Origin of the sequence: Cohnella mopanensis (assembly GCF_022352055.1) — a bacterium.
Taxonomy (GTDB): domain Bacteria; phylum Bacillota; class Bacilli; order Paenibacillales; family Paenibacillaceae; genus Cohnella; species Cohnella mopanensis.
In genome coordinates, this window is sequence record NZ_JAKRWM010000029.1 from 1 (window position 1) to 57,671 (window position 57,671).

The window sequence follows — 57,671 nt, forward strand, 5'->3', positions numbered from 1 at the left end:
CAGTGTCGATGCGTTGTTTCAGCTCGTCTGGGGAACGGAGAGTCTGGAGGACACGAGAACGGTCGCTGTACACATCAGCAATTTACGCAAAAAAATCGAGGCTGACCCTGCCAATCCTGAGAGAATTGTTACGATTCGGGGGGCCGGATATATGCTGGTTGCCAGAGGTGCGTTGCAAGCGCGAACTTAAGGTTTCTTTATGTGTGAAGAAGAAGCTCGCCCGAAATTCGGGAGAGCTCCTTAATGATACTGCTACGAACTGATTAGACCAGTTCATTAGAATCTATTTTTACGGTTCGATGCCCCATTGCAGAGTGCTGTTCACGTAGCCGGTCATCTTCGTCCAATCCACGTAACTGGAGCCCGTTGCGCTGAACGAATAGTCGCCCGTTTGCGTGTAGTTGCTCCAGTCCGTACGCGCGATACGAATCTGAATCTCGGCAGATGCGCCTGGCGCCAGCGAGCCTGCACCGCTTGTGAAGCCGACTTCGAAGTAGGTGTCAGCTCCCGTCTTAGGCGTGGTCATCGTCACGAATGTACCCGTAACGTTGCTGCTGCCCACAGTCGACCAGTCGCACCAGAACGCTTGCACTTTGTTCGCGTCAATCGTGTAGTAGTACCGCAACTTGACGTTCGTAAGATTGAGCGCCGTCGTACCCGTATTCACGATATTGATGCGTGGAGCGATCGTGTTGCTGGATGCGTCCGTGTTACCGCTGTACATTTGAATCTTGAAGCTTCCAGTAGCCGGCGCCGTCGGCTTCAGCGAGACGACGTTGGAGGTTGTTGTGCCAGCTGTATTGACCGCTACGATACGATAGTTGTACGTCGTGCCGTTAGCAGCCGTCGTATCGGTGTAAGTCAAGCCCGTCAGACCTGTTGCCAACGCCGTGTACGAGCCGCTGCCTGTTGCACGTTCGACTCTATACGAAGTTGCGCCCGCTGACGCCGTCCACGACAGCGATGCTTGCGCGTTGCCAGCCGTGCCCGTCAACGTCAGTGCGCCCGGCAGGGCGACCGTCGTGTCGACGATCGATATGGCGAGCACCGGAGCGGTGCCTGCGCTGAAGTTGAACGTCAGGCTCGTCGTACCTACCGTTTGCGCGGCAAGATAGCTTTTCTTAATCGTGACGGTCGTGCCCGATACGGTGTAGTCCGTGCCGGATAGGAGGGAGGCAGAACCGTTCTTAATGCCGCTCAGCGAGTTTCCGTTCAGCGTCATCGTGACAGCGATGTCGGCTTGGTTAGCCGTCTTCTTGTCAAACGTTGCGCTTGTTGGTGTAATGGTTGAGTTGTTCGCCGTTTGCGTCGTGTCGACGATCGATATGGCGAGCACCGGATCGGTGCCTGCGCTGAAGTCGAACGTCAGGTTCGTCGTGCCGACTGCTCGCGCGGCGAGGTAGCTTTTCTTAATCGTGACAGTTGTGCCTGATACGGTGTAGTCCGTACCGGATACGAGGGAAGCAGAGCCGTTCTTAATGCCGCTTAGCGTGTTACCGTTCAGCGTCATCGTGACAGCGATATCGGCTTGGTTAGCCGTCTTCTTGTCAAACGTAGCGCTTGTTGGCGTGATGGATGAGTTTTGGGCTGGATTGGTAACCTTTAAGTTGGGCAGCTCATCCAACGTGATTACATAACTACTTTGATAAAGCGTCTTCAGTGTGGCAGGAAAATTATTAGCGGCACTCATGATAAACTCGCCGTACCAAGGACAGAAGTAGAGCCATCCCGCTTTCTCTTCTGTTAGATTTTGTAAGCTTGGGATGGTGTCGTTCTCCGTCATGGCTACCATTTTCTTACCGGCGGTTAAATTAACAAGCTGATAGAAAGTCGAAGTGATGGCATCCTCATTGGGCACGCCGGACAGACCGTCATAACGGTTGTAGACCGTATTGTATTTATCATAGCCGACTAGATCTACCTTATCGTCGCCGGGATACCATGCGGGGGAAGTGCTATATGTGTAGCTGTTATAGGTCCAGATTATGTTGTGCAACCCGTACGTCTGCGTAAGTTTGGTGTAGAGCAAATTCCATAACTGTTTGTACACCGTTGCGCCTGCTTTAGCCCACCAGAACCACGCGCCTTCCCCATTCACCCCGCCGTTGCCCTCTGCCTCATGAAAGGGACGGAAAATAACCGGTACCCCGTTATTTTGCAGAATCTTCAGCTGTTGCGCCAAATCATCTATGGCCAACATCAAGTATTGATATTCTTTCGTACCGGGAACGACCGCATTGGCTGTATTAAAATTGGTTTCCGTTGGCTTGTAGGTGGCGTTCAGCCAATCCACAGACTGCCCGAGCTGATAGGCGGTGAAATTCTTGGGCACATTGATATGCCAGCTGGCTGTTGCGATCCCGCCTCGGTTATTCACCCAATCGATTACCCGAGCGGTCGTCCCGTCCTCCCAACCGTACAACGGATTATAGTTCATAAAATCGAAGCCGCGTATCGCCGGATATTTACCAGATAAATTATGGATCCAATCAAACTCTAACTCAGAATTTCCGTTATTCCCGCCTCCGTAAATTTCCTGCTGGCCGGAGAGAATATGGTTGCCGTAAACCCCCGTCAGATAGTTCATCAATAGTTGGGTTTCCGGTGTGGCTTGAGAATCGGTGAGGATCGGCTGCACATGCAAAGGATCAAGATTGGCATAGTCTACGGTGAAGGTGTCAAAATAAGCGAATCCCCAACCGGCCTTCACTTGGATGGTGTTGACTCCTTGATTCAGCTTTTGAATGCCAAAATCGAAATTAGACCACGTTGTCGTGTAGGGCAGCATATACGATCCCTTGGTAACGCCGTTAATCGTTAGATATTGAAGTCTGCCGTCAGGACTTAATTCCTGCATGTAACGGGTGGAGATCGAATACATGCCGGTTGCCGGAACGGTCACCGTGAAGGTTATGGTGCCGGAGTTTTGCATCCAGACAAATCCGCTTCCGGAATATCCGGGTTTGGGAGTCCCGTATATTGAAGTTGCCACCTGAAGATCGGAACTGAGCTGAGCGTTTTCTCCTTCAATCGTGAAAAGCGGGGTGCTCGCATGAGCGGCGGGCACGGTCGTCAACCCAAGCAGCAGAGTGAATGCTAGAATCATAGCGCTTGCTTGTTTGACCCAGGTTTTCATTATTACTCTCCCCTTCCAATAATAAATTAGCAATACGTTAGCTAATGATTTCGCTTTCATGCTAACATGTAGATAAATTTTTGTATATGAACCCATTTATTCATTGTTTTCACTAACATGTACCACTTTTGTTCTATTTAATTAAAATTAATTAAAATTGATGTAGAATTTTCTTGCTTTTTAGTAGACAAATAGTTGGCGCGGTTTATGGGCAAATTGCCGGAGCCTATTATGGCGCAGTAGGAATTCCGGTAAAATGCTGCGACAAGTTGGCTATGGGTACATTAATCGAAACAGCTGCTTCAAAGGAGGCTTCTTCCAATTATTTATTGCCCAGTTAGAGATTATCTATCTTTTACCCAAGACTCAAACAAGCTCTTACAACTGAAAACAAATGTACGATTATTGATATTGCGTTAAAATTCGAATATATACACAACCCTTCTATGACAACATAATGAAAAATGTACCAACATTAAGTAGAAAAGGGGTAAAACATGAGCCGTTATTTGAGAGTAGCAAGATTGTTAACGCTTTCAATCGCAATTGGTTTATTACCGACTTTAGCCGCTTGTTCGAAGAATAACAATTCAGAATCTGCACCCAAAAGTTCATCCGCATCGGCAAGTCCGTCCGCGTCGGAATCCGGCAAAACGGAAGAGCCGACCGATCCGAGGAATCAGAAGTTCGACCCTCCGGTTACCATTACGACTGCCATTTTAGACGATGGCGCTTCGAGGGGAAATGCGTTCAAGCCTGGAGAGTCCATGGAAGACAACGCGAACATTCGCTGGATGAAAGAAAATATGGGGATCAACGTAAAATTCGATTTTATCGTAACGAAACCGGAAGATTACGATACGAAACTTCGCTTGCTGCTTTCCAGCGGTGCCAAGTTGCCTGACGCGTTCGCCGCCGGGAACGATCCGCTGCAAAGCTTGCTCGCGGCCGATAAATTGATGCCTTTGGACGAAGCCATCGAGAAATACGCGCATCCCGAGTACAAGAAGCTGTTGGAGAAGTATAGTTACGCGCTAGGAGAAGTCAAGAAAGACGGAAAGATTTACGGATTGCCAGCTTTCTTCATGGGTGACGAAGGCACCGTGATGTGGATTCGTAAAGACTGGCTTGATACTCTTGGTCTTCAACCGCCCAAAACTTTGGATGATTTCGAAAACGTTATCAAACAATTCACGGAGAACGACCCCGATCGGAACGGTAAGAACGACACGACCGGTTTGGCCGTGCCGCTTAAAGAAGGGCCTTGGACTTGGATGGGTCAGACGGATGCGATCGTCGCCGCCCTCACCGATCAAATGATCAATACTTACGATGTGCGCTTATTCTGGAACAAAGGCGCAGACAACAAGCTGAGCTACGGTGCGATTCATCCGGACGCCAAACTGTATTTGCAGAAGATGAGAGACTGGATGAGCAAAGGCTATCTGGATAAAGAAGCCGGAATCAAGGATCCGTCCAAATCCTCCGAATTGGTAGCCAGCGGCAAGGCCGGCATCATGTTCGGCCCGTTCTGGATGGGCGATTGGCCGCTCGGAGACGCGACCAAGAACGATCCGAAAGCCGATTTCGAGCCGTATCCGCTTCCGGTTGGTCCGAACGGCTTGGTGGGACGCGCGGAGAAACCGCTGACCCAGGGCTTCACGGTATTCAGAAAAGACTTCGAAAATATCGAAGCCTGGTTCGCATACTTCAACAAAATATACGCGAAGAAATTGGAGATGGAAGGCGATCCGTACTTCGATCCGCGTTGGAAAGACGGTTATCACGAAGGGTACGATTACGTGAAATGGGACGGAAAAATCGTCAAAGGCAACTACGAGGCGGCTGGCGTTCCAGCAGACCAATGGCCGCTGAAAGACGGCGGCACGATGGACATTAGATACATGATGACGAATATTCTCGGCAACTTTACGAGCATTCCGCACTCCAACTCTGCAGCGGTCAAGAAGTTTCTAGCCGATCCGAACGCCGAGCCGGCAACGGCTTTGGAATTCGACATCAAGCAATTGAAGAAGAGACAACTTGACGCCGCTGGCGTTCGGATTAACCAAAACATCACCGAAGGCAAAAACTATTTTACGGGCCCGATGACGCCTACGATGAAATCCAAAGGCGAGCTGCTGAAGAAACTCGCAACGGAAAGCTATCTCAAAATCATTTACGGAGAAAAACCGATCGAATATTTCGACGAATTCGTAAAACAATGGTTGGATAACGGCGGTCAGAAGATTACGGACGAAGTCAACGAATGGTACGCGAAAAACCAATAATGATGGCTGGACGCATTTGAAGAAAGAAATAATTGAAGACGGAGGAGAGGGCAGCCTTGGCTCGCCTCGCTCCTCCTCTATTTTTCTGATGATAGGAGGGGTGCGTAATGGCAGCGTATTGGCGGAAAACTTGGCCGTTTCATGTGCTATTGTTGCCGGCTATAGCATTGGTCATCGTCTTTCAATATGTTCCTTTGTTCGGGGCCGTAATTGCTTTCCAAGACTTCGAGCCGTGGCTGGGGATCAAAGGTTCGCCTTGGGTAGGCTTTGAGCACTTCCGGTATCTGTTCTCGTATCCGGACGGCAAGCAAATCATATGGAATACGTTAATCATTGCCGCGCTCAAGTTGATCGTAAATTTAATCATCCCGATTATTTTCGCGCTGTTGCTCAACGAAGTCCGCAAAATGGCTTTTAAGAGAGTCGTACAGACGCTAGTCTATTTGCCGCACTTTTTGTCGTGGGTTATCCTGGGCGGCATTCTGATCGATATTCTCTCGACGGAGGGCGGAATCGTCAATCGTGCGTTGAATTCATTCGGCATCCCGAGCATCTTTTTCTTAGGTGACGGAGAGTGGTTCCGATTTACGGTCGTTCTGAGCGATGTGTGGAAAGAATTCGGGTTTTCCGCGATTATTTTCCTGGCCACGCTGGTGGGCATCAATCCGGCTTTGTACGAAGCGGCCGAAATCGACGGGGCTTCCCGTTGGCAACAAGTCAAATCGATCTCCGTTCCTCTCATTCTACCGATCGTCATCGTCGTCGCCACGTTGTCGCTCGGCCGGATTTTGGATGCCGGATTCGATCAAATCCTGAATTTATACAATCCTCTCGTATATTCGCACGGAGATATCATCGATACGTTCGTCTATCGGGAAGGATTGAACAACGGACAGTTCAGCTTCGGAACGGCGATCGGACTCTTCAAATCGGCGATCGGCTTCATCTTGATCGTCATTAGCTACAGAATGGCTTTCAAGTTAGCCAATTACCGGATTTTCTAAGGAGGACGACCATGCGCTATCGCTCTAGAGGGTATTCCGTATTTTCAATCTCGAACACGATCTTTCTTAGCCTGCTGTCGCTGATATGTATTCTTCCTCTTCTTCACGTACTTTCGTTATCTTTCAGCTCACGGGCTGCGGCAACGGCGAATATCGTCAATTTCTGGCCGATCGGCTTTACGACGGATGCCTATGTGAAGACATTGGGCAACGAGATGTTCATCCACTCTTTGTGGATCGGAGTAGAGCGTACCGTGTTAGGTACGGTGCTGTCGATGGCCGTCGTTACGATGGCAGCTTATAGTTTATCGAAATCCGTCCACAAATTCCCGGGCCGTCAAATTTACATTTGGATTTTCGTCTTTACGATGCTGTTCTCGGGAGGGTTGATCCCTTCTTATATATTGGTAAGCAAGTTGCACCTGATCGATACAATCTGGTCCTTGGTATTGCCTTCGGCCGTCAGCGTATGGAACATGATTCTGATGCTCAATTTCTTCCGGACGATTCCGCAGGAATTGGAAGAGGCCGCCTATATCGATGGAGCAGGCCACCTGAGAGTGCTATGGAGCATATATTTGCCCGTATCGATGCCGTCCATTGCGACATTGTCTTTGTTTACGATGGTATTTCATTGGAATTCTTGGTTTGACGGCGTAATCTACATGTCCAATCCGAACGGGTACCCTCTTGCTACTTATTTGCATTCCATGATTGTGAGTGACAATTTGTCCAGGGTCGGTGTAACATTGGCTAGTGTGGACAATTTTTCCAACCGGACGGTTAAAGCAGCGCAAATTTTTATCGGGGCATTGCCTATTTTGATCGTCTACCCATTCATGCAAAAGTATTTCGTTAAAGGAATCGTACTTGGCTCGGTGAAGTCCTAGAGGGATTTAGTAGTGGGTTTTATACTTTCAGAATCGTCAAAATAGGATCGAATCGGGTGAGCTCCATGTTCAGAATCATACGCAGAACGATCGGCAAAATGAATATTTTCACGAAAGTAATGATCGTAATCGTCTTGATGCTTATCCCGATTATCGTCATATTCGATTCTTCTAATAAGACCAGTACCGATGTTGTCGAACAGGAGCTGCTTCAGGTCAACCTGAATCGGATCCGGTTTTTCGTGGAGCAGATGGACGTCGAGGCGAACCGGTTATGGAGAGCCGCCTTCGTCGTCGCGACCGACCCGGATGCGGTGCAGTTGCAGCTCAGGCCTTCTCCCGAAACGGCCTATACCTTGTTGGCATCGAAGAGGCTTCTGATGCAGAAGTTGGATATGCAGTCCACCTCCTTCGAGTGGGATAACGATTTTACCGTATATTCACCGCTCTCAGGTGTTGTCGTGTCGACGAATTTGAAGCAGAATTACGATGCGGAATACTTCAGGAATTCGAGTGAGCAGCGTTGGGATTATCGCATGATCGAGATGGACAGAGGATCGGAGAAAGCGTTCGTGCGGCATTTAATTACGCCATTCGAATTGCTGTCCAAACAGGGAGATCCGAATTTGTACGTCGAAGTCACGTTCTCGTCCGAAAATCTTGTGAAAATGCTTGAAAGTTTTATGCAAGGCAGCGTCGGCCAAGCTTTTCTCTACCATCCGGGTTATGAATCGATCATGCCGCGGGAGTCGAATCCCAAGCTGATCCATGCCATGGCAGAGCAATTCGATAAAATCAAAGCGAAAAACCCGACCGAAGGGTCTGTCAAATTGACTTTTAACAATGAACCGTATCTTGTCAATTACGTAACTTCAACCTCATTGGGATGGTATATGGTCGATTTCCAGCCGATGAAAAATGTTCTTGAGCCCATCGTTGATAGTAAACGGATGTTCTATGCCGCAAGCTTGCTTTTGCTAGTTATGGGCGTCGCCTCCGCGGCATTGCTGTACCGCAATGTACAGAAACCGGTCAACGATCTAATCCGGGCAGTAAAATCGTTGCGGCGGGGCGTGTACGGTCATCGAATCAAGCGCGTGTCGAACAATGAGTTTCATTATTTGATCGAACAGTTCAACCTGATGTCCGAAGATATTCAGACGCTAATCGACAAGGTGTACGCAGAGCAGCTTCATGCCAAGGAGTCGTCGCTTAAGCATTTGCAAGCGCAGATCAATCCGCACTTTCTATATAATAATTTCGCCTATATTCAAAGCATGGCGCAGCTTGAACGGACGAATGCGATCGTCGCCTTCACGCAACACTTGAGCCAGTATTACCGATATACGACCAGGACGGAGCAACAATTGACTTCTTTGGCCGAGGAAATGGAATTGATTCGCAATTACTTGGAAATCCATCGGATGCAGTCCGAGCGTCTGCAATTTCATGAACATATCGATGATGGCATGATGTCTATTCTAATGCCTCGGTTGTTGTTACAGCCGCTTGTCGAGAATGCGATCGTGCACGGTATGGAGGGCAAGAAAGGGAAATTCGAAATCGTCATAACCGGCAACCGGATCGAGGACGGCTGGGAACTCGTCGTAGAAGACAACGGCATCGGCATGCAACAAGGTGATTTGGAATCTTTAAGGCACTCCTTGCAGTTGCAATCGAACGCGGATCGCAGCCTTGGGCTGCGGAACGTTCATCAGCGTCTAAGGCATTACTTCGGACAATCCTCGGGGCTTCTGATCGAACATTCTTCTCTAGGCGGACTTCGCGTGGGGTTGATAATTAAGGATGGAGGAGATTCCAATGTTTGAAGTTCTGATCGTAGACGATATCCCCTCTCAGGTTGACAGTATAGCCGCTACGATTCCGAAGGACGAACTTGGTATCGGGCGTATTCATAAAGCTTTTTCCGGTGAAGAGGCTTTAAAGCTCTATCGGGAACAAAACATCCATATCGTCATTACGGATATACGGATGCCGGAGATGAACGGGATCGAGTTGATTCGAGAGATCCGCGAATTGGGGCGTAAAGTTAAAATTATCGTCATTTCAGGGTATGCCGATTTCGAATATGCGCAAAGCGTAGTCCCGTATAATACATCCGGGTACTTGATGAAGCCGGTTAACCCGGATCAAATGAGGAAGACGCTAGGCAAACTAGCCGAAGAAATCGCTTGTGAAACGAAGCTGCACCAACAGCAGCAACGCGATGTATACGCATTTCGGGAAAATTTGCCCGCGCTGCGGGGCGAGCTGCTGAATCGGCTGCTGTACAACGTTATCCCTAACGCGGAGTTGGAACGGAAGCTTTTCCTCTTAAACTTGCCTTTCTCCCTGGATCGTAAAGTAGGTTTGTTCCTCGTAAGGCTGGAGGGTAAGCTTCAAGAATATGAAAGATTGGATAAAGGGCTTATCGAATACGCGGTTACGAATATGGCGGAGGAATTGTTTAGAGACGACTTTCATTTGTGTTTCTGCCGAGATCATAACGAATACCTCGTCTTTATCGTATCGGCCAAAGAGGGAAACAACGCGAACGTGCACACCCTTCAGAATACGATGGACGTCCTGGCGGCGCAACTAAAGAAAAAGGCGGAATCCCTCTTGAGCGGTAGCATTTCCGTCGTGCTGGCAGAAAACTGGACGTCGTTTCCCGAAGGCGTTCCCGGACTGTATCGATCGGTAATCGATGGAATGAGGTTAATAGAAGACAAGCGGCAAAGCGTATTTCTGCGGATCGCGGGCAATCTCGATCAGGCTCGGATCGGAACGCTGACTTCGCTGTATCGACCTCCCCTCTTAATTCATTTGCTCGATACGGGGAACTGGGGACATGCAGAGGAGAAGCTAACCGAGATATTCGCCGAATTGAAAAGCGTGAACTATCCTCCCGAGCATGCCAATGAAGCGTATTTTGCCATTGCCAACGCGTATCAGTATATGGCACACAAGAAAGGAAAGCTGCTTAGCGAGTTCGGCCCGTCCTCCTTCGGTCTCATGCCGGCCGCCCCCTCGCTGAATCAGCTAGAGAAGTGGGCATTCTTGATGCTTCGATGTCTTAGAGAACAATCGGAAGATTCATCCGAGAAGCAATCGGGATTAGTCGACAAGGTCCATAAATTCATCGAGCGGAACATGAACGATAATTTGAATAATTTATCGTTGCAGACGCTTGCGGCGCACATCGGTCTTCATCCCGCTTACTTGTCGAGAGCATACCGGGCAGAAACGGGAAACAATTTGAGCGAATATATTTTACGATACCGGATGGAATTGGCCTCGCACTTGCTGCGCAGCAGCGACAAAAAAATTTATGAGATCGCCCATATCTTAGGTTATCAGGCAGTGCCGCATTTCATTAAGCTGTTTAAGACGTTTACGAATATGACTCCTCAAGAATATCGCGATCGAACGGGTTTGTCTTGAAGAGGGGCAAGCTTGTCAAATAACCCGGTAGCTATGCGTATGGTAGAATTTTCATTTGACTTCAAGATGAACTTTTCCCATTATGATTATAGACTTGAAAGCCATCTCTTTCAGGGTGACGATAGGTTTAACTACAGCAGGAGACAGATATGGCAGAACAGAATTTACTTGAGGAACAAGGTAATGGTCGCAAAATGTCCAGAGCGCCGGATCGCTCCGGCGTCTTTCGATTTCTGGGCCGATTTCGGATTTTGATAGTCGGAATACTTCTCGGACTATTGTCACTTGTGGCTATCGGAGCCTACTGGATAAGCTCTCTTGATATTGAGAAGCTGGCCGTTCCCTTACTAACTCCGACACAATTGATAGATAGGAATGGGGAACCAAGCTCCCAAATGGTTTCCGTCAAAATCGAGCAAGTATCGCTCGACCAAATTCCGCTGCATATGCAGCAAGCGATCGTCGCGGTCGAAGATAAACGATATTACGATCATACTGGAGTGGACGCCTTCGGCATTATTCGGGCTGTTTTCCGTAATGTCAAGGAAGGTGGCGCAGCTCAGGGCGGGAGTACGATTACCCAGCAACTCGCCAAAAACGTATTTTTAACCGGTGAAAAAAAGTTCTCGCGCAAACTGACGGAAGCAGCCTATGCCCTCAAGATCGAGTCTTCCTATAATAAGGACCAGATTCTTGAAATGTATTTGAATCAAATTTACTTCGGTGAAGGTCAATGGGGGATACAGAGAGCAGCTAAGCGATATTTCGGCAAAGATACGAAGGATTTGACGTTGGCTGAAGCCGCCTTATTGGCCGCACTACCGAAAGCACCCAGTCGTTATTCTCCGCTTAAGAATAAGGAGCTCGCGTTGGAGCGAAGAAATCTTGTGCTCAGCTTAATGCGCGATGAAGATTTTATTTCGAATGATGAGTATAACCAAGCCATAGCTGAGCCCATTCATGTACTCGAGAAGGTTCCCTCAGATCAGCAAAATCATTTGCTAGGTCAATATGCTTCGTATACCGATGAAGTGATCGATGAGGCTATTGAATTATATGGATTTACCGAGCGCCAGCTATTAGCAGGAAACCTTCTCATCTACACGGAGCTAGATCCAGTCGTTCAAAATGCGATGGAAGCAACATACCGTAATGATTCCTTGTTTCCAATAAGCGCCCCCGATCAACTTGTGCAGAGCGGAGCGGTTATTATGGACCCGTCTACTGGCGGTGTTCGTGGAATCGTGGGGCAACGGGGTGAACATGTATTTCGCGGGTTCAACTATGCAACACAGCTAGTTAGACAACCCGGTTCGGCATTCAAACCGCTGATGGTCTACGCGCCTGCTCTGGAAAAGGGGTATGATGCCAAATCGATTCTGTATGATGGTCCGCTAGATATTAATGGTTATAAGCCTGAAAATTCAGATCATCGAACGTTGGGGCAGGTATCCCTGCGAGATGCGGTTATCCATTCGAGGAATATTCCAGCGGTCTGGTTATTGAACGAAATTGGACTGAGCACCGGCAAATCATTTGTTGAGAGGCTCGGTATTCCGCTTGAAGAAGATAATAATCTAAGTTTGGCGCTAGGCGGTCTATCCCAAGGGGTATCTCCACTTCAAATGGCGCAAAGCTATAGTATATTTCCTAATCTTGGAACAGAGGTTCCGGCTCATACGATCACTAAAATCACTACGACAGATGGAAGAGTTCTGGCTGAAGCCGAGGTTCAATCGACAACGGTTTTGTTACCGGAGAATGCTTACGCGATGACAGAGCTGTTGCGTGATGTTATCCGAGAAGGAACGGGAAAGAACGCGGCAATGGATCGTCCGGTAGCGGGAAAAACGGGGACGACGCAGCTTCCGCAGAGTAAACAGTTCGCAGGGATTACCGGAGGTGCCAAAGACGCTTGGTTTGTCGGTTATACGCCGGAATTGGTAGGGGCAGTGTGGCTTGGCTACGACAATACGGACAGCAAGCATTATTTAACGACATCAGGTGGGCAATATCCGGCTTTAATCTTCAAAGAGATGATGTCATTGGCCTTAAAGGGTGTTCCGGTATCCGAGTTTAAGCGTCCCTCGACAGGGAAATTTAATAAAGATAATAGCAGTAAAGAAGATCAGAAAGGCAAGAAGGATAAGAAAGAAAAGAAAGAAAAGAAAGATAAGAATAATAAGAAAGATAAGAGTGACAAGAAAAATAAGAATGATAAGAAAGATAAGAATGGTAAGAAAGATAAGCAAGATAAGCAAGATTAAGAGAATGATTGAACCTAAAGGGCAAAACCGCCCCGAAGAATCGTATAAACGAATAATAACGCCGGAGAACCCCCTGTCGGAAAGGGAAGTTCTCCGGCGTTTCTATTTCACTGTTCTACTAAAAATTAGTAAGTCTGACTAGGTTTACTCTTAATGTCGGCGGAGTCTTCCTGTTGCTTCAGCTCGTTAAGCAGCTTATCGCCTTCGACATCCAGATTCGGAAGCATGCGATCCATCCATTTCGGCAGCCACCAGGCTTTATCGCCGAAGATCGCCATGACGGCAGGGACGAGCGCCATGCGGACGATGAAGGCGTCAATAAGGATACCGATCGCCAGCGCAAAACCGATCTGTTTGATCATGATATCATGAGCGAAAATAAAGCCTGCGAATACGGATACCATAATGACGGCTGCAGCCACGACAACGCGGCTGGCTTGATTGTAGCCGTGAACGACGCTCTCCGTTCCATGATGTCCATGGACGTAAGATTCGCGCATGGAGCTGACTAGGAACACCTGATAATCCATCGCTAACCCGTATAGAATGCCGGTAACCATGATCGGCATAAAGCTGAGCAGTGGGCCGCCGGTGTCAAAGCCGAAGAGGGAATGAAGCCATCCCCATTGGAATACGGCGGTAGTGATCCCGAATGTGGCAAGCACGCTGAGAAGGAAACCGACCGTCGCTTTGACCGGAACGATGATCGAGCGAAATACGAGCAGCAGAATAATCAGCGAAAGGATGACGATGATGCTGACATAGAGAGGGAATACCTCAGCCAGCTTCGACGACATATCGATGTTGATTGCGGTAAATCCAGTAACGCCAATCGACATGTCATACGTCCGTGCCATGCTCGAATCGGAAGCTCGAAGCTCTTGCACCAGTTCTCTGGTTTCTGCATCCGTTGGTCCTGTTTGCGGAATAAGGCTAATAATCGCCATATTTCCGGTTTTGTTTACGCCCATCGGTGTTACGAGCTTAACGTTGTCATGCTGCTGAAGTTCCTGAACCAGCCCGCCCAGCGCTTCCGGCGTGATGGTGTCCGAAGCGCCTTTGGGCTCGGCGACAAGGAGGAGCGGACCATTGAAGCCTTCGCCGAAACCGTCCGAAATCGCATCGTAGCTCTGTCTGGATGCCGTGTCCAGATTGGCCGTAGCGCCGGAAGGGATGCCCATCTCCATCTTGGCGACGGGAATCGCCGCTGCGCCCAGTATGACAATGACGCCAACAATAATCAGCCAGCGTTTATTCGCTACTCCGGTTGCCCAGCGATGCGCGAGACCTTGTGATGCTTTGTTCGCTTGGGAACCGTTCTTCGAGCGGGCTTTAGCCGAGCAGATGCGCTCGCCTACCAGCCCGAGCAAAGCAGGTAACAGGGTTAGGGCAACGAGAACATTGACGAGGACGGCCAAAGCGGCAACAAGCGCCATCGCGGATAAGAAGCCGATTCCGATTACAAGCATGCCGCATAACGCAATAATAACGGTCAAACCGGCAAAAAATACGGCGCTCCCGGCGGTGCCGACCGCTCTGCTTGCGGCTTCCCGAGCGCTTAGTCGCTGATCGAGAATCATGCGGCGCTGCCGGTTAACGATGAACAGCGAGTAATCGATTCCGACGGCAAGCCCGACCATAAGTGCCAGAACGGGCGTGAGATCGGTCATATGGAACATTTTCGAGAAGGCATACGCTCCACCGACGCTAATTCCTACTCCCATTAATGCAGTCAGAAGCGGCAAGCCTGCCGCGACAACCGAACCTAACGTGATGAACAGGACGACGGCGGCAACAACGATACCGATCGCTTCAGTCGAGCCGATAGCCGGCTTGCCCGATAGCGAGTCGCTAGGCAATGCGGAAATGCCCGTCTGTTCGACGGTCATAGCAGTCTCGATTACAGAATCGGGAACCGATTTGGGCAGTGACATTTGCTGAACGGTGAATTGGAATTGGAACAAGGCAACGCTGCCATCGGATGCAAGCATTACCCCAGGTACCGGGACACCATCCACGATCAGAGGGCCATAGGGAGGCGCTTCGCTTGAGCTTGCTTGCGCGGATGCGTTCTCTTGCGCGCCGTCGGACATCGAGGCTCCGGCCGCTGCGGCCAATTCTATCGCATTAACGACATAGTCAAGATTGTAAATCTCATTAACGGCTTTGTTAATGGAGGCCAAACGCTCCGGCGTATCCAGGCGCTCGCCCTTCGGCGCGTTAAATACGATGCTGGCTTGTCCGCCCGAAGCCTCCGGCAGTTGTTCCGTAAGCTGATCCAACACCTTCTGCGATTCCGTTCCTTCGATTTTCATATCCGAACTGACATGTATTCCGTTCGCTCCAAGTATGGCGAGCACAACGCCCAAGATCACGATCCAACTAGTAATGAAATACCATGGTTTAGAATAGGCGGACTTACCTAACCTGTACAGGAAAGTTGACATACGTTAACGTTTCTCCTTTGCATGTGGAAATTACTCGAGTTAGAATCCGTTGCGCAAGTAGCCGAACATAGTGTCCAAATAATGATCGAACGTATCGGCTTTCGAAGCTTCCACGGACGATTGAACCGGCAACGGGACGTTCAGGCTGCCGTCAAGCAAAGGCAGCACCGCGCCGTAAACGGCGCCGACGAGAAGATGGGTGTACCCTGCCGGATATCGGTCTCGGGATAACTCGTTTAGCGTCTGTTGGGCCATAATTTGCAAACGACGCAATGCGCTGAGGATATAGGGGTTAAGCGTCGGATACTCCTTCGACAGCGACATAAGCTGGTACAATTTCCCGAGATGTTCCGCGGTTAGTTGCAGCTTCATTAAATGGTACAGAATATCTAGCGGGGTCATATTCTCGTTTAGACTTTCAATCCAATCCGATACTTCTTCGGCGCCGTGAAAGATGACAGCCGCAGCCGCTACCGCCTCCTCCTTGCAGGAGTAATGGTTCGCGAACGTTCTTCTGGAGTAGCCTGCGCGCTGCACGACGTCCTCGACAACGAATCCGTCCATGCCCTTCTCCAGGGCAAGAGCATAAGCTGCATCGGCAAGCGCAGTTGCGGTTGCTTCCCTCTTCATATGGCGTAAGCTTTGATTGTTCATCATAGAACGCTTAAGCGCTCACCTCTTTTCATAATTATATTATTGCCCAATGGGCAATTATGCACAATGAGCAAGTTGTTACGGATTTGTGGCGATTATTATTCTCGATGCCCGCAGAACAGAAACCTATTTACTTTTATTGGAGTTTTTATCCTCCAGAAATGCAGAAAATGTATTATTCTTTAAAGTAGCCGTATTGAACGTTTGGCTGCTTTTTTATGTTGTGCTTTTTTCTATTGGAGGATTGTTTAAAATGGTCAAAATTCTTATCGTGGACGATGATCCGCACATTCGGGCCTTGATGCGCCTTTACTTGAAGAATGAAGGGTTCGATCTAGCCGAAGCGGACAACGGCATCGATGCGCATGCCATCGTCAAAGGATCGGGAATCGATCTCGTCATCCTCGATATTATGATGCCGCATATGGATGGATGGGATTTGTGCAAAGCGATTCGGAGAAGCGATCCCGACATTCCGCTCTTGATGGTAACGGCCAAGGGCGAATCGGGTCATAAGATAAAAGGCTTCCAGCTCGGGACCGATGATTATATGACGAAGCCGTTCGATCCGGTTGAGCTTGTGATGAGGGTTAAAGCGTTACTGAAGCGATACCGTATTGCCTCGTCCCAGGTCATCGCGTTGGGTGAAATCGTGCTCAATCGGAAAACGTATAAGGTTTTGCGGGGAGACGAGGAATTAGCTTTGCCTCTGAAAGAATTCGAACTGCTGTTCGTGCTTGCCGGCCGCCCGGGGCAGATCTTTACGAGAGAGCAGCTAATCACCCAGATTTGGGGCATGGATTACGAAGGCGACGACAGAACCGTCGACGTTCATATCAAGCGGCTAAGAGAACGCTTTGCCGAGGACGTTCGCCATTTTCGCATTGAAACGGCACGAAGCGTCGGCTATCGTCTGGCGGTGAATCCGGGATGAAAACATTATACGTTCGCGTCGTACTAACTTTTCTGATTGTCATCGTCATCAGCTTGATCTCATCCCTTCTCCTTGCCCTGGCTCTATTCCAGAATGATCTAAACGCTACGGGGAAAAACGACATGATCGCGGCCGGCGATCGTATGATTCGCGTGTACGAACAAACGAATCCTCCGGATTTGGATGCATTCATGGGGAATATGGCCGAATTGGTTTCCTATACGTTGCGGCTTTACGACGACAACGGCGGGATGAACTCTTATATTCCGACTAAGGGAAAGGAGGCAGAAGAGATTAACCCGGAATCCGTTCGCAAGGTGCTGCAAGGAGAGCGGTATCGTTCGCAGGGAAAAGATAGCGGAACGTTCATCGGCCTTCCGTTTACGTCCGAAGGAAAACGTTATGCCTTATTTTTGCAAAGCTCTTCCAAGAACGAAATCACGATCATTCGTTTGCTCTTAGCCATTTTGTTCATGATGCTGACGATCGGAAGCTTGTGTATACTCGTTGCCGGCAGATACCTGGTGAAGCCTCTTCAAGCGATGACGGAGGTAACTAAGCGATTGGCAAAAGGCGATTTCGAGGTTGAGTTGAAAATCAATCGCGGAGACGAGCTGGGAACTCTTTCGCGGAGCATTAACGACATGGCAAGGGAAATTAAGCAAATGGAGCGGATGCGACAAGATTTCGTATCGAACGTGTCTCATGAAATCCAATCGCCGTTAACTTCCATCTCCGGATTCGCGAAAGCTTTGAAGGATGGCAATCTGGTTATTGAGGAGGATGATCGCGTTCAATACTTGGATATTATCGTTACCGAGAGCGACAGGTTGTCCAGACTCGGCGATAACCTGCTGAAGCTCGCTTCCCTCGAATCGGATCATCATCCGTTCGAGACGGAATCATTTAACCTAAACGAGCAAATTCGGCAAATTATCGTCGCGTGCGAGCCCCAGTGGTCGGCCAAAAGCATATGCGTCGCTATAGAGTCCCCTTCAGGTGCCGGTGTCAGAATATCGGCCGACCGGGATCAACTCAATCAAGTTTGGATGAATTTGCTCGGGAATGCCATCAAGTTCACGCCCCGCGCCGGACAAGTCCTCATCGCGATCAGCCGACCCCATGCACATGAGATCGCCGTTGCGATAAGCGATTCCGGGATTGGAATTGCTCCGGAGGATTTAAGCTCTATTTTCGAGCGCTTCTACAAAGCGGACAAGTCGCGGGCCTTAGACCGGAACGGCAATGGTCTCGGTCTTGCCATCTCCCGAAAAATCGTCGCTCGTCATCATGGAAGCATAGGAGTGGATAGTACGGTCGGTCTGGGCACAACGTTCACCGTGACGCTTCCCGCTGATCTTTCATCTGAGTCCGTCTTTGAAAAATGAGTTCACGCTCCGTTCATATTTCTCCAATAAGCTCATTGCGAAATACATTGAACCGATCGGAGGAATAGGAACGATGAGCTTTATTCAAGATGTTATCGATTCATTGAAATGGTTGACTGTCTGGGAAATGATTTTATGCGCGTTAAACCTGTTCGTCTTGCTGGGGTATGCTTTGCCCCTTATCAAAAATAACCGGTGGTTTAATGTTATTCCGAGCGCGGGCGTCATCGTTGCGGCTATAAGCCTTATCAACGGCGATGCCTCTATACTTGCTCTGCTGATTTATGCCTCAACGGCCATCCTTTTCTTATGCACCGTTAGAACGATCTTTAAACCGGCCGTTAAGCCGCTGTCCCCGAAATTTCGGACCGTCATGGTTATCGTTTGCGTCCTCGGTTCCTTGCCTACGTTATTGGCTTTAACCATTGCGGGTGAAGTACGATACAATCCGGTGAGCGATTTAAGCGAGAAGAGCTATTCCAAAGCTTTCATCTCGATGAACGAAAGATTGTCCGCCGAATATCCTTTCGGAGAATGGAAAAACATCGATTGGGAAGCAAAGAGAAATAAATACGAGCCTTTATTCCTCCAGGCGGAGATCAACCAAGATCCGAACCTCTACTATAAAACGTTAAGAGATTACCTCTTTTCTTTCCGTGACGGTCATATTAAAATCGTGAACGAGCATCTGTACGACGATAATAACGCGTTTAAAAATGAAGCCGGCGGCGGAGTCGGAATTAGCGCGGTTCGATTGGATAACGGCAAGGTGTTGGTTAGCTTGCTGTTAGCGGGCAGCCCGGCCGACAAGAACGGAATCAAGCTCGGAGCCGAAATCCTTTCGTGGGATGGGATGGACGTTTGGAAAGCCTTGGACCAAACGTCCTGGAGCGAGAACCCGTCGGCAACCGAAGGAGATCGGATTCAAAATCAAGGTCGATTCTTGGCAAGAGCTCCGATCGGCAAAGAAATCCAAGTCGAATTTCGGAATCCGGACGATCAAGCCAACAGGACTGCGACGTTTACAGCCTACGACGATCATTACGAGACCTTGAAGAAAACGAAGTTAAAGCCAAAGAAAGAAGATCCTCCCGTGGTAGGCCGGATCCTTGAGAAGGAATACGGGTACGTGAAAATCAATTATTTCCTTCCGGGAACAACGCAATCCGATCCCGCGCAAGCGCTGGAAGATAAATTGAAAGAGTTCCAAGAGAAACGTATAAAGGGAATAATTATCGATCTTCGGGATAATCCGGGCGGCGACGATGATCTTGCTGCCCGAATGGCAGGGCATTTCGTGAACGAGAAAAAGCTCTTTGAATACGTCAGTTACTACAATCGGAATACGGGACGCTTCGAAATCAACCGTGCCGAAACGAGAACCGTTCATCCTTCTGGGACTTATTTTTCAGGGAAAATCGCCGTCCTCATTAATCATAACACCGCGAGCTCTGGGGAAGGACTGCCACTGATCTTAAAAGGAATGCCCAATGTCAAGATTATCGGCTTTACGTCTACGAACGGTTCGTTCGGCGTCGTGTCCTCTCCTATAGAAATGAAAATGCCGGGAGGATATGTCGTGCGGTTCCCGGATGGCAGATCCCTTAATCGGGACAAAACGATACAAGGCGATAGCGATGAACGCGGACAAGGCGGAGCGGCTCCCGACATTACGGTTCCCATGAACGAGCAAACGTTTAAGATGAAATATATCGAAGGGCAGGACGTTGAACTGAATTATGCGTTAGCTTCTTTCAATGGCTAAGCTGGGTGCCTGACAAAAGTAGGGGACGCGAACTCCTATTGCAGCTAATTTATGTTGTTCTGCGTCTCTATACCCTTCAGCAGGCGCTTCTATCAACGGCCGAAAACGCTTCTCTCAAAGCGTACTTCACGAACATAAAAAACGCTTGACAGCTATTTTTGAAAGCGTTATCATTGGTTTCAAGAAATCATGAAAAGGTTTTCAAATCCAAAAAAGGCCGAGGTATGGATGAAACCTACGATTAAAGATGTCGCTAAGTTGGCCAATGTCTCGATCAGTACCGTATCCCGGGTTATGAATGCGCCCGATACAGTAGTGAAAAGCAAAAAAACGCGAGTGTTGGACGCCATCGAGGAACTCAAATACAAGCCTAACGCGCTAGCCAGAGGGCTGATCTACAAAAAGACCCATACGCTCGGCGTCGTTATTCCCGACATTCGGAACGCCTACTATGCTGATATCATCCGAGGGATGGAGGATGCCTCGAAGAAATTGGGCTACAGTCTTATCATCTGCAATACGGATTCAGATCGAAATCGATTGTTCTCCTACTTGAACACCTTTTACGAGAAGCAGGTCGACGGAATTCTTTACACCAGCAATCCGATATACCCCGACTATTATAAAGAATTGCAAAGGCTGAATATGCCCGTCGTTCTCGTCTCCACCCACTCGATGGAGTATGAATTGCCTTCCGTTAAGATCGACGACGAGCAAGCGGCGTATGACGCGATCAAATTCCTTATTGACTCCGGTCACCGCAACATCGGCATGATTAGCTTCGACCTAAGCGACAGCATTGCCGGAATGACCCGGTATCAAGGTTTCGTCCGGGCAATGAGGGAATATAACTTGGAATTTAGCAAAGACAACATTTGCTTTATAAACGAATTCGATCACGATCCTTATGCTGCGGCAGAGGAGTTGTTTAAGAAGGCACCAGATGTTACGGCAATATTTACGGCATCCGACATTCTAGCGATCGGATTGATGAGTTACCTTCACGAGAATAAAATTCGTGTGCCGGAGGACATATCCGTAATAGGCTTCGATAATATTCGAATGTCAAGAACGAGCATTCCGAAGCTCACCACTATTGCTCAGCCGATGTACGACATCGGTCATAGGGCCGTCGAGAAGCTGCATGCGAGAATTAGCGGCGAAGAGGATGATATATTGCGAGAAATCGTGCCCCACGAAATCGTGGTACGCGCCTCCACAAGGTTGATCGTTCCATAATTTATTTTAGTTCATTATGAAAAGCTTTTCAGAATCGAGCATATACATTTCATTGAAGGAGGTGGTGTTAGAAAAAAGTTTTGGAAACGCATACACGAGTCATGCAATCGCGGGCAATCATTAACTAATCTAAAAGAGGGGCTGAGTTAATTGATTATGAAAAAGAAGTTCGGCTTGACCATTGCTTCGATTATGGCAGTTTCCATGGTTCTCTCCGCTTGCGGCGGCAATAACAACGAATCTTCTAGCCCAAGCGCGCCTTCGGAAAGCTCCAAGGCACCTTCGGCTTCCGAAAGCGCTAAGCCTTCCCAGGCGGGAAGCCCGCTTGAAGAAGCATTGGCAGGTAAGTATAAAGGCACCAAAGTAACGATGTTCGGTCCATTCGTGGACGTAGACCAAGTGAAGTTCGAGGAAGCGATCAAAGCTTTCGAAGAGAAATCCGGTATCGATATCGCATATGAAGGTACGAAAGAATTCGAAGCTACCGTTAAGGTGCGCGTCGATGGCAACAATGCTCCGGATATCATTGATTTCCCTCAGCCGGGCCTGCTCGCGAATATCGCCAAGACGGGCAAAGTTATCGACGTCTCGACGTTCATGGACAAGGCGAAGTTGGAATCTAATTACAACAAGAGCTGGCTGGACATGGCGACAATGGACGGCGCGAATGGCAAAATCATGGCCGGCATATGGGCGCGCAGCAGCGTGAAGAGCCTTGTGTGGTACAACAAGAAGGAATTCGATGCGGCTGGCTATAAAGTACCGCAAACTTGGGATGAACTGTTGGCGTTAACCGATCAAATCGCCAAGGACGGAGATCCGGCTTGGGCGATCGGCATCGAATCCGGAGCGGCTACCGGTTGGCCAGCTACCGACTGGGTTGAAGACATTATGCTGCGTACGACTTCCGGAGAGAATTACGACAAGTGGGTAAAAGGAGAGCTGCCTTTCACCGATCCGATCGTGAAAAACGCGGTCCAAAAAATGTCCGATATCTGGCTGAAAAAGGGCGCGGTATACGGCGGCACGAAATCGATCGTAACGACAAGTTTCGGTGACGCGCCGAAAGTGCTGTTCGATAACCCGCCGAAAGCTTGGTTGCACCGCCAAGCAAGCTTTATTACCAGCTTTTTCCCGGAAGGCTTGAAATCCGGGGAAGATTACGATTGGTTCCCGCTTCCTTCGATCGACCCACAATACGGCACTCCGGCATTGGTAGCCGGCGACATCTACGCCATGTTCAACGATCGTCCGGAAGTTCGCGCGGTTATGGAATTTTTCACGACCGGCGAATCGATCAAAACGTGGATTCAATCGGGCGGCGTTATCGCTCCGATGAACGATGCGGATCCTTCCTGGTATACGAGCGACGTAGAGCGCAAAATGGCTGAGTTCGTGAAAAACGCCTCGACGATCCGCTTCGACGGTTCCGACTTGATGCCTGGCGAAGTCGGCGCGGGTACGTTCTGGAAAGGCATGACCGACTATGTGAGCGGTACGGTTAGTCTTGATAAGGCCATAGAGGAAATTCAGGCAGGCTGGAAGAAATAACAGGCAATAAACGAACGGACGGAGGGCATCCACGGGTTTCCGATAGAAGCCCTCCGTCTTTTATTTATGAAAGGAAGATCGATGATGCTAAACGCTTCCGCTCGTAAACGCGGCGTGCCGTTAATTGCCATGTGGTCCGTTCTTGTACCGCTGCTGAACCTATTCGTGCATTGGCGTATTTTCATCTTCCTTCGGGACAGCGCGTTACATCCGGTCGTTTATGCGATATTAGCCATCCTGTGGGGAGTCGGTGGAGTATACCTGATTTATTGGTCCTTGAACTGGGTGATCGAACAATATTCGAATACGTGGAGACGAAGGATCCAGCCCTTTCTGTTCATCGGTCCGGCAATCGGACTGCTTGGCTGGCTGCTTCTCATCCCTACGATCCGGACGTTGGTTATGAGCTTTCAAGACGAGAACTCGGATAAGTTTGTCGGACTGGCCAACTATGTCGCGGTATTCACCAACAGGATCTTGTTGACGGCTCTTCGCAACAATTTGCTGTGGGTCGTGTTCGGCGCCACGGCATGCATCGTTCTTGGGCTTCTGATCGCCGTCTTGGCGGATCGCAGCAGCTTCGAAAGGCTGGCCAAGGTGATCATCTTCATGCCGATGGCCATCTCCATGGTTGCGGCGGGCGTCATTTGGAAATTCATTTATTACTATCAGCCCGGCGATGATCAGATCGGGCTTCTGAACGCGATCGTCGTGTCCTTCGGGGGAGAACCCCAAGCCTGGACGACGATGACGCAGCCTTGGAACAACTTGTTTCTGATCGCGATCCTGATATGGATGCAGACGGGGTTCGCGATGGTTATTCTCTCGGCCGCGCTCAAAGGGGTCCCGGAAGAAATATTGGAAGCAGCGCGCATGGACGGCGCCGGAGAATTCCGCATCTTTTTCCGCATCATCATCCCGTTCATTGCTACGACGCTTCTATCGGTAACGACAACGATAATCGTGTTCACGTTAAAAATATTCGACGTCGTTATGGTCATGACGGGCGGTCAGTATGATACCGAAGTGGTCGCGACCCAGTTTTACAGGCAATTTTTCATGTTTCAGAACAATGGATACGGTTCGACTCTTGCCATTGTCCTCCTGATCGCAGTCATTCCCGTGATCGTATTTAATTTACGTCAGATGCGGAGACAGGGGGAAATCTAATATGAAACGAAGAACGCGCCGTATAGGCTCCAAAAGCATCGTTAATATTACGCTGGCGATCATTTGCTTGATTTGGCTCGTTCCGACGGTCGGCTTGCTCGTCTCCTCCTTCAGGCCGGCTTCCGATATTTTGAAATCCGGATGGTGGACGGTCGTACCTCATAGGGGAAACCTGACAAAAGAGCAAATCCAGCTGCCCAAAGACACGGATCTCCAACAGCAGATCGAAGTGAAGGGCACCTTGTATACAGACGAGCAGCTTCGCGCAGGGATCAAAGCGCCGGACGGTTCCCGCCTGATTTGGGAAAATCGCCGCGCTCGCCTGATCAATGTTCAGGAACCCGGTTGGACGATGAGCAAAAACTTTACGTTAGACAACTACGAGGGCGTATTGACCGGCAAAACCTACGAGCTCAAGCAGCCGGACGGTAGCGTGAAGAAAGAGAAGGGCAGCGATTTGTCCCGAGCTTTCCTTAATACGCTCGTCGTATCGATACCCGCGACCCTCATTCCGATTCTAATCGCGACGTTCGCGGCCTACGCTTTTGCTTGGTTGAAGTTCCCTCTGCGCAAAACGTTGTTCGTTATCGTCATCATGCTGCTCGTCGTTCCGTTGCAGGTGGCATTGATTCCGATATCCAAAGATTATGCCGCGCTCGGCTTGAACGGGGAGTTTCTCGGCATTTGGATCGCGCATGCGGGCTTCGGTCTGCCGCTTGCTACTTATTTTATGTATTCTTATATTTCCCAGCTCCCGAAAGATTTGTTTGAATCAGCGTTCATGGACGGAGCGACGAACTTTACGATTTTCACCCGACTAATCGTTCCGCTGGCCGTTCCTTCGATCGCTTCGATCAGCATCTTTCAATTTTTATGGGTCTGGAACGATTATTTGGTTTCCCTTATCTTCCTGGGCGGACAGGAGGACGTACAAGTGCTTTCAATGAAGATAGCCAATTTGGCCGGATCGCGAGGAGACGCCTGGCATTTGCTGACGGCGGCGTCGTTCATCTCGATGCTCATGCCGTTGGCCGTGTTCTTCGGTTTGCAGCGCTACTTCGTTCGAGGCCTTATGGGCGGTTCGGTCAAAGGGTGACATCAAACGGGGATGTGGAGAAGGAAGAGGGGCAATTTGCCCCTCTTTTTTCGTCTGATTTAAGTAGTTTGCAAAAGAAGAGATGTTTTGTCGAAGCAGAGAAGCTTTCTCTGCTTTTTTCTATCAGATATAAGTAATATATGGTAAAATGTTGTCGGTACTATTGTCGGGGTTTGTTAGACATGGGAATTGAGGAAGGAGAGTTCATGATGAATAAAAAGCTTATTTTATCCTCGTTAAGCACTTTTGTTGTTGGCGTATTGGCAGGGGGGGCTCTGTTGTATAATGACGATGTGTATAATGCGGTGAAGGAAACGATCACGGGAGAGAACGTACAAAACACGGTAGCGGGAATTACGTCAGTGGATTTACAAGGAATGGGGATTGAAGAAGCCCTTGCGGCGGTACAAGCGCAACGATCGCAGCTACTAGAAGAACAAGTGAAATCGCAAATTGCTGCCGTACAAGCGAGAAATGAACAGCTGGCCCGTATGAATTCTATGCTGTCGGGATTATATCAAGTACAAGGCCGATTGGGCGCGAGTGCAGCAGCTAATGCAGTAGTCACTAGCCAAGAACAAAGCAATTTAAGTCAATTGTATTCGGCTGCTGGAATGATGGGAACACCGAAGACGAAGGGCGAAGTAGACGCGCAGATTGATTCTGTTAAGAAATTGATTGATTCGCTAGGTAATAGTCAACAAATGGACATGCTAAGGTTACAGTCGATAACGAACAAACGTAACGAAGCTTTTGATGTCATGACTAATTTCGTTAAAAAGATGCAGGATTCTCGTAGTTCAATTATTGGGAATATGCGCTAATCTAGTTTGAGCGAGTTGAGTGAATAGGATTGCGGGGCTGGTATCGTGTATACCTGATCTGCAATCCTATTTTTTATGATATACACTCTAACCGCGATAATAGTAAAATAGGCGTATAAGAAGGTAGGGAGAGGAAATGAGTGGACTTAGAGGCTGTTGAGAAATGGCTGCGGCAACATCCCTTGTTACAAGGGATTCCGGATCCAGAAATCGAAATGGTTGCACGTACGATTGAAGTTCACACCTTCGAGCCGGAATCGTATTTATTTGTAGAGAATGACCCCTCATCGGATTGTTATATTCTTGTGCAAGGACGCGTGAGAGTAACCAGTCGGAATCTTGTTGGACAGACTCTAACACTAGCGGAGCTAGGAGCGGGTGAAATCGTTGGCGAGATGGGACTCATTCGGCGAGAGCCTCGCTCGGCTTCGATTGTAGCTATGGAGCAGGTAGTAGCATTTCGGCTTGATTATAGTTTGTTTGAACGATTAGCGGATCTAAGTCCATTGTTCTATCAAAGTATGCTAGTTAATGTACGATTGCGCTATATCCATAGTTTATTAAGGAAAGCGACGATTTGGTCGACGATTCCCGATTCGGAGTTAAGAGGGATTGCCGAGATCTCGCAATTAGAGACGGTCAAGCAAGGACACACGATCGTGCGTCAAGGTGAAGCGATAACCTCCCTATATATGATTAATAGCGGAAGTGTAGAAATACGCAGCAAAGGGAAACATGCGGTCCTTCGGGAAGGCGACTTTTTCGGGGAAACGGAATTGCTGACCGATTTGCCGGCATTTTATCAAGTAAAAGCGCTTGAAGATTGTGAGCTATTAACGCTGGACCAGTCGTTCTTTGAGTCGATATTAACTTATTATAAGCCTGTGAAGCATCAATTATTGACCATGTTAAGTATTCGGAATCCAGCATTATTGAAATCCGTTACCGCATCCTATAATCCAGAAGAATTCAAACAGGCGGAACAAGAAAAGCAAGATCAACTGCCGCAAGTAAAAGACAAGTGGATTGCATACTTACTGTGGTTAGGCTGTGGATTTGTTGGGTTATCGTTTCTAGCCTTTTTCGTTTCGAATCTTGGGATAAAAATCGCTGTTTTGCTCATGGGTGGCTTGTTTGGGCCTGTTACTTTCGTGGCTTATGTAAGAAATCAACAAATCCTCGGATATCGCGGTTATCGCTTAGCGATGATCTTTCTATTGACTGGGCTTGTGGCGATCCCGGCCGCTTTTGCTTTGGAAAAATTGTGGATGGTTGCTCCATCTGTTGCCCCGCCGTTTCTAGGCTCTTTCTATAACCCGATAATCGTAGCGATTGTGGAGGAAGGCTGTAAGCTACTCGTTTTTTTCATTCTTTTGCGTAGTAATCAGGTTCGATTTTTGATGGATGCTATTGTGTTCGGCGCCGCGGCAGGTATGGGGTTTGCGGCGATCGAGAGCATATTGTATGGCTGGACAAATCTACAAACGGATTCTTCATTATCGATGCTCGTTGTGTTGTGGGTACGTACGTTGTTATCTCCATTCGGACACGGTACGTGGACAGCGATTGCTGCGGTTGGACTGTGGATGGGTTTAGCGAAGCATACGGCATTACATATTCAACAACGTAATCGATGGGCAAGAATAGGGATGTTTCTCGGTTTTTTCGCTGTCTCTATAAGCCTTCATACGCTGTGGAATTATTCTTACTCATCAGGAAGTCTCAGACTGCTTGCAATGGGGGCTATTGGGGCTATCGGCATTGGTTTATTACTAGGGCTTATTCGACGTGGACGACAGCTTGAATTTGGCACATTACGTGCTTTAAATCCTGAAGACACGCGAGTTGGAGCCTCATCGAGTCACGCGGATTTGCTATGTACGGGATGTGGCACGTATTCACCGCCGAGTAGCCGATATTGTACGCGCTGTGGGCAAGCTTTGCGTATTCGAGCCGGGGGTAAGCCATAAAACGCGTGGGATATAAAATTGAACCGACACAAAGAAGGAAGTGTTAAACAATGAATTTAGAAACGGTCATGCAGGAGCTCGAAGCTCTCGGCAAGGAAAGACTCAAGAAAATGTATATCTCCAATGGCGCGCACGAGCCGCTTTTTGGCGTGGCAACGGGCGATATGAAGCCGATCGCCAAGAAAATTAAACTAAATCAACCGTTGGCCGAACAACTTTACTCCACGGGGAACTACGACACCATGTACTTTGCCGGCATCATTGCCGACCCTAAAGCAATGACGGAAGCGGATTTTGAGCGCTGGATGGATGCGGCTTATTTTTATATGCTGTCCGATTATGTCGTTGCAGTAACCTTGGCAGAAACAGAAATTGCGCAAGGAGTTGCCGATAAATGGATCGCAAGCGGCGAAGAACTGAGAATGTCGGCAGGCTGGAGTTGTTACTGCTGGCTATTGGGCAATCGACCGGACGGTGAATTTTCCGAAAGTAAGTTGGCTAATCTGCTTGAACTAGTTAAAAATACGATTCACGATTGTCCCGAACGAGCTAAATACGCGATGAATAATTTTATTTACACCGTGGGGGTATCCTATCTGCCGCTCCATGATAAGGCGGTCGAGACCGCAAAGGCATTAGGCCCGGTAGAAGTCAAACGGGACAAGACAAAAAGCAAGTTTCTGAACGCTGCAGAAAATATTCAAAAAGCAGTAGCTAAAAGCCAACTGGGTTTCAAACGCAAATATGTAAGGTGTTAAACAATAGGTTCTTCGCCAACAGAGATTCCTGTTGGTCTTATTCTTTATACCAACTTATGCTTATACCACTTGTCGCCCTTGAAGCGCAACCAGAAGATCACTCCGCGCACGCCCCACTCCGCGACCATGGCGACCCAGATGCCGATAATCCCCATGCCGAGGGTGATGCCCAGAATATAACCGAGGATAATCCGGAACAGCCACATGGAAAGCAACGAAGCGATCGACGTGAACTTCGAGTCGCCTGCCGCACGCAAGGCCGAAGGCAGAATAAAACTGAGCGCCCACAGGATAGGCTGCGCGACGGAGATCAGCAGCACAAGCTTAAAGATCGAAGGTACGATCTCGTCGGGTGAAGCGTACAAGTCTACCAGCAACGGGAATAGAGGCAGAATGATACCGGCGAGCAAGAGAAAGAGAATGACGGACAACCAAAGGAACGAGCGAATAAACTTCCTCGCATCCTGAATATCCCGGCTTCCGATGCACTGGCCGACGACCGTCACGATCGCGACGCTCAGCGTGCTGCCTCCGATTTGAAGGAGCATCGAGATGGAGTTGCTGATTGCGTTGGCGGTCAAGGCCAACGTGCCGAGCTGCACGATAAAGGTTTGCGTTAACAGTTTTCCCCCGTTGAAGAACATCTGCTCGGCAGCGAACGGGAGTCCGATGAACATCATCTTTTTCAGAATGCCCGCATCGAGCTTCAGCAGCCTCTTCAGGGTGAAGTGCAGCGTATGGTTATACTTGAGCAAATAGACGATCGAAGCGACCGCGCCGATTGCTCGGGCTACGATTAGAGAAATCGCGAGCCCGATGATTCCCATATCGAAGCCTTTGATGAAGACGAAATTCAGAACGAGATAGGAAAGATTCATAATGAGAGAGAGAACCAGGCTCGCTTTCGTCTCGGAGACGCCTCTCAATACTCCGGCGACGGCCTGCTGCACGGCTAGAAACGGAAACGAAATGCAACTGCCTATAAGGAATAGGGTCGCCATTTCAAATACGTCGTTATCTACGTTGCCGAACAACAGGTCCAACGTTTGATTATGAAAGAGAATGACGATGACGCTAATCAACAGCGCGAAGGAGGTCACGGCCGTAATCGCCTGCGCTGCGGCGCGGCAGACCATTCTGCGATTCCCGCTGCCCTTGTACTGAGCGACGATAACGGTTCCTCCGGTCGCTACGGCGATAAATATGCTGACGATGAAAATATTGAGCGTGTCCACCGTGCTAACGGCGCTGATCGCGGCGACGCCCGAGGAACTGATCATCGCGGTATTCAGAATACTCATCAGGACGATAAACGCGGTATCGACGAATATGGGCAAGGTGATCCCGAATATTTGCTTGTAGTCCATCGAGTTTCCCGTGAAGTACTTGTTCAGCAGAAAATCCGTTCTTTTCCTCAGTGCTCCGTTTGTCGGATTCAATCGATCATCACTGCTTTTTTTGTATGACATGAAGGAATACCTGTATTCTACTCCTATCCCCGTAGTCTGTAAAAGTCGACCCGTTCAGTTCCTCGACGGTTTCTAAAAGTTGTTAATAATATAGGGGTACATCTTTAGTTTGTTAAGTAGTAATGTATGCGCTTACCTTCTATAATTTATACATTGAAGACATAAATTGTCTTTTAATCTACCGACAAAAAAATGAAAGGGGAGAGATTTATAAAGGTAATATTCCAGTAGTATGTAGGTAAGTAGCGACAAATAAAAATATTTTAGGAGGTAAATTATGTTTAAATTTAATAAGAAAATTTTGACGGTATTTATTGCGGCTTCAATGAGCTTTAGCTTGTTTGCAGCAACCTCAAATGCAGCGACAGACTACTGGCAAAATTGGACCGATGGTGGCGGGACAGTAAATGCTACGAATGGATCTGGTGGCAATTACAGTGTTAACTGGTCGAATACCGGTAATTTTGTAGTCGGTAAAGGCTGGAATACCGGATCGCCATCTAGGACAATAAACTACAATGCCGGCGTCTGGGCGCCATCCGGCAATGGGTACTTGACTCTCTATGGGTGGACGAGAAACTCACTCATCGAATATTACGTCGTTGATAGCTGGGGCACTTATAGACCTACTGGAACGTTTAAAGGCACCGTGTCCAGTGATGGTGGCACATACGACATCTATACGGCTCAGCGTGTCAACGCTCCTTCCATTGACGGGACAAAAACTTTCACCCAGTTCTGGAGTGTCCGCCAGTCGAAGAGAGCGACCGGCAGCAACGTCGCTATCACTTTTAGCAACCACGTTAACGCATGGAAGAGTAAAGGAATGAATCTGGGAAGCAGTTGGTCTTACCAGGTGCTAGCGACAGAGGGATATCAAAGCAGCGGTAGCTCTAACGTAACGGTGTGGTAGAAGGTCATCTGCAAGCAGGGCAATTGACGGGCGCCTGACCGTTTCCGGAGTCATGAGAAAGTATTGATATTGTTAAGGCCGGCCGGTCTCGCAGACGGCGGCCTTAACTATCAAAAAACGCTACAACCTACATGCTACTTGAATATTATCTTTTAGAAGATTGAAGGGGCGCGGCTGGGAACGGAGGGAACCTCTATGAATTGGAGACAGGCAGAAGGTCGTTCCCCTCTAGTTTTGATCCGTTAGTCCGGACGCGTTGAGGGCCGTTTCCCGTAAGAGGAACGGCCTTCGACGTTGCCGGAGGCAAATTGTAAGCCGGCGCGGCCTATAATTTTTCCTATCAGTTTAAAGGAGACATATCAATGAGAAAGCTGTTATTTTTCATTTTAATAGCAATAATGGTTGTTATCAGCGCTTGTTCGCAAGAAAAGTCTGATATAAAGCCTGATAAAATGCCTGATAACTTTGTACAAGTCAAAGGCGGGACTTTTATGAACGCAAAGTCCAACTACTATGGGAAAAATGTAACATTATCGAACTTTTATATCGGCAAATATGAAGTAACTCAAAAAGAGTGGATTGAGGTAATGGGGAGTAATCCTTCAGAATTCAAAGGCGACGATTTGCCGGTAGAAATGGTAAGCTGGTACGACGTTGTGGAGTACTGTAATCAACGGAGCATAAAAGAGGGATTAACGCCGTATTACAATATCGACAAGAATAATAAAGACCCGAAAAACAAGAGTGAAAACGATAATATAAAATGGACAGTAACGTTCAATGCGGGAGCTAAAGGCTACCGATTGCCGACAGAAGCGGAGTGGCAATATGCTGCAGGCGGAGGTCAGAGGAGCAAGAGTTACACCTACAGCGGAAGCAATAATGCAGATGAAGTAGCATGGTATTGGAAAAACGCCGGAGATAAATACTTATCAGGAGAATGGAACTGGCCTATGGTAGAAAACAACCATAATAAAACAAAATCTATCGGCGTCAAGAAACCCAACGAGTTAGGACTTTACGATATGTCAGGTAATGTAAGGGAATGGTGCTGGAACGGGTACGGAGACTTGGAAAGCAATAGCAGTTCCACCCGGGTAGTGAAGGGCGGCGGTTGGATGGGCGACGTCGGCGAGTTATCTTATCTGAGCAATTTCGAAGCGAACGGGGTGGGACCTGATCAAGGTTTTCGTGTGTGTCGTGACGAGTAAATAACGCCGTCTCCGTCACCTGGGTGAGCGGCGCTGGCTTTCGCGGAACAGGAAGTAATTCGTATTTTGAAATTATTATCCTAGCGATTTCTCATAGCATCCACGTAATCTTTGGCAGCTTTCAAAGAAAGACCGGTGGCGTCCTTTAATTGTTTGATGGCCTCTACTTTCTTGCCGCTTGCCAGCAGAAGCTGTAGCCGCTGCTCCAACTCCGGGGCAAGTTCCAAGGGATATTGGGGATTCGCGTAAACGGGAGCCTCGGCTGCTTGTTTGGATAAGGAATAAGCTTCCGGTCTGCCCTCCAGACGTGCGACATCGTATCTCAATTCATTGATGCTGGCTTGCATGCGTATTAGCTTAACAATAAGCAAGATGGATACCAATAATGAAATAAGTGCCACAATCTCTGCTCTTTCCATACAGCAACCCCCTCTTTTTATGTGGACTATTGATATCTTTCAATATCTTTATACTCCGATGGAGAATAACCCGTATACTTCTTAAACACATGAGAAAAGTATTTATAATCTTTGTAGCCGACCTGATTTGCAACCGAATAGGTTTTGGCTCCGGCATCCTTAAGTAAATCTTTGGCTTTCTCCACCCTGAACTGGTTGAGCCAGCCTGTAAAATTGATTCCCACTTCCTCCTTAAAAATACGGCTTAAATAATTAGGTGTGACATAAACGATGCTAGCTATATCACTAAGACTTAAATCCTTTTGGTAATTTTCCTCTATATATTTTAAGGCAAGACTAATGATGCTTTTAAACTTTAAAGTTTTATTATCCTGAAGGTGAGCAATGATGATATCAAAAATAGAGATTACCCATTGTTGCAGATCGTCAAGAATCTCAAATTTCCCAGCTTCGGTATAAGGGTTAAAATCAGCGCTCAAGCTGCTCTGGATGTTGATGCCCATCTCTTCGATACTGCTGATCGAGATCACGATCAACCTGCTGCATATGTTTCTGATGCTTTCGGCAGCCATATGGCTCGAGCGAAATTTGGAGAAAATCATGTTTATCGTCTCATATAAACCATCTGTATTTAACGTCTTAAGGTTGTGTAGAATGGCTTTTTCTTCTTCGGATGGGTATAGGGTGGACATGGACAATTGAGAATCTTTAACTTCACTATAATGGATAATGCTGCTTTTTCCTTTATATATTTTGTGTCTTAAGGCGGCGTAGGCTTCAGAGTATGAGTTGTTGATATCCATGATTCTGTTGTTCATTTCACCAATGCCGATGGAAACGGATAAGCGCAAATACTTATTAATCCAGTACTGAATATCGGCGAATATGCTGTTCATGAACGTTTCTGTAACGTTCTTGGCATTAATAAGACCTATTAAATGCTCGGAGTCGCTGTAGCAGACCAGTCCCGATGCTTTCGAAAGCAATATTTCTTCCGCAATATTCATCACGGAAAAATGAAGTAAATTTTTATTGGCCATGTACCTATCTTCAATCGTATTAATAGAATCATCAATATCTATAGCAAAGACGATGTACTCAGAATCCGTTAGGTTTAGATTCAATATTTTGGCCCTTTCTAATATGGAAGGGGCGTCGGGAAATCCTCCCTTTAATATCTTAATAATAAAATTAGATTTGATATGAGGGGAATTTTCGTTAATTGCTAAATCATACGAAAGGCGAATGTTCTTTTGGGTTTCCTTTTCGATGACTTCATCCTTAAGTACTGTAATGAGGGAAATCAATTCCTCCGCGCCAACGGGTTTTAGTAAATATTCAGTAACTCCAAGGCTGAGCGCTTCCCTTGCATATTCAAAATCTTCATAACCGCTAAGAATGACGATCTTAGTACCGGGTAGTTGATTTTTCAATTGACCTGACAAAGCAAGACCGTCCATAATCGGCATTCTAATGTCGGTTATGACGATGTGGGGTTTCAACTGCATAGCCTTCTCTATTGCATCCGCGCCATTCGATGCTTCGCCGACGATTTCAATTCCGACCTTGTCCCATTCGATCGATGTGCGAATTCCTTTTCTGATGATGGGTTCATCGTCAACCAGCATGAGCTTGATCATGTGCTAACCCCCTATAATAAACGGTTGCGTTACGGTTACTATGGTGCCGTTCCCCAGTGATGTCGTAAATTTAATTCCATAATGGCTGCCGAAATAAATATGAATTCTGTCGTTCACGTTTTTAATTCCAAATCCCCGGTTTCCTTCTTCTACCTTTGAAAGCAACGAATTCAATTCCGATTCATCCGCGCCTGCGCCATTATCCGCAATCATGTAGATTAGATCTTCGTTTTCCTTATAGATTTTGATCTCAATCGTTCCCTTGGTTCCTTTCTTTTCAATTCCATGTTTAATGGCGTTTTCAACAAGCGGTTGGAGAACAAGCTTGACGACTTTACATTGGAGCACTTCTTCCGAAACGCTGATGCTGAAATGAATCAGATCCTCAAAACGTTTCTCTTGAATGGTGATATAGTATTTTAGATGATCGATTTCATTTTCTACGGTCGTAAATTCGTTTCCGCTATTTAAGCTCAGCCTGAACAGCTTCGAAAGGGCTTGAACAAGTTTGGAGCTTTCATGAGCCTTTTCCATTCTGCTCATCCAATAAATCGTATCCAGCGTATTGTATAGAAAATGGGGATTGATTTGTGCCTGAAGCGCTTTTAGCTCTGCCTCTTTTTGTTTGATTTGAACGGTATACACTTCATTTATGAGCTCGCCTAATTTCTTGGACATCTGGTTAAAACTTGTGCCGATAAGCGCGATTTCATCATTGCCCTTTACCTTGATATTAATATTAAAGTTTTCGTGTTCCAGTAACTTCATTGCTTTTCTTATTTGATTTAAAGGACTTAGAACTTTGTAGGAAAACAGAATGATCATAAAAAAACATAAGGCGAAGCCAACCGCGACAGCATAAAGCGTGAAATTTCTAATCGTTTTAGAATCTTTGGATAACTCGTCCATAGGAACCAGGTTTACTAATTTCCAGCCTGGACGGGACAAATTATAATAGGTTTCAATATAGTTGCGGCCGTCCAAAGAGGCGTTGAAATAGCCGCTTTCTCCCGAATACAGCCGCGGATCATCGTGCTTGTGGTCTAGCTTCGTTCCTAGCTTATCCTTATTCAAAGAAGAAATAATATTTTTATGCTCGTCGATGATGAAGAAATCGCTATTCGAACTCAACAACTTGTCTTTATATATTTTAGAAATTTCGTCCTCGAGGATATTGATTTTGACAATCGCTAGATTGGAGGAAAGATCATCGATATCTTTAAAGACCTTTACGAAAGATATGACTTTTATTCGGGTATTGTCGTAACTTGTCACCTCGTCCGCGATCAATAGTCCTTCGCCACGCAGTTCGAACAATTGCTGCTGCAGCGATCCATTGATAAGGTTGGTGTTGCTTGCAGAGTCGAACACCAGGCCGTTCAGCCCTTTTACATAGATAGATTCAATGTTGGATTTGAATACTACGAAATTGTTTACGGCGTTCTGAGCGGCTAATAAATAATTCGGAGATTGAAGGATCTCGCTTTTTGATCGCCTGAGATTTTTAATAAACTCTTTATTTTGCAACAAAAAGGTAGAAGAGTTAATCATTTCGTTAAAAACAAAGTTAATATTTTCAGCAATTTGCTGGTTTGTTTTAAAATTAGATAAGCTAACTTTATCTTCAATAACGGCAGTTGATTTGATATAAGAGAAAGCGCTTACAACAATGAGGGGGATGATCGTGATGAGCAGGGAAAAGATCATAAACTTATACTGTAGGCTGAAAAAAACTTTTTTAATGATGCCGTTCACCCCAATTATCGCCAATTAGAAAGTAATAATAGACGATAATATCGAATAACTCAACCCTCTATGCGACCATTCTGGCCACTGAAGGTAATTCGGATAATTTACGGATATTATTATAGATTTGTCGCCTGTTATTAACGATGATCAGAGCTTAAGATCAGAGTGTAAAGAAATAAGCAGGCCTGCGAATTAAACAAATTCAATACTCATTAGGAGGAAGTCATGAACAGAAACTATTCTAAATTTGTGAGTCTACTTATCGTATTAACATTAGCCGTATCGTTCTTAGCAGGTTGCGGAGGTTCGAATAATAATGCAACTAAACCAGAACCTAGCAAAGCCGCTGCTGATCCGTCGCCGGCCTCGAAGTCTTCGAACGAGAAAGTAAAAGTCACTTTTATGAATCTATGGGCGAAGGATAATACGGAAAACATAGCAACGTCCGTAAGAGCGGCGCTTGCTAAGTTTCAAGAAGAAAACCCCGATATCATCGTTGAAGAAGAATCCATCGGAGATCAGAATGCCTATTATACGAAGCTGAAAACGTTAGCTGCTTCTAATGATCTCCCGGACATCTTTATTAGTAAAGGCTCGGAGCTGGCTATGTTCGCTAAGAATCAGACGGTTGCATCATTGGATGAAATTCTTGCCGATGACGTGGCATGGAAAGAAGGGTTTCTACCTACGTCTTTCAATGATTTAAGCACGGCGGGACATATCTATGGCGTTCCCTTCTCCATGCTTGCGACCTCTGTCATTTATTACAACAAGAAGATATTTGCCGATGCTGGCGTAGAAACCTTCCCAACGACTTGGGCTGAGTTTGAAAGCGCCATCGAGAAAATTAAAGCATTAGGCATTACTCCAATCGCCCTAGGGAATAAGGAACAGTGGGTTGCTAATTCCTGTGTTCTAAGCGCGTTGGGAGACAGATTTACCGGTTCCGACTGGTTTACAAGCATTAATAACAAAGCTGGCGCAAAATTCACGGACCCTGAATTCGTGAATGGCTTGGCGGCACTACAAGGATTAGCTAAAATGGGCGCCTTTAATAAAGATATGAACAGTATCAACAACGACCAACAGAAGACGGTTTATTTCAATGGAAAGGCTGCGATGTTCCTCGAAGGAAGTTGGGCAATCGGAGCCGTAATGGCCGCACCACCAGAAATCGCTGAGAATACCGAAGTCGCTGTGTTCCCGTCCGTTGATGGAGGGAAGGGCGCGGCGAAAGCAACCTCGGGCGGCGCAGGATCCGGCTACGCGGTGGGCGTGAAGGGTTATGCAACTAAGAAAGAGGCTATCGCTAAAGTGTTGAAGGCAATTAGCGGAGCGGAATTTGCCAAAGATCTTGCCGAGAAGGGCGAGCCTGTTGCCTATAAGGTTGCTGATTATGACAAGAGCAATGTGAAGTCGCTGGCTGTCAAATATGCTGACTTATCAGCGGAATTGCAGTTTACGCCGATTTACGATTCTTACTTGAGTCCTGCTCTAATTAGCCAGATGAATGCAGGGCTGCAGGATCTGCTTATTAATTCGGTATCCCCTGAAGAACTCGCTAAGAGGATTCAAACGGAATATGAGAAAGGAAACTAGGGGAATTAGAGTTCATTAGATAAGCATTAGAGACAGGAAACGTTCAACGCGATTTGGGAATCCAAGGATTCCCAAATCGTGTTTAAGGAGAAAAATACAATGAATCATGGGAATTCACTAAGAATAAAAAAGTCCACTTTGTTATGGCTGTTGGTTCCCAGCATCGCTATCTATACTTTTGTCATGATTATCCCTCTTATCCTTTCCTTCTATTATAGTCTTACGGATTGGACCGGCGGACCTACTAAGGCGTTCATAGGATTTGATAATTATCGCTTTCTTATGAAAGACAGCCTTTTTTGGGAATCGTTCCATAACAATTTGATTATCTTGTTATTTACGATCGTTTTTCAAATGAGCTTGGCATTTATATTGACGTCGCTCTTTATGTCGAAAGCGATGAGGCTAAAGGAGTTCCATAGGACGGTTATTTTTTTTCCGGTCGTCTTGTCGGCAGTAGTCGTAGGCTTCATTTGGCAAATGATGTACAGCCAAGATTATGGGATCGTGAATACGGTTTTAAAGAGCGTCGGGTTGGATAGTTATATCATGCCTTGGCTGGACGATCCCAAAGTCGTTATTTATGCCGTAACCTTACCGTTAATTTGGCAATTTTTAGGAATCCCTATGATCATTTTTATGTCCGCAGTTCAGGGGATTTCCAAAGATATTTACGAAACCTGCGAGCTTGACGGATGTACCGGCATTAAGAAAGCTATCTATATTACCTTCCCGCTCATATACGACACGATAAAAGTGGTTATCATGTTGAGCATCTCATCTAATATGTTAGTGTTCAGCCATATTTACGTATTAACGGGCGGCGGTCCGGGGACAAGCTCTATGGTGCTGGCCCAGTACGCATACAAAACTTCTTTTACAAGCATGCAGCTCGGCTATGGCAGCGCAGTGACGATAGGAATGTTTATATTAAGCTTTGGGCTCGTTCTAGTCTTTAAGTGGTTGGCGGAGGTGAAGAAGTAGTGCCCGTACGAATGTTTAGGAGAGCGGGAGGATTTGTATTTAATACAATCATGGCCGTCTTTTCATTATCCTGCATATTCCCGATTGTTTGGATCGCCTATTCGTCGCTTAAAACCAAGGACGATTTTATGCTCAATTCTATTTCATTGCCTACCCACCTGCAATTTAACAATTATTACAAGGCATTCGTGGAAGGTGAAATGTACAAATATTTCATCAGCAGTACGCTTAACACCTTAGTTACGGTCGTTTGCGTTGTTTTCTTATCCTTCTGCGTCGCTTATGTTTTGTCGCGATTTAGATTCAGAGGCAGGAATTTGATCTATACCTTTTTCATCGCAGGTATGCTCATTCCGGTCTATGGCCTAATCGTCCCGTTGTTTCTTCAATTTAAAATATTCGGACTGTACGATAAGTTTTACACTCTGATTCTCCCTTATATCGCGATAAGGCTGTCGCTGCCTATCTTTTTGTTGGAAAGCTTTATTAAGACAGTGCCGGTAGAACTCGACGAGGCTGCGTATATGGACGGTGCTTCAACCTCCTATACAATGACCAAAATCGTGCTGCCGATATGCAAACCGATTATTTCCACGGTCATTATTTTAACCTTCCTGGACACTTGGAATGAGTTTCCTTTCTCGCTCGTGCTTGTAACCAAAAGTTTTTTAAAGACGCTTCCAGTAGGGCTGACCAACTTCTATGGCCAGTACACGTCGGATTATACAACCTTAATGGCGGCTATGGTCCTATCTATATTACCCGTCATGCTTGTGTATTTTATCTTTAATAAAAATATCATTCAGGGCATGACTGCAGGAGCCGTCAAAGGTTGATGCAGTTAATGGCTTCACATCTAGTGGGGAGAGACGAATATGAAAGTAACAAGACATCCTAATAATCCCATTGTAGTTCCCGGAGTTCATGATTGGAGAAAAGTGGCTACCTTTAATCCTGGGGTTGTATTCAATGGCGAGAAATATTTTATGTACGAGAGGGCGGCAGGATCTCTCAAGCCGTTCCAGACCAGCATTGGATTGTTGGAAAGCGATGACGGAATCGATTTTCGCCTAGTAGGGGACAAACCTATTTTTACAGCGGATATGCTCGGATTTCCCGGAGGCAGCGTCGAGGATGCCAGGGTCGTAATCATAGATGGAATTTATTATATGTGTTATGCGCTGCAGCCCTATCGATTCGACTGTTGGCCAACCGGAATAGCGGTTCCGGACTATTATCCGAATCATTATCCGGAGTGGGCTCTTAACCATGTCGAGCCGATGATCACTCGTTCAGGAATCGCCATCTCCGAGGACGGAGTAAGCTTTAAGCATCTATGCTATACAACCCCCAAAGAAATAGACGACAGGGATAACGCCTTATTTCCGGAGAAAATAAACGGGAAATTCGCAATATTGAGAAGGCCTATGCAGTATGTCGGGGAGGAATACGGCACAGATGTGCCGGGCATATGGATATCCTATTCGGAAGATTTACTGGAGTGGTCCAAGCCTGAGCTAGTCGCTGTAGCAGAGAACCTCGAATGGGAAGGAAGCAAAATCGGCGCGGCGGCTACACCATTAAGAACGGATAAAGGATGGTTGGTGCTTTATCATGGAGTGGATGCCCAATCCATCTATCGTGTAGGCGCCTTGTTGCTTGATCTTGACGATCCTCAGAAGGTGACCGCAAGATCCAAACTTCATATTATGGAACCGGAACAGTATTACGAAAGATTCGGTCTTGTTATACCCAACGTCGTTTTTCCAACGGCAAATCTTATTCAAGAAGACACGCTGTATATGTATTATGGCTGCTGCGATACAAGTATTGGACTGGCGACGGTAGATGTAAATGAATTGCTGGATTATATCTTTTCTAATAGTTAAATGAATAACGGTGGATGCCTCCTTAAGTGAGGCATCCACCGTTGACATTTTAGTTGTATTAGTATGATAATACAAAAGAGAGCTGAGGCGGGTGAAGATGGCGTGTTGAATTTCTATGAATTGAAATTAAATCATAAGGATCCTGTTTATGTGCAAGCAGCCTTATACGTGAAGCGGCAAATCTTATTGCGCAGGGCAGTTTCCGGCGATAAGCTGCCGTCCAGGCGGGAGATCGCCGCCCAGTTGAGCATTAATCCGAACACGGTCCAGAAGGCGTTTAAGCTCATGGAAGATGAAGGTTATGTGCGTACTAGCAGCACGCTAGGAAGCGTGATTTATGTCGATGAGAACATTTTACGCCAGATAGAAGATGAACTGACCAGGGAACTCGTCAAATCATTCATTGATTCGGCTAAAGAAGTCAATTTGTCGTTCAAGACGGTCGTCGAGCTCATCAGCAAACATTGGGAATAAATTTTTTTAGATTGGTTGTACTACACACATAATACAATCGAGGTGCTATTGTGAAATGAAAGGCTTATACCGTTTGATCAATATCGAGTTTGCCAAGTGGCTCGTATTCACCGCGATTCTGTGCATCGCGGCCATCATAATGCCGCTGATCGTTCTGCCTAATAAGTTGAAAAATTATAATGAGCATACCGTGAATGCCCGATTCGAGGATTTGTATATATCATCAGGCAACGTGATGTGGTTTGTGATATTTCTTGCCTTGATCTTCGCCTTTCTCTTGAAGACGGTATACGCGGATTATTGGGGCAGCAAGAGCATCTATAATTATTTGACGCTTCCGGTGAAGCGAGAAGCGTTGTATTTCAGCAAGTTGTTCGTGTTCGCGACTTGCCTGCTTATGCTTCTGGCATCTCAATTGATCAGTATCCGTCTGGGTTATGCGCTCTATGCGGATAAGGTAGGAAGTTACGGCGACGGGCAGTTCGTCATGCATAACGGATTTTTCCTGGCGATGATTCGGTCAGAATTTTTCCGTCTGTTATTGCCGTTAAGCTTCAGCCGGATGTTATCTACGTTCGGGATATTTTTGGTCGCCGCGACAGGTTTCTATTACGGGGCTTTGTGCGAGCGGAGCAGGAAGTATTACGGATTTGCGCCTATCGTCGCAGCCATCTGGATTACGATCAACGTGATCGGTTATCGCATGAGTGAAGAGATCCATTATAGCGAGCTTAAGGGCTTATACGTTAGCAGCGTTTCTCTATTAGTCCTTAGCGGCTTTTTCGTCTGGCACAGTCTTCGCATAATAAAAAGAGGCGCGGTTGCTTAGCTTTAGGCCTTGGGAGGAGAAAGTCGAAATGGAAAAGTTAAAGAAGCATGTTGCCATCCCCGCTATGGCCTTGGCAATCGCAATTCTAATCGTAATGGCCATTTATACGTATAGGTTAAAAGATAACGGTGAATTCGAGATAAAGGATTTGGTCGGCAGCCGGGAAGCCATACAAGACGTTACGATCAGCGGACAACTGCGGGACGGGGTTCACCGGACGTTGTTCCGGGTGGAAAAGGGACAGATCAGCGCAAATACGGAAATTTTCAGGCAGCCGAAATGGACCGACATGTACCGCTTTGGAGGATCCAAGAGGACGGGAGACGGGATGGAGTATAGTATCGAGAACAGTATTCCCTCTTATACGATTACAGCCCGAAAAATCAAAGATTATTACTCCGTTCCGCTCGGCTCGACCGAGGTCAATCCGTCGATCGCTTATCGAAATCCTGACAGACAGGACAATTCCGTTACTTATGCGAACCGCACGGAGTACGGATTGGCGAAGGTCGGAGACAAAGTTTATTATACGGTCCCGGTATCCTCTTATTTCACGGGATCAAGCGGAATCTACGAGCTTAAGTTCCATGAGTGGGGTTTCAATTCAATCGATTATGGGGATGCCTTTGCCCCTCGTAAAATCGTCGATATCAACCTGGAGGCGAAGGAGCCGGACGGACAATCGGGAATTGAAATTCTCGGTCTGGAAGCCGTAGGCCATCGATTGGCGTTGTTGTCGGTTGAAAATAACAAGCTCTTCATCAGAAGCTACGATAACGAAAGCGGACAACTGTTAGGGGAAACGTCTATTCCGAGGTTTTACTTACCAGCGAGACAGGGCGATGATCGACCTGAGGACATAGCGGGTTATTATGAAGAATACGAAGCCTATCCGGATGCTGACCACAATAGGCTGACACTAAGCTTTGTTCGCAGCTCTTCGGAGCGGGATCGATTACATAGGACGATCCTGACGATGGACTTCACCGACGGAGTAAAAGTCGTGGATACGACGAATGCGGGCTTCGAAGACGGAAAAGAAGATACTTTCAGCGGAATTACGTACATGTGTTACCGGAATGGCAAGCTGTTCGTCATCAAGTCCTACCGGGAAGCGTTAACTGAACAAACCCGCATAGCGTATGATATCGCTTCCCCTAAGCACTTGTACATTTACGCGTATAACCATTCGGAACTGATCTATAAGGGCGAGTTGGTCACTGAACTGGACGAAGACAACATACAGGCGTATAACTTGCCGGCCTCGCTAGGCGGATTCAGCTACGACCAGATGGAATATAGGTATTTTACGCATGTGGTAGTCGAATAGGCCCGGGAGACGGAGGGGACTTTAATGATAGAGTTGAAATATGTGGATAAGCGATATCCGACGAGCAACGCCTTGCTCTATATTAACGGTTTGACGATCGCCAAGGGTGAAATCGTAGGCATTCTTGGGGAGAACGGAAGCGGGAAGACGACGTTGCTTAAGTCTATTATGGGCATCGGCGAGCTGCAGAACGGCGAAATTACAATTGAAGGCAAGCCTAACATAGAACAATACGAGCGAATGGCCTTTATTACGGAAGAAGGCAGCTTTCTGCCGGATATGACACCTCAGAACTACGCTCGATTTCTGGCAGAATTTTTTCCCCGATTTGACCAGGACTATTACAATAGTTTGCTGCGATTATACGAGCTTCCTCTTGATCGAAAGATCAAAACTTTCTCCAAAGGGCAGAAGATGAAGCTGGAGATTAGCGCAGGCTTATCCAAGAAGGCCGAATATCTCTTGATGGATGAGCCGTTCGTTGGAAAAGATATTTTCGCGCGGCGCGACTCCCTCAAGTTAATGATGTCCGGTTTGAAGGGTGATGAGACGCTGCTGATCACGACGCACTTGATCGATGAGATCGAGAACGTAATCGATCGTGCCATTATCCTTCATAAAGGGCTCATCAGAGCGGACGTGCACATTGACGAAATGAGAGAAGAGGGCAAAAGTTTAGCGGACGTCATGGAGGAAGCTAGAAGGACGAGGCCTTATGGCGGGGGTAACCATTGAACTTAAATTGACACAGATGATACAAGTGTAATATATTCGATTTATTCATAGACAGACTAGAAAGGGGCGGGACTTTCTCTGATGTCTGGCTACCTGTACGCGAGAATTAAAGATGACATTAAGCAGCGAATCATGGAAGGGGAATGGCTAGGGGATATGCGTCTGCCCTCTAGCCGCGACTTCGCGAAAGCCTATAAATCCAGCGTCAATACGGTAGAGAAAGCGATCAGGGAACTGTGCACCGACGGGTTATTGAAGCGCGATAACAGAAGGGGGACGTTCATAGATTATGGCATCGTCTCCCCACGCCATGATCGTCGCACCGGACTCGTTGCCGCCTCTGTAATCGGAATCGAGAACCCGCTATGGGCGACTGCTTTGCAGGGAATAGAGGACGTGCTGCGTCTGCACGGTTACCATCTGCTGAGCTTCAGCGACGATCGGAGCTTGGATAAGCTAGAGTCGTTCGTGATAAGCGCAGTCGCCAAAAGGGCCGACGGCATCATCCTCAGTCCGATTTTCGACCGGAAACAGGAAGAGCGGAGCCGCTTAATATACGAAGGGTTGACGGAGAGCGGCATGGGGGTCGTATTCCTCGACCGTCACCAGTACGATATCGATATTCCGTTCGTTACGAGCGACAATATCGCAGGCGCTTATAAGCTGACCAAGCTGCTATTGGATCAGGGGCATCGGCGAATCGTGTTTCTGCGCAATGCGGACTTAAGCACGTTCCATGAGCGTTTGCTCGGGATGAAACAAGCTTATCTGGACGAGGGGATCGTGTTCGATCCGAACTTGGACGTATTTCTCCCTACCGAATTCGAGGATTTCGAGGATGAGTTCGAGTCATTCTCGGATCAAGCGGGGGCCAAAATCAAAGAAACAGGCTGCACAGCCGTCTTCACCGCGAACGACCAAATCGCGGAAGCGGTTATCGCGGCGCTCGGCAAACTGGACCTCCGTGTGCCGGAAGACGTCTCCCTCGTCACCTACGACGCGCTCAATTTGAATCGAAGGCTGAAACTCGACGTGACTGGCGCGAATCAGCCTTTTTACGATATGGGAACAACGGCGGCAAAGCTGCTCATGAATTTGCTGGAAGGCAAGGATCATCTCTCCGTGCCGGGCAATATTTGCAAAGCGGAAATCCATTACGGAAGTTCCGTCGGACCTAGTAACGAAGCTAACATAGGGTGGGACTGAGAATGCATTTCCTGCGATTATTCCGAGAGAAGAAGTATTGGCTGAGAATTTTCCTGTGGATCGCCTGCGTCATCTTGTTGATCGTATGCTCTTTCTCCGCGCTGATCTACTATAGCGTCGAACGTAAAGTGTTCAAAGGCGAATACGAGAATAGCCAGAAGATTTTGTCGCAGATGAAATACAATATCGATTACTTGGATTCGACGATCCGCAATCTGACTCTATCGACGTATAGCAATAACGAAATCAAGGCGCTTATGTATTTGACGGAGGACGAAACCTACGATCACCTGAACACGATCAACAAGCTGAACGCCACGATTATCGCGAATAATCCGTTCTTGCACTCGATTTATATTTATAACAATCATAAGAATGTCTACTATTCCACTTTCGGGGACTTGTTCCATAACGATGCCGAGCTGGATCAGACGCTGCGCCCCTTTGAAACAATTCCCACTTTAAAAGCAATCGTGCGCAAGCTGAAAGTATCCGATGGACCCGATCCGAAATTCATTACCGTCTTGAGCTACATCATGTACGAGAACGTGGATGACCGGAACCGGATGGATGGAGCCGTCATTCTCAATATCAAGCTGGATTGGCTCGTCAACAGTATCCGCGCCCTTAACGGGAACAATTCCAAGGGAAACAGCTTCTTGTATATGCTGGACAGCGGCAATCAATTGATCGAGACCGATCCGTCGAGCCCAGTCGCTTCGAATCCGTTCGCCGTCAACATTCGGGAGGCTTACGCGCAATCGGAGGCGGGCAAATCCGAGAGCGCCGCTTCGGGTTTCCTCACGAAAAACGTGCAAGGCGAGAAGTACATCCTCTCGTACATTCACTTGGAAAATATGGGCTGGACGATACTTGAAGCGAGACCTTACAAAGAAGCTTACGCTAACCTGATGCAGTTGCTGGATACGATTCTGCTCATCACGGCCGCCGTGTTCATCGGAGCGCTGATTCTGACGCTATCCGTCACCCGAGGCATTTACTCGCCGGTTCGCAGGCTGATGGAACAGACGTCGATGGGTGGCACCGCGCAAGATAGGACGCTTCGTTCCGATGCGCGGGACGAATTCGCGTATTTGACGGAAGTCTACCGCAAGTCCAAAGAGCAGTTGTACGAATATCATCTGGAGAAGAACAACAATACGAACGTCATGAAGCTGTATTTCTTGAAAAAATTGCTCGTCGATAGTTTCGGCATGAGCGTAGCCGAAGCCGACGACGTGTTGAAGCAGCTCGGTGCTTCGCTTTCCAGGAAGAAGCCATTCCTAGTCTGCGTGCTGCGGATCGACGATTACAAGCTATTCATGCAAAGAAGCTTGGCCCAGCGCGAGCTTCTCAGGTTCGCGATCGCAAACGTTACGTCCGAGGTACTGTCGAAGGCGTTCGTCGCGCAAACCGTCGATATGAAAGACGATTCGTTTACGATTTTGCTCAACGCGGATGAACGTAAGGAGGCAGCGGAGCAGGTGGCGCTATTGCTCGCGGAAGCCCAAGGGTACATCCATCGCCATTACGGCGTCTCGTTTTCCGCCGCGGTAAGCGAGCCTGTTGCCGAATATACGGCGATCGCCGCAGCGTACAGCCATTCTTTCGCGAACAGCGCGTACCGTTACGTGTTCGGGCGTATGTCCGTGTTCACGCAGGCGTTTATCGATGAACGTACGGGTGATGCGGACATCGAGCAAGCGCTGGAAACGGAGAGCCGGTTCGTCGAAACGTTCAAGAAGGGAGATCCGGCGAAGACGGAGGAGAAGTTCCGCGAGCTTTTCCGCCAAATCCGCAAGCTCGAGTACAGCGATATTATGATCGTCGGCATGCAGGTCGTGCACCATTTGAAGAAAGCGATCTACGAGATGAACCGAAACCGCAAGGAGCCGATCAACATTCCGAAGCAACTGCTGAATCGCGAGCTTTACGAGGAAGAGACGATCGAAGGGTTCGAACGTAACTTGCTGGAAGCAATCGGCACGATCGGCATTGAAGGGAACGAAAGCGCGCACGAAGGCAATCGGGTGGCGGCCGACACGATCAAGGAAATCATCGATACCAACTATTTTGATTCCACGCTCTCGGCGACCGGCATTTCCGATATGATGCGTCTATCTTCCTACAAGCTGAGCAAGATCTCCAAGGAGCATTTAGGGATGTCTATCCCGGAATACATCAACCAGGTGCGGTTAGCTAAAGCGGTAGAATGGATGGAAAGTTCCAAGCTTAGCATCCAAGACATTATGCGCAGGGTCGGCATCGAGAACGAAAGCTATTTTTACAAGCTGTTCAAGGCCAATTTCGGAATGACGCCAAGAGAATATATGGCCAAGAAATGAGCGCAATAGATCGCTTTTTCCACCGTTTTAGCACCGCCGACCCGTGTCGGCGGTGCTTTTTTTAATAAAGTACAGTCGATTTTCCGCGCATTTGCGTTTCGTACAGTACATTTTTGACGTTCCAAAAATGAACAGTATTCAGACTGTCAGCAAATTTCGTATGCTCGGATCACAAACAAAACGGCGAACGTTAACGCCGAAAGAAGGAGACAGCGCGGTGAGAATATTAACGAAGCTACGCAACGAGGGCAGACACTTCTGGAGAGGCAAAAGCTTATTTTTCCTCAGCCTGCCTGCCATGGCCATCGTATTCGTGTTTTACTATCTACCGATGTTCGGTATCGTAATCGCCTTTAAGGACATCAATTATGCCAAAGGAATTTGGGGCAGCGATTGGGCCGGATTAACAAACTTCAAGTTTTTCTTTCAATCGCAAGACGCGATGCGCATTACGAGGAACACGCTTCTGTTGAACGGGGTCTTCATCGCGGTCGGCATCTTCTGCGCCGTAGTAATCGGATTGCTGATGGCGGAGCTCGGGAGAAAATGGGTGCGGATTTTTCAGACGGTACTGTTTTTCCCTTACTTCTTGTCATGGGTCGTCGTAGGGTTCGTTACTTATATTTTGTTGAATCCGACATACGGCGTAATCGACAAGACGATGGAATGGATGAACATTACCCCGGTGGATTGGTACAGTAAGCCCGGTTACTGGCCGTTCATCCTAACGCTCACTTATTTGTGGAAGAACGTCGGCTATACTGCGATTATCTTCTTTACCGGCTTGATCGCGATCGATTCAACCTATTACGAGGCTGCCTCGATCGACGGAGCTTCCCGATTCCAACAAATTCGGAAAATCTCGATTCCGCTCATCGTTCCACTCATTACATTGCTAGTCATTTTGAACATTGGACGGATCTTTTATTCGGACTTCGGCTTGTTCTATTTCATCCCTAGGGATGCAGGAATGCTTTATTCGACGACGGACGTCGTGGATACGTACGTATTCCGTTCGCTACGGGTTACGGGCGATCTCGGCATGGCTTCCGCAGCCAGCCTGTACCAAGCGGTGGTCGGATTGGTGCTTGTGTTCTCGACCAACCTGATCGTTCGCAAATTCAACAAAGAGAACGCGCTGTTCTGACGGAGGCGAGAAGCGATGCGCAAATTAAACGTAGAGAAAGCCGGCAACCAGCCATGGATCATCGTATTATTCATTTTCCTATCACTCTTGATCATTTTCCCTCTGCTGTATGTCGTATCGGTGTCGCTAACGAACGACGGGGACATCGCGCGGTACGGGTATCAGCTTATTCCGAAGCACGCTTCCTTCCAAGCGTATGAATACATCTTTCAGACGCCGAAGGCGTTGCTGCAATCCTATCTGATCACGATCGTCGTAACGGTGGCGGGAACGATGCTTGCCCTGCTACTGACGTCTTCCCTTGCATACGTCATGACACGCAAGGATTATCGCTACAGCAAGCTAACGACCTTTTTCGTCTTCTTCACCTTATTGTTCAATGCGGGCCTCGTTCCCTCGTACATCATTGCGACGAACGTGCTGCATATTCAGGATACGATCTGGGCTCTTATTCTTCCTTATAGCGTCAGCGCTTGGTTTACGATGCTAATGAAAGGCTTCATGGACGGGCTGCCGTTCGAGATCATCGAAGCAGCGAAGATAGACGGCTCGTCGGAGTTCGGGATTTACGCACGGATCGTGCTCCCGCTGTCAAAGCCGGCGTTGGCTACCGTTGGATTGTTCTATGCGCTCGCTTATTGGAACGATTGGTGGTTGGCGATGCTATACATCCAGCGTGAAGAGCTGATTCCGCTTCAATACTATTTGCAGCGAATCATGACTAACATCGAGTTTCTGACCAAAAGCATGCAAGCGGGCATGAACGTTGACATGAGCACCATACCGACCGAGTCCTCGCGTATGGCAATCGCGATTCTGGCGGCAGGCCCAATGATGTTCGCCTTCCCTTTCTTCCAGAAATATTTGATCAAAGGGTTGACGGTCGGTTCTATCAAAGGCTGATGGCAACAAAATTATACTAGATTATCGATCCGGTTTCGGATGATAATAAATAGAACACAGGAGGGTTATCTATGAAAAGAAAAGGGTTGAAGTTTGGTACGGTATCGCTTGCACTTATGCTATCCGTCGGCTTATTGCTTAGTGCCTGCGGAAGCGGGAACAACAACAAGTCTGAGCCGTCGCAAGCGGCAAGCAGCTCATCCGCAAGCTCGGAAGCGCCTAGCTCCGAAGCAAGTCCTGCCTCGGATCTTGCGCCTTACGAGATCACGTGGTATTTGCCGCAAAGCGTATTCCCTGATGCGAAGCTCGTTCAAGACGCCATGAGCAAGATCACCAAAGCGAAAATCAACGCTACCCTGGACATTAAACTGGTCGACTGGGGTACTTACGATCAGAAGATGCAAGCGATCGCCGCTTCCGGCGAGAAAGCGGACTTGATCTTCACGTCCAACTGGACGAACGACTATCTGACGAACGTGAACAAGGGAGCTTTTCTCGATATTACCGACTTGTTGCAGCAGTACGGTCCCGACATCCTGAAACAAGTACCGGAGGCTGCATGGGATGCGGCGAAAGTGAAAGGGAAGCTGTACGCTATCATTAATACGCAAGTTCTAGCCAGAACGCCGGGCGTTCTGATTAACAAGGACTATCTGGATAAATACGGTTACACGGCGGATCAATTCAAGACGCTTGCCGACCTGACTCCGTTCCTGGAGAAAGTCAAAGCTGGCGATTCGGACAAATATCCGTTCAGCCTTAAAGGCGATGTAGACATTATGAATAACTACGGGTCCGCGATCGGTCTCGAATCCTTCTCCTCGAAAAACCCTGGCGTCGTACGTATCAACGATGACGCGACCCAAGTCGTTAACCTGTACGAAACGCAGGAGTTCTCCGATCTTCTGAAACAAATGCGCGAATGGTATCAGAAGGGCATTATCCGTAAAGACGCAGCAACGCTGAAAGACACAACTTCCGATGAGCTTGCGGGCAAATACGTCACTTCCACGTTTACGGTTATCAATCCGGATTCGGCTGCCAACTCAGCCGCTAAATGGGGCGGAGGCGACGCGTCGAAAGTGGCCGCGGTCGAATTTTCCAAGCCGTACATGAGCACGGGCTCCATCATCGCGACGATGACGGCGATCTCGCGCACGTCCAAAGATCCGGCCAGGGCGATGATGTTCTACAACCTGATGTATTCCGATCCGGAGCTGTTCAACTTGATGAGCTACGGGATCGAAGGCACTCATTACACGAAAGTCGGCGACGACTTGATCAAGAAGACCGACAATGCGGGCTATTGGATCGATTCCGGCTGGGAATACGGCAACATGTTCAACTCCTACCGCACGAGCGAGACGCAGCCGAAATGGTATCCGGCAGGTCCGGACAAAAACGCCGCGTCGATTCCTTCCAAGCTGCTCGGATTCTCGTTCGATCCGACCAACGTGAAGAGCGAGCTGGCGCAAACGGCATCCGTCGTCGACGAATTTTATGCCGGTCTCATTACCGGTATCGCGGATCCGGATGCGACTCTGCCTAAGATGAATGCCAAGCTGAAGAAAGCCGGCCTGGATAAGATCATGTCCGAGATGCAGTCGCAGATCGACGCCTGGAAAGCTACCAAATAAACGGGATTAAGCACAATATAAACGGGATTAAGCACAATGGCCGCTGGCCTTCTCACAAGGAGAAAGTCAGCGGCCATTGCGATGACAAGGAGAGGAATCATATGCCGAAGATCAAAGAAGTTCTCGTATTGCACCACAGTCATCTCGATGTCGGCTACACGCACGCGCAACCGATATTGCTGGAACTGCAAAAAAAGTATATAGACGAAGCGTTGCAGTTGTGCGAGCAAACGGAACAATGGGAGGAACGAGATCGCTTCCGCTGGACGTGTGAGTCCAGTTATCCGGTGCTGTTATGGCTGGAGACGGCCCGTCCGGAGCAGGTCGACCGCATGAAGCGGTTTCTGCGCAACGGGCAAATGAACCTGTCGGCTTCTTTCCTGCATGCGACTCCGTTATGCACGGCGGAAGAGATGACAAGGATGCTGCAGCCGATCGCCAGGCTTCGTTCCGAGTTCGGTATCGAAATGACAACGGCGATCCATCATGACGTGAACGGCCAGCCTTGGCCATATGCGCAGCTGCTGCTCGATGCCGGCGTCGATTTTTTCATTATGGGCATCAACATTCACTTCGGCGGATTCCCGCTATCCCGGCCCAACGCGTTTCAATGGGTTGCGCCGGACGGCCGGAAGCTGCTTACGTATAACGGAGAACATTATTCCATCTTCAGCCAAGTGTGCAACGTCAACGCGAAGGATACGGGCGTTATGGCGGAAGGCCTTGCGAAATATTTGGCGGGCATCGAAGCGAACCCGGACTATCCGTTCGATTTCGTCTACTTGACCGCGACGAACTTACCGCTTTACGATAACAACCCGCCGGACTACGAGCTCGCGGCGCTGATTCGAAAGTGGAACGCGGAAGGTCGCGAGCCTACGATCTCGTTCGTCACGCCGGAGCAATTAAGGGATCGAGTGAATGCGAAGAAAGATCTCCTGCAAGAGCATACGGGGGATTGGACCGACTACTGGAATTTCGGTTCGGGAAGCGCGGCCAAGGAAACGAAGCTGAACCGCAGAACGAAGCAAGGAATGAAGGCCGTCGATTTGCTAGATTCGTTCGGGAGAGAAGTAGAAGATGCTTCGTATGAGCGGGTCAAGAAGCAGGCATGGGAACAAATCATGCTGTACGACGAGCACACCTGGGGCGCGTTTAATTCGATCAGCGAGCCGCATCATCCGAATACCAATATTCAATGGATGCACAAAGCGCATTACGCTTATCAAGCGAACAGCCTTACCGGTTATTTGCTAGGGACGCGGTTGGAACAGTTGGCGGATAATCCGCCGCAATCCGAGGAACCGGAAGGGCTGCTGCTGGTGAACCCTTCGTCTTATCCGATCATGCACGACGTCCAAATCCCTTCCAGCTTCACGACACCCGGTCGGCATCTGGCGGCGGATCGCATGCGCCACGTCCTGATGAACAACGAACGGAATCCGCTGAATACGAGCTACGGCATCGTCGAGCTTCCGCCGTTCAGTTGGCGCAAGATCCCTTTGCGCGAATTGAACCCGGCAGATCCGTCGGCTTCGGTCGAAGTGTTCCCGGGCAAGATCGTAGTCAACGGGGAAGGAATTTGGGAACGCGAAGAAGTCGTCGAGGAGGGGCGAATCGAGACGCCATTCCACCGATTGAGGTTTAACCCATTGACCGGGCGGATTACGAGTCTGTTCGATAAGCGGAACGACTGGGAGACGCTTGATTCCGAAAGTCCGTGGACGCTGTTCCAATACGTTCAGGAAACCGTCGATCCGATGTTTCACTGCAATAACCGCAGCGCGATCTTCCCGCGGGACACGGCGAAAGGGAACGAAGGGATCAGCGTATGGAATCATGAGTGGAAAGCTCGCAGGCAAACTTATTCTAAGTTGCTCTCTTGCCGGGTTGAGCGAGGGGCGAACTGCGCATCGTTGATTCTGAGGTGGGATGCGCCGGGCGTCGAGGAGTTAGAGCAGCAAATTACTTTGTTCGGCAACCGCGGCGATATCGAGCTGAAAGCCAGCTTTATTAAGCAGGATATTACGACTCCGGAAGGAACGTATTTCGCGTTTCCGCTGAACTTGAAGAAGTGGCGCTGCCATTATGATACGGCGGGACAATTCGTCGAATTGGACGCGCAGCAGTTGCCCGGCGTATGCAGGGATTACTTGACGGTAGACAAAAGCGTCTCCGTTGCCGACGATCGGCACGGAGTCACGCTCGTTTGCGTCGACGCGCCGCTCGTGCAGGTCGGGGATTTCCACTTCGGTAAGGAACAGAAGCAGGTGGAACGCCACGACAATCCGCTGCTGCTAGCTTGGCCAATGAACAACTATTGGGACACGAATTTCCGCGCTCGCCAGCCGGGCTTCAACTCGTTTACTTACGTGTTGTCGACGTTCCGGGAATTCGACCCCGCGGCGACGATGGCAAAAGCCCTTCAGGCCGTTACGCCCGTGCTTTCGGTCCCCGCGGTCGTATGCCCGGAAGAAGAAGTAGGTACGCTCATTGAGTTGAGCGGAGACGAAGGCGTTCATTTGTTCGACGTCAAACGTTCCGACAACGGTTTGGGCATCGTCGTCCGGCTCGCGAATTGCACGGACGGCGCAACCCGGTCGCGGATCGGATTCCCGGGCAGAGCGATCGAAGCCGCTTGCCTGACGGACGCGCTTGAGCAATTCCGCGCCGGTATCGACGAGGTAAACGAACAGAACCTAACGGTTAATCTCGGATCGAAGCAATTGGCGCATGTTTACGTGGTCTTGACGTAGATCAAGAATGGAAAATGTAAATGATATAAAACTAAAGGGCAGCCAGATATTGATTCTGGTTGCCCTCTTCTATGAGGCGACAATTTATTGCAGACCCAATTTATTGCAGACTACGGGATACCCGGTTGGCTTTCCCGATATTGCTTTGGCGTTAACCCTGTAAGTTTCTTAAAAGCGGCGAAAAAGTGGCTTTTTGTAAGAAAGCCCGACCGCTCAATGATTTCGTACATGGTCAAGTCGGTGGACGTAAGCAGTTTTTTCGCGAGCGCAATTTTCTCGGTCAAAATATAATCGGACATGGTCATACCTGTGACTTCCCGGTGCATTTGACGCAAGTAACTGATCGAAAAGGAAAGATGTTCAGCGATGCGTTCCACGCTTAATTGAGGGTCTTGCAGATGTGTGCGGATATATTCGTGTATCTCATGAACGACCTTTTCTTGCCGAGTTTTTACTTTGGGTATCGTCATCTCCGAAATGATTTCACGAATGACATCCTCAAGCCATGCTTGCAATTGAGCCAAGGTGCCGAACCTCTCGAGAACTTTATGAATCCCTTTAAATTTCTGAATCGCATTGAGCTTATTGAACGCTTTCGTCAAATCGTACACGAGATGAATGATGTTCAGTTTGCAGTCCGAATAGGAACAGCCCGCGAATATTTTCATCAGTTGTTGGAGTTTGTCGATCGCCTGCTCGAATTGGCCATTCTGGATACATTGGATCAATTCTTGCGAAGAGAACTCAGTCGTGGGGAGCGACTGCACGAAATCCTCGTATTCGTCTTCCATAAAGACATGATTTTCCCCGCTCAGGAATTTCAGCATCGTCAATTCATAGACGTGTTGATTAAGAATGCGCAAGTCGTCTTGTGAAGAAGTTGCGTTACTAATGGCAAGGGAAACGCTGATTTTGGTAATGGAATGGATATGCTCCTGGATATCGTTCAGCAACGGCAGCAATGTGACGGGATCTTGTTCTTCGGAACCGATCAATAGAACAAGATGGTCGGAGCCAAGATCCAGGCTTTCCGCAGCGATCCCCCGTTTATGCAAAATTTCTTCGGAAATGTTTCGAATGGCGTATTTCAACAGCTTACGAGAATTAAAGTCGTATTGATCGCAAAAAGCCAGATAAGAGTCAATGCGAATGACGGATAAATAAAGGTAATTCATGTGCAACAGCTTTGTTTCCTGCAAAAAAAAGCGACGGCTCTTCTGATTGAGATTGCCTTGAAATATCCATTGGCTCAAATGCTCGGAACGAATTAATTCCCGATGATCCCGAATGGAAGAGTGCAGTTGCTCTACATTGGATAATATCGCTTCAAGTCCCCGGTCGATCATTTTCATCTCGCTGTTGGCAAGAATAGAAGAGATCGTATTCTTGCCGCTCAAGTCCGCCTTGTATTTTTCTATAATTTTTTCGGCTAACTGCGAGAGGGAGCCCAAGGAACGACGAGAGCTAATAAAAAACAGAATCGCAATAAGACCTAGCGATAAGAACGAAAAAGTCAGGAGTTTCTCCTTAAAAGCTTTGGTTCGCTGCGTGATATAACCGTAATTATTTGCATAGTAAAAGTTCCAATCATACATGTCGGATACAGCTTTATTGATATAAAATCGATCGCCTTGAAATTCAATTTCGATTTTACTTTCCCTATTAGAGCGGAAGCTCTTATCGATGGCTTGATCCAGCTCGAGGAATGCACCTCCCATAATTCTTTGGCCGTCGGCGGTGAAAATACTAACATCATTAGTCTCTTCGAGGTTGGGACCGAACAAGTAATTCATGAGCTTTGTTTTGTCTATCAACAGGACCAGATATCCGTATTCCTTTTTATTAGGGGATGTAGGTACAATCATTGTCAAATATTCCGTATCGTCCACGATGTGGTTAAAAAACGATAAGTACATGTCATTATTTAGGGTAACTTTCTCAAGTATCGCTTGATCCTCAAAATCTTTGAAAGCGCTTTTACCAATTTTGGAGTCAATCACAGATTGGGTAAGTGAATTAATAATGTAGGTTCTGGAGATGAAAGGCTCATTATACATAAAGTTGTTTTGTGATTTCATGGCGGCCACCGCCAAAAGTTGGTCGTTTCGATCTCCTAATAACCAGTACTGAATATTTTGATCTTCATACATGCTTAAAGCATAGCCCTTAAACTTTTCCAGCACATACTCGGTATTATCCCGTATTTCATTGACTTTGGTATGCGCCGTGCGGTCAACCTCTTCGATGGCGTAACGCGAAAATTGTGTCGTAATCAAAAAAATAAACGGCAGAAACACTATGATGAACACTGCCATGAACAGCATGAAGTTTCGGAAATAAATACGCTGGAAAGCGACAAGTTGCATACATGCCCCCCTGAGGATACATAGTTACTCTTATTATATCAAACCCTCAAGATCTAATCGGTCCTCATTCTGATACTCGAGTGTTCATTCCGATTTTTCTGTGTATAACTAAGGTTCGATGCCGATTTGACGACTCTAGAACCGTTATCAGGACTTCCATGCGTCGCGCTGCGAATGCTATTCTCGGTGCAACCAATAAGAAAAGGAGGAAACTGAATGAGCCTGATTAGAGAAATCTACAAGCATCGCTACATTTACTCGTTAGCAATACCTGGACTACTCATTTTATTCGTTTTTTCCTATTTACCTCTAGCAGGTCATTTACTTGCATTTAAAAGATTCGAGCAGGCAAAAGGGATTTGGGGCAGCCCGTGGGTAGGTTTCGAAAACTTCCGATTCTTTTTCGGAAATCCGGATTGGATTCATATTACGTGGAACACCGTGTATTTGAACTCCTTTTTCCTAATCGCCGAAATTGGAATCGCGACTTTGCTGGCGCTGTTTTTAAACGAAGTACGCCATGCGTTATTTAAACGTTTTTTGCAATCCGTAGTGTTTTTACCCTATTTTATCTCCTGGCTCGTCGTTTCGCTAATGGTATTTGGGATACTCGGCAACACGGACGGCATCGTCAATCACCTGTTGATTAAGACTGGGATAGATCAGGTGGATTGGTACCAAACACCGTGGATTTGGCCGATGATCCTAACCGTTATAAGGGCTTGGAAAAATGCAGGTTATTTGTCGATTATTCTGCTTGCGGCGATCACGGGTATTTCGGGCGAATATTATGAGAGCGCGAAAATCGACGGCGCAACGCGTCTGCAGCAAATTACGAAAATTACCCTTCCATTATTGAGGCCGACCATTATCGTACTGACGCTCCTCGGAATCGGGCGAATCTTTTATGGGGATTTCGGCATGATCTACGCCATTATTCAAGACAACGGCGTGTTGTTCTCCAGTACGGACGTTATCGATACTTACTCGTATCGCGCTTTGCGACAATTGGGAGATTTCAGTATGTCGTCGGCGATAGTACTCTATCAATCCATGATGGGGCTTGTAACCATTCTAATATTCAACACGATCGTGCGGAAAATCGACAAAGATTCAAGATTGTTCTGAATCGGATTATTAAAGAGGGAGTGCACATGGAGAAGAACTTGAAAATTGCTTCGAGCCCTACAGCGAGAAATGAAAAACCGTTTCTCGAGCATTTCTTAAGCTTCATCATTTATT

Annotated in this window: 43 protein-coding genes (1 of these 43 running past the window's edge); 35 read left to right on the plus strand and 8 right to left on the minus strand. The window is 47.7% G+C overall.

The window, feature by feature from the left end:
- On the plus strand, positions 1-190 hold a 190-nt coding region (locus tag L3D05_RS24910; protein WP_239619087.1), incomplete at its 5' end, for a winged helix-turn-helix domain-containing protein.
- 99 nt (positions 191-289) lie between these two features.
- On the opposite strand, the gene L3D05_RS24915 is transcribed toward L3D05_RS24910, so the two are convergent.
- Positions 290-3,136, minus strand: coding sequence for a X2-like carbohydrate binding domain-containing protein (locus L3D05_RS24915; RefSeq protein ID WP_239619088.1), 2,847 nt, complete (start codon positions 3,134-3,136; stop codon positions 290-292).
- Positions 3,137-3,633: 497 nt separating this feature from the next.
- Between L3D05_RS24915 and L3D05_RS24920 the strand changes: the two genes are divergently transcribed.
- The 6 genes from L3D05_RS24920 (at position 3,634) to L3D05_RS24945 (ending at position 13,032) form a co-directional block, all read left to right on the plus strand.
- A complete protein-coding gene (locus L3D05_RS24920; RefSeq protein WP_239619089.1) occupies positions 3,634-5,427 on the plus strand; it encodes an extracellular solute-binding protein in 1,794 nt (597 codons plus the stop codon).
- A 107-nt stretch (positions 5,428-5,534) separates the two neighbouring features.
- Positions 5,535-6,431 carry an ABC transporter permease gene (locus L3D05_RS24925; protein WP_239619090.1) on the plus strand — a complete coding sequence of 299 codons (897 nt, stop codon included), beginning with the start codon at positions 5,535-5,537 and terminating at the stop codon, positions 6,429-6,431.
- Between the two features lie 11 nt (positions 6,432-6,442).
- Complete coding sequence (locus L3D05_RS24930) at positions 6,443-7,321, plus strand: carbohydrate ABC transporter permease (RefSeq protein ID WP_239619091.1); 879 nt, start codon at positions 6,443-6,445, stop codon at positions 7,319-7,321.
- A 65-nt stretch (positions 7,322-7,386) separates the two neighbouring features.
- The gene (locus L3D05_RS24935) at positions 7,387-9,150 is read left to right on the plus strand and encodes a sensor histidine kinase (protein ID WP_239619092.1); all 1,764 of its coding nucleotides are present in this window, start codon (positions 7,387-7,389) and stop codon (positions 9,148-9,150) included.
- Positions 9,143-10,765: a response regulator transcription factor gene (locus tag L3D05_RS24940; protein WP_239619093.1), complete on the plus strand. Its 1,623-nt coding sequence runs from the start codon at positions 9,143-9,145 to the stop codon at positions 10,763-10,765. Before L3D05_RS24935 ends, L3D05_RS24940 begins: the two co-directional genes overlap by 8 nt.
- A gap of 149 nt (positions 10,766-10,914) precedes the next feature.
- Positions 10,915-13,032 carry a transglycosylase domain-containing protein gene (locus L3D05_RS24945; RefSeq protein WP_239619094.1) on the plus strand — a complete coding sequence of 706 codons (2,118 nt, stop codon included), beginning with the start codon at positions 10,915-10,917 and terminating at the stop codon, positions 13,030-13,032.
- Positions 13,033-13,157: 125 nt separating this feature from the next.
- Here L3D05_RS24945 and L3D05_RS24950 read toward each other — a convergent pair whose 3' ends face one another.
- Both L3D05_RS24950 and L3D05_RS24955 read right to left on the minus strand, forming a co-directional pair.
- A complete protein-coding gene (locus L3D05_RS24950) occupies positions 13,158-15,479 on the minus strand; it encodes an MMPL family transporter (RefSeq protein ID WP_239619095.1) in 2,322 nt (773 codons plus the stop codon).
- Between the two features lie 39 nt (positions 15,480-15,518).
- Positions 15,519-16,136 carry a TetR/AcrR family transcriptional regulator gene (locus tag L3D05_RS24955; RefSeq protein ID WP_239619096.1) on the minus strand — a complete coding sequence of 206 codons (618 nt, stop codon included), beginning with the start codon at positions 16,134-16,136 and terminating at the stop codon, positions 15,519-15,521.
- A gap of 250 nt (positions 16,137-16,386) precedes the next feature.
- Here L3D05_RS24955 and L3D05_RS24960 point away from each other — a divergent pair, with 250 nt between their 5' ends.
- The 10 genes from L3D05_RS24960 to L3D05_RS25005 all read left to right on the plus strand — a co-directional run bounded on the left by L3D05_RS24960 (position 16,387) and on the right by L3D05_RS25005 (position 28,828).
- Positions 16,387-17,067: a response regulator transcription factor gene (locus L3D05_RS24960; RefSeq protein ID WP_239619097.1), complete on the plus strand. Its 681-nt coding sequence runs from the start codon at positions 16,387-16,389 to the stop codon at positions 17,065-17,067.
- Positions 17,064-18,455: a sensor histidine kinase gene (locus L3D05_RS24965; protein ID WP_239619098.1), complete on the plus strand. Its 1,392-nt coding sequence runs from the start codon at positions 17,064-17,066 to the stop codon at positions 18,453-18,455. The genes L3D05_RS24960 and L3D05_RS24965 overlap by 4 nt, the downstream gene beginning before the upstream one ends.
- A gap of 73 nt (positions 18,456-18,528) precedes the next feature.
- Complete coding sequence (locus L3D05_RS24970) at positions 18,529-20,220, plus strand: S41 family peptidase (RefSeq protein WP_239619099.1); 1,692 nt, start codon at positions 18,529-18,531, stop codon at positions 20,218-20,220.
- Between the two features lie 228 nt (positions 20,221-20,448).
- The gene (locus L3D05_RS24975) at positions 20,449-21,459 is read left to right on the plus strand and encodes a LacI family DNA-binding transcriptional regulator (RefSeq protein WP_239619100.1); all 1,011 of its coding nucleotides are present in this window, start codon (positions 20,449-20,451) and stop codon (positions 21,457-21,459) included.
- Between the two features lie 156 nt (positions 21,460-21,615).
- Positions 21,616-23,010 carry an ABC transporter substrate-binding protein gene (locus L3D05_RS24980; protein ID WP_239619133.1) on the plus strand — a complete coding sequence of 465 codons (1,395 nt, stop codon included), beginning with the start codon at positions 21,616-21,618 and terminating at the stop codon, positions 23,008-23,010.
- 81 nt (positions 23,011-23,091) lie between these two features.
- Positions 23,092-24,180 carry a carbohydrate ABC transporter permease gene (locus L3D05_RS24985; RefSeq protein WP_239619101.1) on the plus strand — a complete coding sequence of 363 codons (1,089 nt, stop codon included), beginning with the start codon at positions 23,092-23,094 and terminating at the stop codon, positions 24,178-24,180.
- Between the two features lies 1 nt (position 24,181).
- Complete coding sequence (locus tag L3D05_RS24990; RefSeq protein WP_239619102.1) at positions 24,182-25,276, plus strand: carbohydrate ABC transporter permease; 1,095 nt, start codon at positions 24,182-24,184, stop codon at positions 25,274-25,276.
- A 206-nt stretch (positions 25,277-25,482) separates the two neighbouring features.
- Positions 25,483-26,100 (plus strand): hypothetical protein, encoded by a 618-nt coding sequence (locus L3D05_RS24995; RefSeq protein ID WP_239619103.1) that lies wholly within the window; start codon positions 25,483-25,485, stop codon positions 26,098-26,100.
- Positions 26,101-26,240: 140 nt separating this feature from the next.
- Complete coding sequence (locus tag L3D05_RS25000) at positions 26,241-28,070, plus strand: cyclic nucleotide-binding domain-containing protein (protein WP_239619104.1); 1,830 nt, start codon at positions 26,241-26,243, stop codon at positions 28,068-28,070.
- Between the two features lie 50 nt (positions 28,071-28,120).
- Complete coding sequence (locus L3D05_RS25005) at positions 28,121-28,828, plus strand: DNA alkylation repair protein (protein ID WP_239619105.1); 708 nt, start codon at positions 28,121-28,123, stop codon at positions 28,826-28,828.
- A gap of 44 nt (positions 28,829-28,872) precedes the next feature.
- Here L3D05_RS25005 and L3D05_RS25010 read toward each other — a convergent pair whose 3' ends face one another.
- Complete coding sequence (locus L3D05_RS25010) at positions 28,873-30,297, minus strand: MATE family efflux transporter (protein WP_239619106.1); 1,425 nt, start codon at positions 30,295-30,297, stop codon at positions 28,873-28,875.
- Between the two features lie 277 nt (positions 30,298-30,574).
- Here L3D05_RS25010 and xynA point away from each other — a divergent pair, with 277 nt between their 5' ends.
- The gene (xynA, locus tag L3D05_RS25015) at positions 30,575-31,210 is read left to right on the plus strand and encodes an endo-1,4-beta-xylanase XynA (RefSeq protein ID WP_239619107.1); all 636 of its coding nucleotides are present in this window, start codon (positions 30,575-30,577) and stop codon (positions 31,208-31,210) included.
- Between the two features lie 362 nt (positions 31,211-31,572).
- Positions 31,573-32,421 carry a formylglycine-generating enzyme family protein gene (locus tag L3D05_RS25020; protein ID WP_239619108.1) on the plus strand — a complete coding sequence of 283 codons (849 nt, stop codon included), beginning with the start codon at positions 31,573-31,575 and terminating at the stop codon, positions 32,419-32,421.
- A gap of 80 nt (positions 32,422-32,501) precedes the next feature.
- Here L3D05_RS25020 and L3D05_RS25025 read toward each other — a convergent pair whose 3' ends face one another.
- The 3 genes from L3D05_RS25025 to L3D05_RS25035 are packed head-to-tail and all read right to left on the minus strand — an operon-like array spanning position 32,502 to position 36,235.
- Positions 32,502-32,840, minus strand: coding sequence for a ribosomal protein L7/L12 (locus L3D05_RS25025; RefSeq protein WP_239619109.1), 339 nt, complete (start codon positions 32,838-32,840; stop codon positions 32,502-32,504).
- A 26-nt stretch (positions 32,841-32,866) separates the two neighbouring features.
- Positions 32,867-34,480 carry a response regulator gene (locus L3D05_RS25030; RefSeq protein ID WP_239619110.1) on the minus strand — a complete coding sequence of 538 codons (1,614 nt, stop codon included), beginning with the start codon at positions 34,478-34,480 and terminating at the stop codon, positions 32,867-32,869.
- A 3-nt stretch (positions 34,481-34,483) separates the two neighbouring features.
- Positions 34,484-36,235: a sensor histidine kinase gene (locus L3D05_RS25035; protein WP_239619111.1), complete on the minus strand. Its 1,752-nt coding sequence runs from the start codon at positions 36,233-36,235 to the stop codon at positions 34,484-34,486.
- Between the two features lie 219 nt (positions 36,236-36,454).
- Between L3D05_RS25035 and L3D05_RS25040 the strand changes: the two genes are divergently transcribed.
- The 14 genes from L3D05_RS25040 (at position 36,455) to L3D05_RS25105 (ending at position 54,063) form a co-directional block, all read left to right on the plus strand.
- Positions 36,455-37,828 (plus strand): extracellular solute-binding protein, encoded by a 1,374-nt coding sequence (locus L3D05_RS25040; protein ID WP_239619112.1) that lies wholly within the window; start codon positions 36,455-36,457, stop codon positions 37,826-37,828.
- Positions 37,829-37,927: 99 nt separating this feature from the next.
- Positions 37,928-38,812: a carbohydrate ABC transporter permease gene (locus L3D05_RS25045; protein ID WP_239619113.1), complete on the plus strand. Its 885-nt coding sequence runs from the start codon at positions 37,928-37,930 to the stop codon at positions 38,810-38,812.
- On the plus strand, positions 38,812-39,648 hold the full coding sequence (locus tag L3D05_RS25050) for a carbohydrate ABC transporter permease (protein WP_239619114.1): 837 nt from the start codon (positions 38,812-38,814) through the stop codon (positions 39,646-39,648). The genes L3D05_RS25045 and L3D05_RS25050 overlap by 1 nt, the downstream gene beginning before the upstream one ends.
- Positions 39,649-39,687: 39 nt before the next feature.
- A complete protein-coding gene (locus L3D05_RS25055; protein ID WP_239619115.1) occupies positions 39,688-40,701 on the plus strand; it encodes a glycoside hydrolase family 130 protein in 1,014 nt (337 codons plus the stop codon).
- A 150-nt stretch (positions 40,702-40,851) separates the two neighbouring features.
- Entirely contained in the window at positions 40,852-41,175 is a 324-nt protein-coding gene (locus tag L3D05_RS25060) for a GntR family transcriptional regulator (protein ID WP_239619116.1), read from the plus strand.
- A gap of 55 nt (positions 41,176-41,230) precedes the next feature.
- On the plus strand, positions 41,231-42,004 hold the full coding sequence (locus L3D05_RS25065) for an ABC transporter permease (protein ID WP_239619117.1): 774 nt from the start codon (positions 41,231-41,233) through the stop codon (positions 42,002-42,004).
- A 28-nt stretch (positions 42,005-42,032) separates the two neighbouring features.
- Positions 42,033-43,334, plus strand: coding sequence for a hypothetical protein (locus L3D05_RS25070; protein ID WP_239619118.1), 1,302 nt, complete (start codon positions 42,033-42,035; stop codon positions 43,332-43,334).
- Positions 43,335-43,358: 24 nt separating this feature from the next.
- Positions 43,359-44,069: an ATP-binding cassette domain-containing protein gene (locus tag L3D05_RS25075; RefSeq protein ID WP_239619119.1), complete on the plus strand. Its 711-nt coding sequence runs from the start codon at positions 43,359-43,361 to the stop codon at positions 44,067-44,069.
- An 81-nt stretch (positions 44,070-44,150) separates the two neighbouring features.
- Entirely contained in the window at positions 44,151-45,275 is a 1,125-nt protein-coding gene (locus L3D05_RS25080; protein WP_239619120.1) for a GntR family transcriptional regulator, read from the plus strand.
- 2 nt (positions 45,276-45,277) lie between these two features.
- Entirely contained in the window at positions 45,278-47,620 is a 2,343-nt protein-coding gene (locus L3D05_RS25085; protein ID WP_239619121.1) for a helix-turn-helix domain-containing protein, read from the plus strand.
- Between the two features lie 217 nt (positions 47,621-47,837).
- Entirely contained in the window at positions 47,838-48,767 is a 930-nt protein-coding gene (locus L3D05_RS25090) for an ABC transporter permease (RefSeq protein ID WP_239619122.1), read from the plus strand.
- A 15-nt stretch (positions 48,768-48,782) separates the two neighbouring features.
- Entirely contained in the window at positions 48,783-49,670 is an 888-nt protein-coding gene (locus L3D05_RS25095) for a carbohydrate ABC transporter permease (RefSeq protein WP_239619123.1), read from the plus strand.
- 71 nt (positions 49,671-49,741) lie between these two features.
- Complete coding sequence (locus L3D05_RS25100) at positions 49,742-51,307, plus strand: DUF3502 domain-containing protein (protein WP_239619124.1); 1,566 nt, start codon at positions 49,742-49,744, stop codon at positions 51,305-51,307.
- Between the two features lie 101 nt (positions 51,308-51,408).
- Positions 51,409-54,063 (plus strand): glycoside hydrolase family 38 N-terminal domain-containing protein, encoded by a 2,655-nt coding sequence (locus L3D05_RS25105; protein ID WP_239619125.1) that lies wholly within the window; start codon positions 51,409-51,411, stop codon positions 54,061-54,063.
- A 110-nt stretch (positions 54,064-54,173) separates the two neighbouring features.
- Here the strand turns inward: L3D05_RS25105 and L3D05_RS25110 are convergent, their stop codons facing one another.
- Positions 54,174-56,429, minus strand: a complete 2,256-nt coding sequence (locus L3D05_RS25110) for an AraC family transcriptional regulator (protein WP_239619126.1) — start codon at positions 56,427-56,429, stop codon at positions 54,174-54,176.
- 216 nt (positions 56,430-56,645) lie between these two features.
- Here L3D05_RS25110 and L3D05_RS25115 point away from each other — a divergent pair, with 216 nt between their 5' ends.
- Together L3D05_RS25115 and L3D05_RS25120 are read left to right on the plus strand one after the other, a co-directional pair.
- Positions 56,646-57,557: an ABC transporter permease gene (locus tag L3D05_RS25115; protein ID WP_239619127.1), complete on the plus strand. Its 912-nt coding sequence runs from the start codon at positions 56,646-56,648 to the stop codon at positions 57,555-57,557.
- Positions 57,558-57,583: 26 nt separating this feature from the next.
- Positions 57,584-57,671 carry the 5' portion of a carbohydrate ABC transporter permease gene (locus L3D05_RS25120; RefSeq protein WP_239619128.1) on the plus strand. It continues 821 nt past the right edge of the window, so only the first 88 of its 909 coding nucleotides appear in the window; it begins with the start codon at positions 57,584-57,586; the stop codon falls past the right edge of the window.

What these genes read in the sequence shown, in the direction of transcription:
- L3D05_RS24915 (WP_239619088.1), bottom strand. Translation starts at nt 3,136, where the DNA reads ATGAAAACCTGGGTCAAACAAGCAAGCGCTATGATTCTAGCATTCACT.
- L3D05_RS24920 (WP_239619089.1), top strand. Translation starts at nt 3,634, where the DNA reads ATGAGCCGTTATTTGAGAGTAGCAAGATTGTTAACGCTTTCAATCGCA.
- L3D05_RS24925 (WP_239619090.1), top strand. Translation starts at nt 5,535, where the DNA reads ATGGCAGCGTATTGGCGGAAAACTTGGCCGTTTCATGTGCTATTGTTG.
- L3D05_RS24930 (WP_239619091.1), top strand. Translation starts at nt 6,443, where the DNA reads ATGCGCTATCGCTCTAGAGGGTATTCCGTATTTTCAATCTCGAACACG.
- L3D05_RS24935 (WP_239619092.1), top strand. Translation starts at nt 7,387, where the DNA reads ATGTTCAGAATCATACGCAGAACGATCGGCAAAATGAATATTTTCACG.
- L3D05_RS24940 (WP_239619093.1), top strand. Translation starts at nt 9,143, where the DNA reads ATGTTTGAAGTTCTGATCGTAGACGATATCCCCTCTCAGGTTGACAGT.
- L3D05_RS24945 (WP_239619094.1), top strand. Translation starts at nt 10,915, where the DNA reads ATGGCAGAACAGAATTTACTTGAGGAACAAGGTAATGGTCGCAAAATG.
- L3D05_RS24950 (WP_239619095.1), bottom strand. Translation starts at nt 15,479, where the DNA reads ATGTCAACTTTCCTGTACAGGTTAGGTAAGTCCGCCTATTCTAAACCA.
- L3D05_RS24955 (WP_239619096.1), bottom strand. Translation starts at nt 16,136, where the DNA reads ATGATGAACAATCAAAGCTTACGCCATATGAAGAGGGAAGCAACCGCA.
- L3D05_RS24960 (WP_239619097.1), top strand. Translation starts at nt 16,387, where the DNA reads ATGGTCAAAATTCTTATCGTGGACGATGATCCGCACATTCGGGCCTTG.
- L3D05_RS24965 (WP_239619098.1), top strand. Translation starts at nt 17,064, where the DNA reads ATGAAAACATTATACGTTCGCGTCGTACTAACTTTTCTGATTGTCATC.
- L3D05_RS24970 (WP_239619099.1), top strand. Translation starts at nt 18,529, where the DNA reads ATGAGCTTTATTCAAGATGTTATCGATTCATTGAAATGGTTGACTGTC.
- L3D05_RS24975 (WP_239619100.1), top strand. Translation starts at nt 20,449, where the DNA reads ATGAAACCTACGATTAAAGATGTCGCTAAGTTGGCCAATGTCTCGATC.
- L3D05_RS24980 (WP_239619133.1), top strand. Translation starts at nt 21,616, where the DNA reads ATGAAAAAGAAGTTCGGCTTGACCATTGCTTCGATTATGGCAGTTTCC.
- L3D05_RS24985 (WP_239619101.1), top strand. Translation starts at nt 23,092, where the DNA reads ATGATGCTAAACGCTTCCGCTCGTAAACGCGGCGTGCCGTTAATTGCC.
- L3D05_RS24990 (WP_239619102.1), top strand. Translation starts at nt 24,182, where the DNA reads ATGAAACGAAGAACGCGCCGTATAGGCTCCAAAAGCATCGTTAATATT.
- L3D05_RS24995 (WP_239619103.1), top strand. Translation starts at nt 25,483, where the DNA reads ATGATGAATAAAAAGCTTATTTTATCCTCGTTAAGCACTTTTGTTGTT.
- L3D05_RS25005 (WP_239619105.1), top strand. Translation starts at nt 28,121, where the DNA reads ATGAATTTAGAAACGGTCATGCAGGAGCTCGAAGCTCTCGGCAAGGAA.
- L3D05_RS25010 (WP_239619106.1), bottom strand. Translation starts at nt 30,297, where the DNA reads ATGTCATACAAAAAAAGCAGTGATGATCGATTGAATCCGACAAACGGA.
- xynA (WP_239619107.1), top strand. Translation starts at nt 30,575, where the DNA reads ATGTTTAAATTTAATAAGAAAATTTTGACGGTATTTATTGCGGCTTCA.
- L3D05_RS25020 (WP_239619108.1), top strand. Translation starts at nt 31,573, where the DNA reads ATGAGAAAGCTGTTATTTTTCATTTTAATAGCAATAATGGTTGTTATC.
- L3D05_RS25025 (WP_239619109.1), bottom strand. Translation starts at nt 32,840, where the DNA reads ATGGAAAGAGCAGAGATTGTGGCACTTATTTCATTATTGGTATCCATC.
- L3D05_RS25030 (WP_239619110.1), bottom strand. Translation starts at nt 34,480, where the DNA reads ATGATCAAGCTCATGCTGGTTGACGATGAACCCATCATCAGAAAAGGA.
- L3D05_RS25040 (WP_239619112.1), top strand. Translation starts at nt 36,455, where the DNA reads ATGAACAGAAACTATTCTAAATTTGTGAGTCTACTTATCGTATTAACA.
- L3D05_RS25045 (WP_239619113.1), top strand. Translation starts at nt 37,928, where the DNA reads ATGAATCATGGGAATTCACTAAGAATAAAAAAGTCCACTTTGTTATGG.
- L3D05_RS25055 (WP_239619115.1), top strand. Translation starts at nt 39,688, where the DNA reads ATGAAAGTAACAAGACATCCTAATAATCCCATTGTAGTTCCCGGAGTT.
- L3D05_RS25065 (WP_239619117.1), top strand. Translation starts at nt 41,231, where the DNA reads ATGAAAGGCTTATACCGTTTGATCAATATCGAGTTTGCCAAGTGGCTC.
- L3D05_RS25070 (WP_239619118.1), top strand. Translation starts at nt 42,033, where the DNA reads ATGGAAAAGTTAAAGAAGCATGTTGCCATCCCCGCTATGGCCTTGGCA.
- L3D05_RS25075 (WP_239619119.1), top strand. Translation starts at nt 43,359, where the DNA reads ATGATAGAGTTGAAATATGTGGATAAGCGATATCCGACGAGCAACGCC.
- L3D05_RS25080 (WP_239619120.1), top strand. Translation starts at nt 44,151, where the DNA reads ATGTCTGGCTACCTGTACGCGAGAATTAAAGATGACATTAAGCAGCGA.
- L3D05_RS25085 (WP_239619121.1), top strand. Translation starts at nt 45,278, where the DNA reads ATGCATTTCCTGCGATTATTCCGAGAGAAGAAGTATTGGCTGAGAATT.
- L3D05_RS25095 (WP_239619123.1), top strand. Translation starts at nt 48,783, where the DNA reads ATGCGCAAATTAAACGTAGAGAAAGCCGGCAACCAGCCATGGATCATC.
- L3D05_RS25100 (WP_239619124.1), top strand. Translation starts at nt 49,742, where the DNA reads ATGAAAAGAAAAGGGTTGAAGTTTGGTACGGTATCGCTTGCACTTATG.
- L3D05_RS25105 (WP_239619125.1), top strand. Translation starts at nt 51,409, where the DNA reads ATGCCGAAGATCAAAGAAGTTCTCGTATTGCACCACAGTCATCTCGAT.
- L3D05_RS25110 (WP_239619126.1), bottom strand. Translation starts at nt 56,429, where the DNA reads ATGCAACTTGTCGCTTTCCAGCGTATTTATTTCCGAAACTTCATGCTG.
- L3D05_RS25115 (WP_239619127.1), top strand. Translation starts at nt 56,646, where the DNA reads ATGAGCCTGATTAGAGAAATCTACAAGCATCGCTACATTTACTCGTTA.